Source organism: Streptomyces sp. NPDC049887, assembly GCF_040656535.1.
Taxonomy (GTDB): Bacteria; Actinomycetota; Actinomycetes; order Streptomycetales; family Streptomycetaceae; genus Streptomyces.
Map to the genome: position 1 here is coordinate 173,015 of NZ_JBFAMM010000011.1, position 48,778 is coordinate 221,792.

The following is a 48,778-nucleotide window of genomic DNA, read 5'->3' on the forward strand; positions in this document are numbered from 1 at the left end:
CCCCCGCGGTACCTGCGCTTTCCCCGCTGAGGGATCGGCAGCCGTCCCCACGCTCACCGCCGCGGCGAAGGTGACGCGGAGCATGCGTCTGGGCACCCTGGTGACCTCGGTCAGGCCTCGTTCGTACATCACAGCCTGGCCTGGGGCTTTCGATGACAAACGGGCCTGGCGTGCGCTCCACGCCAGGCCCGTTGCCGTTCTTGAGGCAGGAGACCCTCCACCGCGGGATCATCCACGCGAACGTCCGGTCAGGCGAGCTGGCCCGGGGCCTCTGTGGCGATCTTCTCGAAGACGGCCTGGTCGGCGGCGAAGTCGGAGTCCGGGATGGGCCAGTGGACCACGATCTCGGTGAAGCCCAGCTCCTGGTGGCGGCCGGCGAAGTCCACGAAGGCATCGACGGACTCCAACGGGCGGCCCCGGTCCGGGGTAAAGCCGGTGAGCAGGATCTTGTCGAGCTCGGCGACGTCCCGGCCGGTGTCCGCGCAGGCCTTGCCGAGCTTCTCGACCTGGCCGCGGAGGGCCTCGACCGACTGCTCCGGGGTGCCTTCCTCGTACAGCTTCGGATCGCCGGTGGTCACCCACGCCTGGCCGTGTCGGGCGGCCAGCTTGAGGCCGCGCGGGCCCGTCGCGGCCACCGCGAAGGGCAGTCGGGGGTGCTGGACGCAGCCGGGGATGTTCCGGGCCTCGTCGGCGGAGTAGTGGGTGCCGGTGTGACTCACGGCGTCCTCGGTGAGCAGCCGGTCCAGCAGGGGGAGGAACTCGCCGAACCGGTCGGCCCGATCGCGCGGCGTCCACGCCTCCTGCCCGAGCGCGGTGGCGTCGAAGCCGTTGCCGCCGGCCCCGATGCCCAGGATGATCCGGCCGCCAGAGATGTCGTCCAGGGAGATCAGCTCCTTGGCGAGGGTCACAGGGTGTCGGAAGTTCGGGGAGGTTACGAGGGTGCCCAAACGCAGGCGTTCCGTGGCGGTCGCGGCGGCCGTGAGGGTGGGCAGCGCGCCGAACCAGGGACCGTCGCGGAAGGTCCGCCAGGAGAGGTGGTCGTAGGTGTACGCGGCGTGGAAGCCCAGCTCCTCGGCACCCTGCCAGCGCTCACGGCCTCCCTCGTGCCAGCGGTGGACGGGAAGGATCACGGTGCTCAGGCGCAAACTCATGACCACGAGCCTACGTCCGTCACGCAGAGCGCCGGCAATTCCTCGTCCCCCGTGCTCGAGCCGAGGAGGCGACGGTGTGCATCTCCCCGGTGGAAGCCCGGTGAGGATCGCTCCCCAACACGCTCTGCACATGTTCGTACGGGGGTCCGCCGGGGGCCGCACGCGTGCTGATGTGCTGCGGAGCGTTCTGTTGGCCTCCGTCCGGACGGTCACGGACGGAGGCGAATGCAACCAGAACCGCAACCATGGATGCGTCCCTGGCCGAGGCCGGACGGCCGGTCAAGCCCTGATTGGTGCGGCCGACCTGGCGGCCTGCTCGATCCTCGCGCAGTGCGCTGCGCGGGCTTCCTCGTCGATCGGCTTTTCCTGTTCGGCGCGCAGCCCGGTCCGGCCGTCGAGGCCCTCGCGCAGGATGTCGGCGTGGCCGGCGTGCCGGATGGTCTCGCCGAGGACGTGGAGCATGACGGCGAACAGGTTCGTGTTGGGATGGGGCTTCGGCCACCACGGCACGTGGCCGGGGGCGTTGAGGGAGAGTTCGTTGATCGTCGCGTCGCGAATTCGTCGATCATGCGGCATGAGCCTGCCATGGGCTACTCGTGGTCTCAAGATCCTGTCAGCCCGCAGCGACCGGTAGAGGGGGGCGAATCGGTGAATTGCAGAAGTCTGCAATTTCATAGATGCTGTGATTGCTGTGTCCGTAGGTAGCCGCGGGCACAGCACCAAGCCGTTTGCCCCGCTCGGGGTGGTGAGAAGGGTGCGTGACCGTGCCGGTTCCGCTGTATCAGGCGAAGGCCGAGTTCTTCCGGATGCTCGGGCACCCTGTGCGGATAAGGGTTCTGGAGCTGCTCCAGGACGCTCCGATGCCGGTACGTGACCTTCTTGCCGCGATCGATGTGGAGCCGTCGGCGTTGTCGCAGCAGCTCGCAGTGCTGCGCCGGTCGGGGATCGTCACATCGGTGCGCGATGGCTCAACCGTGGTCTATGAGCTGGCTGGCGGGGACGTCGCGCAGCTGATGCGGGCGGCGCGTCGGATCCTGACGGAGGTGCTGGCCGGGCAGAGTGAGCTTCTGGAGGAGCTGCGCGAGTCCGAGGTTCGGACCTCGTGACGGTGAACGCTCTCCTGACCTCAGTGCTCGGTCGGCTGCGTTCCGTGCTGCCGACCCGGGCCGAGTTCGCGGCCATGGGGCGTAACCCCCGACGGGATCTCCTGGCCGGTCTCACCGTGGCGATCGTCGCGTTGCCGCTCGCGCTCGGTTTCGGGGTCTCCTCGGGCCTGGGCGCGGAGGCGGGGCTTGCCACCGCAGTGGTCGCGGGCGCGCTCGCGGCTCTGTTCGGCGGGTCGAATCTCCAGGTGTCCGGCCCTACGGGTGCGATGACCGTGGTCCTGGTGCCGATCGTGGCCCGGTACGGGCCGGGCGGCGTCCTGACCGTGGGTTTGATGGCCGGTGTCCTGCTGATCGGTCTCGCGTTGCTGCGGGCCGGGCAGTACATGCGGTTTGTGCCGGCACCCGTGGTGGAGGGCTTCACCCTCGGTATCGCGTGTGTGATCGGTCTGCAGCAGATACCCAACGCGCTCGGTGTGGACAAGCCCGAGGGCGAGAAGGTGCTGCTGGTGGCCTGGCGGGCGGTCGTGGAGTTCGTGGCGTTCCCGAACTGGACCGCGATCGGCCTGTCCGTGTCCGTGGCTGCGGTGATGCTCGCAGGGGCCCGGTGGAAGCCGGCGATCCCGTTCTCCATCGTCGCGGTGATTGCCGCGACTGTGATCGCCCAGGCATTCCGCTTGGACGCGGCGGCCCCGATCGGAGAGCTGCCCTCCGGGCTCCCCGCCCCTTCCATCGCCTTCCTTGCCCCCTCGGCGCTCGGTTCCCTGCTGGCTCCCGCAGTGGCGGTGGCCGCGCTGGCCGCGCTCGAGTCGCTGCTGTCGGCGACCGTGGCGGACGGGATGACGGTCGGGCAGAAGCACGATCCGGACAAGGAGCTGTTCGGGCAGGGCATTGCGAACCTGGCCGCCCCGCTGTTCGGCGGCGTACCCGCCACCGCCGCGATAGCCCGCACGGCGGTCAACGTACGTACCGGTGCCTCCTCCCGCCTGGCCGCGCTCACCCACGCAGCCGTGCTCGCGGTGATCGTGTTCGCCGCCGCCCCTCTCGTCTCGAAGATCCCGCTGGCCGCGCTCGCGGGTGTGCTGTTGGCGACGGCGATCCGGATGGTGGAGGTCGGCTCGCTGCGGGCGATGGCGAAGGCGACCCGCTCGGACGCGGTCGTACTGGGTCTGACCGCTGCCGCGACCCTGGTCCTCGACCTCGTCTACGCCGTGATCATCGGCCTTGTCGTCGCGGGGGCACTGGCTTTGAAGGCAGTGGCGAGTCAGGCGCGGATGGAGCAGGTGGACTTCCTCCCGGACCTGCCCGGCGAGCACAGTGACGAGGAGCACGCGCTGCTGGCCGAGCACATCGTCGCCTACCGGATCGACGGCCCGCTCTTCTTCGCCGGCGCGCACCGTTTCCTCCTGGAACTGTCCGAGGTCGCCGACGTGAGGGTGGTGATCCTGCGCATGTCACGGGTGACCACCCTGGACGCCACCGGCGCCCTCGTATTGAAGGACGCCGTGGAGAAGCTGAACCGGCGCGGTATCGCGGTGATGACGTCCGGTATCCGGCCCGGCCAGCGTCAGGCCTTGGACGCTGTGGGCGCCCTCGACCTGTTGAGGTTTGAGGGACGCGAGTACGCGACCACCCCCGAAGCCATCGCCGGGGCCCGTAAACACCTGGAGCAGGCGGGTCTGCTGCCCCGTACGCATCACCGACTGCACCGCATCCGGAAGGCCGCACGATGACCGTCCCCGCCGACCGCCGCCTCATCGAGGTCTCCGGCACCGAAGCCCTGTGGCTCCTCGAAGGCTCCACCCAGGGGCGCCTGATCTACCTCCAGCGTGAGATGGCCACGGTCCGGCCCGCCACCCACGTCATGGAGTACGGGCGCCTCGTCGTCCGAGCCCCCGTCCAGTCCCCTGCCGTGCTGGGCAGGTCCCTGCTGACCTACCAGGTCGACGAGATCAACAGCCCGACCGGAACCGGCTGGACGGTGACCGCCCACGGCCCGGCCGACGTCATCGGCAACCCGGACGAGGCCGCCCACTACAGGCGCACCCTGGCCGGCTGGACCCACGGTCCGCACGACACCCTGCTGCGCCTGCACCCGCAGCAGATGTCCGGGTTCCGTCTGGCCCGCCCGGTGACGGGGGCGGGCCGGTGAGTGTCCAGGTGGAGACCATGCCCTACCGGCACGTGCTGGACGTACCGGCCATGGGCTCGGCCGTCCGCATCGCCCGGGAGACCACCGAGTCGGTCCTGGTGGAGTGCGGGGTGGGGCTTCGTCATCCGAGCGTCGGGCCGGCGTTGCTGATCGTGGCGGAGCTGGTCACCAACGCCGTCCGGCACGCCGCCGTGACCTCACCGATGATCACCGTTACCTACGCGCACGGGCCGGGCGCGTTCGCGTTCTCCGTCCATGACCGCCATCCCTACCAGCCCGCCCTGTTCGGGACGCTCGCCACCGCCCCGGACAGCGGCCTGGCCACCGTGGTCGAACTGACGATGGAGCTTGGCGGCACCGCCGTCGTGCGGCCGGACGCGGACGGCCGCGGCAAGGCCATCTGGATCACTCTCCCCCTGTAGATACCGACCGAGGAACCGAACATGACGATCGAATGGCGCTACACCACCCGTCAGGACCTGGGCGTTCTGTCCCTGGCCGGGTATCTCGGCGCGGACGCCACCGACCGGTTCACCGGCGCCATCGGCTGGGCACTGGCCCGGGGCACCGGCCCGGTCATCCTGGACCTGACCGGACTGCTGGGCTGGTCGGCCGGCGGACAGATCGCCGTCGCCCAGGCCGCGCGCCGCCTCGCCCAGCACGGGCGGCGCCTGGAACTCGCGGCGATTCCCGCGGACGGCTCCCTCGTCCCCGACGCCACCTGCCCTGCCGTCCCCGTCCACTGCGACCTCGCCGCGGCCCTGGCCGCCCACGGGGCCCACGGCACGATCAAGCAGTGGGCGACCGATGACTGGCCCGACACCCGGCATTCCGAAGCACCTGCCATCACCTGACTCCAGCAGGCGCCCGGCCCGCCTCTCGGGCAGCCGGGGCCGAGTGCCACACGAAGGCGGGGGCCGAACGTCACGAAGGCCACTCACGGGTCCCAGGAGTTGCAGGGATCTGCAATTGTGGAGGTCGCAAGGTGCGAAGAGGGACGATGGGCTGTCCCTACGAAGGAACGGTTCCGGGTGGATGAGATGGGCAGTGACGGCAGGGGTACCGAGGTGAGCGCACCGCTGTACCAGCTGAAGGCGGAGTTCTTCAAAACGCTGGGGCACCCGGTCCGCATCCGGGTCCTGGAGCTTCTGGCCGTGCGCGAGCACGCGGTCGCGGAGATGCTGCCGGAGGTCGGCGTGGAGGCCGCGAGTCTCTCCCAGCAGCTGGCCGTCCTGCGCAAGGCGAACCTGGTGGTCACCCGCCGGGAGGGCTCCAACGTGTACTACAAGCTCACCCACCCCCAGATCGCCGAGCTCCTGCGGGTCGCCCGTGGCATCCTCTCCGGCGTCCTGGAAGGCCAGGCCGAACTCCTGGCCGACCTCAAGGCCAGCCGCCACACCTAGATGAATGAGTCCGATGTTTGGGCTGGTCGCAACCATGGCGAAGGGCGCCCGTTGGTCAGTGTGTGAAGACAAACCTGGACGCCCTTCTGGCGGCACTGTACGTGTTCATCGACGACCATGTGGCGCCTTGTCGCCGGATCGGGCGACCCCCGAAACTGACGGACGCCGAACTGCTGTGCCTGGCGGTCGCCCAGGTCCTGCTCGGCTTTCCCTCGGCTCGGCACTGGATCCGCTTCGCTCATGCCCGACTCGGACACCTGTTCCGCTACCTGCCCCAGCAGTCCGCCTACAACAGGCGCCTGAACGCCGCCGGGCCGCTGATCAGCCGAGTGATCGAGGCGCTGGCCCGGCAGGTGCCTACCTGGAACGACGACCTGCGGCTGATCGACTCCACCCCACTGCCCTGCGCGGCCTCCCGCGAGACCGTCAAACGCTCCGACCTCGCCGGGCACTGCGGCTACGGCTTCTGCCGTTCCCACTCCCGCTTCTTCTGGGGATTCCGGCTCTACCTGGTCACCACCGCCGAGGGCATGCCCGTCACCTGGTGCCTGGCCAACCCCAAGATCGGCGAGCGGGAGGTGATGGCCGCGCTGCTGGAACGCGACCACCACCTCGTCCGCCAAGGGCAGGTGATCCTCGCCGACAAGGGCTTCGCGGGCAAGGAGTTCGAAGCGTTCGTCGCCGAGCGGCTCGGCGCCCACCTGGTGCGGCCGGACCGCAAGGACGAGCCGGTCCGGCACGGCAAGATCGCCCGGCTCCGTCAGTGGATCGAGGCCATCATCGACACCCTGAAAGGCCAGCTCAGCCTCGAACAGCACGGCGGCAGAACCCCAGCCGGAGTCTTCGCTCGCACAGGACAACGACTCCTCGCCCTCGCCGCCGGCATCTGGCACAACTGGACCACCAACGCCGCAATCAAACGATCACTGATCGCCTACGACCACTGAAGACATCGGACTCACTCATCTAGGCAGCACGGCACGGCCCTACGGCTGCGGCCAGTGGATCTGGTGAACCCGCTGGCTGGTCAGTTCGTACCGGGCCGCGACCACGGCGAGCTTGCCCGCTGTGACCTTCTCCGCCAAGGCCGGCTCGACGGTCAGGCGGGAGCAGACCAGCCGTACGTTCGCCGTGATGGCCGCATCCACGCGCGCCGCCCCGTGAAGGGTGCGGTCGATTGCCGGATGGATCTGGTCGGCCAGGTATTGCATATGGCCGGGCAGTCGCATCCTCCCCTCAGCGGCCTGGACGGCGGCGCTGACGGCTCCGCACGACTGGTGACCCAGTACGACGACGAGGGGGATCGCCAACTCGTGGACCCCGTAGGTGATGCTGGCGAGGACTGCCTCATCAAGGACGGAACCCGCCGAGCGAACCGTCAGCAGATCACCCAGACCCTGGTCGAAGACCAGTTCCGGAGGGACGCGGGAATCGACGCAGCCCAGAACCACGGCGAAGGGATGCTGCCCGGAGACCAAAGTCCGCCGAACCGACCGCGTTTGGTCCGGATGTCGCTCATGGAACGTCCGCCAGCGGGTATTGCCTGCCGTGAGTTCCCGAAGCGCCGACTCGGGAGTCCTGGGCCGCAGTCCCTTCCCGTCCACGTGAGTGAAGGTCGAGGTCGTGGGGGAATCGGACACCAGCCCGGCGGCCCCCGCCACGGCTCCCGTCAGCGCGGCCCGGACAAGCCGACGCCGCCCAAGGGCTACAGGGCGTTCAGCATTGCCTGTCATGAAGGGGCAAGGTAGTGCCTCCAGGCCGGAACGCGGGCTGCCGTTTCAGGCTTGGCCCGACCTTGAGGAAGTCTTGGACAACGGCCCGAGCCAGGCCGACATGGTTCCCGCCTCGGTGCCCGCCGCTCCGATGTGGCAAATTGCAGAATTTTGCAATTCAGATATCCTGATTTCGCCGCCGAACCGGCCGCCCCAACGGCTCGGCCCGCACGTACACACCAAGCAAGGACAGACAGATGACGGCAAGCCTGCCCCCGTGTCCGAAGTGCTCCAGCGAGTACACCTATGAGATGAACGCTCTGATGGTCTGCCCAGAGTGCGCCCATGAGTGGGTTCCCACCGTCGCCGGGGTGGATGAAGCAGGTACCTCCGGCGACCGAGTGATCAAGGACGCCGTCGGGAACGTGCTGAACGACGGCGACACCGTGACCGTCGTCAAGGCCCTCAAGGTCAAGGGCAGCCCTTCGGGGATCAAGGCGGGCACCAAGGTGCGCAACATCCGCCTGGTCGACGGGGTCGACGGCCACGACATCGACTGCAAGATCGACGGATTCGGCGCCATGCAGCTCAAGTCAAGCGTGGTCAAGAAGGCCTGAACCAACGAAGGGGCGCTCCGGGAGTGTGCGCTCCCCTGCCCAGCCCTTGATCATCCTGATCTGCCCACCGGCCTCCTGACTGCTCCGGTGAGCGAAACCGCGCGCTCATCGTCCGAGCCGCTGACGATGTGCCCCTGCTCGACAGGCTGCCGCGCGAGCCCGCCGGCACGACCTCCGAGGGCCGCTTCTACACGGCCCGGGAGGCACGGAACGGGCTGGCCAAGCTCGGCAAGGCCTGCGCCGAGGCAGGCCGGGACGCGGAGCTCGGTTTCACCGAGATCGTCGTCCACTGTGGCCCATCGACGACTCCGTCTTCGCCGCCGACCGGTCCGTCTTCGAGCGCATCCCCGCCGAGGCCGTCTCCCGGCTGGGCTGATCCCGCACGGCCCGACGGCGCCCCGATTACAGGGAGCCAGCGGACGGCCACTCAGATGTGCGCCCCCCTGCACGGCCGTGCAGGGGGTACGCGAGAATGCACAGGTGACCTCAGCTACCGATCCTCTGCCGCTGCCCCCGACCGTCCGGCTGATCGCCACCGATCTCGACGGCACCCTGCTGCGCGACGACAAGTCCGTCTCGGAGCGCACCATCGCCGCACTCGCGGCGGCGGAGGAGGCGGGTATCGAGGTCTTCTTCGTCACGGGCCGCCCGGCACGCTGGATGGACGTCGTCAGCGACCATGTGCACGGCCACGGGTTGGCCATCTGCGCCAACGGCGCGGCGGTGGTCGATCTGCACGCCGGTGGGAAACTGCTGGAGGTCCGTCCGCTGGAGCGCGGGAACGCGCTCGACGTCGTACGGAGGCTGCGCGACGCGGCACCGGGGACCACGTTCGCGGTCGAGACCGCCACCGGGATCCACTACGAACCCGGCTACCCGCCCTTCCACCTCGACCCCGGCGCCACGGTCGCCGCCGCCGAGAAGCTGCTGCACGAGGAGGAGCCGGGGTCCGCGGTCCCGGTGCTCAAGCTGCTCGCCCAGCACGGCGAGCTGACCCCCGACGGCTTCCTCACCCTGGCCCGCACGGCCGCCGGGGATCTGGCCACCATCACCCGCTCCAGCCCGACCTCGCTGCTGGAGGTGAGCGGCCTCGGGGTGTCCAAGGCCTCGACGCTCGCCCTGTGCTGCGCGGAGCGCGGCATATCGTCGGACGAGGTCGTGGCCTTCGGCGACATGCCGAACGACGTGGAGATGCTGACGTGGGCGGGCACGTCGTTCGCCATGGGCAACGCCCACCCCGACGTGGTCGCCGCCGCGTCCGGCCGGACCGTGGCGAACAACGACGACGGTGTCGCGGTCGTCATCGAGCGGCTCCTCGCCGCGTCGCACGGCGCCAGCCCGCGGTCGTAGCGTCCGGGACCCGTCGGCGGCCCGTCTGGCCGGGCCGCCGACGGGTCACAGCCAGACTCCGCGGTTCCGCAGCCAGGTCACCGGATCCACCGCGGATCCGAAGTCCGGGGTGAGCCGCACCTCGAAGTGGAGATGGGGCCCGGTCGAGTTGCCGGTGGTCCCGGCCTGGCCCAGCCACTGGCCGGTGCGTACCCGGTCACCCTGGTCCACCGTGACGGAGGCGAGGTGCGCGTACTGCGAGTACCAGCCGTCGTTGTGCTGGACCACGATCTGCATGCCGAAGCCTCCGCCGCAGGAGACGGACACCACCCGGCCGGCGCCGATCGAGCGCACGGGGCTGCCGATCCCGACGGCGAAGTCCTGCCCGGTGTGACGGTTCGCCCATCGTGTCCCGGCGCTGTCGAAGCCGGCCGACAGGGTGTAGCGCTGAACGGGCGTCACCCAGGCCGAGCCTTCGGGAAAGTCCGTCTGCGGCAGCGGGACCGAGCCGGCGCACTGCCCGGAGGCCGCGCTGCGGTCCGCCTGTGCCTGCAGTGACCAGCGCGCCGCGTCGAGCTTGGTCTCGATACCGCGTTTGATCCGCGCCAGCTCAGCCGTACGGGCGTCCAGGCGGTACCAGGCCTCACGGGCCCTGCTCTCCGCCACGGCCGTCAGACGCTCGGCCTCCTTGGCCTCCTCCAGCAGCAGGTTCACCGTCATCGTGGCCTTGGCGTACATCCGCTGCCCGCGCAGCAGCTCATCGGGGTCGGAGGCGAACATCAGCTCCAGGGTGGGCGCGAGGTTGCCACCGCTGCGGTACTGCGCCCTGGCCACCGAGCCGAGCTTGTCGTGCATCTTCCGCATCTCACGCCGTCTGTCGGCGAGCTGCCACTGCAGCTGGTCGAGCCGGGCGCGCTCGGCCACGGACGCCTGCAGTCCCCGCTCGTACGTGGCGGTGGCCCTGGACACCTCCTCGAGCAGTTGGGCGACCTGCACGCTGACGTTGGGACCGTCATTGGCGGACGCGGCGGGCGCGGGCAGCAGCGGGATGGCGACCAGCAGCGCGCACAGCAATGGCCTGAACAGCCGCCGGTGGCAGTCGCGTTGTCGGTGTCCCATGCCCGGATCGTCACATCAGACCTGGGGGATCTGCCACATTTATCCTTGTTCGTACGGCCATCCGGCCCAGCCGTCCCAGGCTCTCGACGGCACCGCCCGTCGCGTCGGTGACGGTACGTCGGAACCACCTGACGGGTGGCTGCCCGTCCGCCGCGGCCCCGCCCCGGGCCCGGTCCGACGGAGCACACCGCCTCCGGCAACTGCGGCACCCGTGCGGTGAGTTCGGTGGACCGTCCCCGCGGTCCCCGGGCCGCACGGGTGGCGGCGTCGAGACGGTCCCTGTGTTCCGTCGGGTCCATGGGCTCCAAGACGTCTCCCGGCTCCGTGGAGTCCGGGTGTTCCGGCGCTGCCCTGCCCTGAGGACGGTCAGACCTGTCTGCCAGGAAGAGCAGGACCCCTGAGTCGCTCCGTGAGGAGATCACCGGCGTACTCGCGCTCGAGCATGCGGCGCAGCGGACCGTCCGTTGCCGCCAGCTCCGCATAGGGCCCGCGCTGCACGGTGCGGCCCCCGTCCAGCACCACCACCTCGTCGACCGCGTCGAGGCCGCGGAGCCGATGGGTGATCAGCACCGTCGTACGGCCCTCCGTCGCGGCCAGCAGGTCCGCGGTCAGCGCGTCCGCCGTGGCGAGATCCAGATGCTCGGCCGGCTCGTCGAGCAGCAGTACGGGGAAGTCTGCGAGCAGGGCACGCGCCAGGGCCAGCCTCTGGCGCTGACCGCCGGAGAGCCGGGCCCCGTGCTCGCCCACCAGGGTGTCGAGCCCGTCCGGAAGCCCCTCGGCCCAGTCCAGCAGCCGGGCGGCCGCGAGTGCTGCACGCAGTTCATCCGCGGAGGCACCGGTCCGGGCGAGCCTCAGATTCTCCCGGATGGAGCTGTCGAAGAGATGGGCGTCCTGGGCGCAGAGGCCGACGCTGCGGCGGACGGTGTCCCCGTCGAGCGCCGTCGCGTCCGTCCCGCCGATCGTGTACGTCCCGGCCCGTACGTCCAGGAAGCGCAGCAGCGCCTGCGCGAGGGTCGTCTTGCCCGAGCCGGAGGCACCGACGACGGCGACGCGTCGGCCGGCGGTGAGCGTCAGATCGAAGCCGGACAGCGCGTCCTGCCGCCCGCCGGCATGGCGGACGGTGAGCCCCCGGACCTCCAGGGGAAGCGCCGAGGCGGGCGCGGGGACCGGCGCCGCGGGCTCGCTCACCGGCACCGGCGCGTCGAGCACCTCGAAGACCCGCTGAGCGCTGCGCTTCACGCGCTGCCGGTACTGCACCGCCGGCGGAAGCCCCACCACCGCCTCGAAGGCGGCGAGCGGTGTGAGCACGACGACGGCGAGTTCGACCCCTTCGATCCGTCCGGAGTGCACGGCCGTGACACCTGCGTACGCCGCGAATGCGACGGTCAGTCCGCAGGCCACGGCCGACAGACCGCCGCCCAGCGCGGTGGCGGCCGCGGCGCGCGAGGCGATCCGCGTCAGGCGGCGGTCGGCCTCCCGCACCTCGGCCGTCCGCCGTGCCAGGGCCCCGGTGACGGTCAGCTCGGCGATGCCCCTCAGCAGATCGACGACCTGGGTGGCGAGCGCCCCGCGGGCCGGTGCGAGCCGCAGCTCCGCCCGGCGTGCGAACACCCCGCTCAGCGCCGGCACGGCCACCCCGGCTGCAAGCAGACCCACGGCCAGCACGGCACCGGCCTCGGGCAGCAGCCACGCGGTGAACCCGACGGACCCGGCCCCGACGACGAGCGCCGCACCGGCCGGCAGCATCCAGCGGAGCCAGTAGTCCTGGAGGGCGTCCACATCCGCCACGAGCCGGGAGAGCAGATCGCCCCGGCGGGTGCGGCGCAGGCCCGCCGGCGCGATCCGCTCCAGCCTGCGGTACACCCCGACCCGGAGATCGGCCAGCATCCTCAGCACGGCGTCGTGCGAGACGAGCCGCTCGGCGTACCGGAACACCGCCCGCCCCATCCCGAACGCCCTCGTCGCCGTGACCGCCACCATCAGATGGAGCACGGGCGGCTGCTCCGACGCCCGCGAGATCAGCCATCCCGACACCGCCATGAGGCCCACTGCCGAGCCCAGTGCCAGGCTTCCGAGCGCCAGCGCCAGCACCAGTCGGCCACGCAGCGCCCCGGCCATCCCGCGCACCCGCGCGAGCACACCGCCGCCCACGGGCCCGGACGCTCCTCGGGCGGCCCTGTGCGCAAGGTCCTCGAGAGTGGGGGTCGGCGGTTCCGCGGGTTCGACGGACAGCGTGGTCCCCGCCGTCACGGCCGTGCCCTCGGCCGAGGACGACGGGCGGGGCACCCGGGAGGGAACGGCCGGCCCCCGAGCCTCCCCGTCGGCGTAAACCCGCTGGGCGGGGCGCAGTTCGACCACCCTGTCGGCCACGGACAGCAGAGCGGGACGGTGCACGACGAGCAGCACCGTCCGGCCCTGTGCCAGCCGACGCACCGCGTCCACGATGCCCGCCTCGGTCTCCCCGTCGAGCGCCGCCGTGGGCTCGTCGAGCAGCAGCAGAGGACGGTCGGCAAGGAAGGCCCGGGCTAGCGCGATCCGCTGGCGCTGGCCCGCGGACAGCCCGGCGCCGTCCTCGCCGAGGGCCGTCTCCATGCCCTCCGGCAGCGCGGCCACGAAGTCCGCCGCGCCGGCCTCCCGGAGTGCCGCCAGGACCTCCGCGTCGTCCGCTTCGTGCCGCGCCAGCCGTACGTTCTCCGCGATCGTCCCCGCGAAGAGGTACGGCCGCTGCGGCACCCAGGCGATCTGCCGGTGCCAGGCCACCGGGTCCAGCGAGGCCAGGTCCACCGGGCCCTCCCCGGGGGCACCCACCCGGACCGCGCCCTCGTCCGGAGCCACGAAGCCGAGCACGACGTCGAGCAGCGTCGACTTGCCGGCCCCGCTCGGACCGACCAGCGCGACGGTCTCGCCGTCCTCGACCGTCAGGGACGCGCCGGCCGGCGAGGGAACGGCACGACCCTCGTGCCGTACCGTCACGGAGTCCAGCTCCAGCCGAACTCCCCGGGCGCCGGGCACCCGCGCCGCGCCACCGGCACGGACCGGGGTCTCCAGCACCCTGAAGATCTCGTCCGCCGCCGACAGCCCCTCCGCCGCGGCGTGGTACTGCGCCCCGACCTGCCGCAGCGGCAGATATGCCTCGGGTGCGAGGATCAGCACCACCAGTCCGGTATGGAGATCCAGGTCGCCGTGGACGAGCCGCATGCCGATACCGACCGCCACCAGGGCCACCGAGAGCGTCGACAGCAGTTCCAGGGCGAACGAGGAGAGGAAGGCGATCCTCAGGGTCCTCAGCGTCACCCGGCGGTACTCCGAGGTGATCTTCCGGATCGCCTCGGCCTGCGCCTTCGCCCGCCCGAAGACCTTCAGTGTCGGCAGTCCCGCGACCACGTCGAGGAAGTGCCCGGACAGCCGTGACAGCAGCGCCCACTGACGGTTCATCCGCGCTTCGGTCGCCCAGCCGATCAGCACCATGAAGATCGGAATCAGCGGCAGGGTGATCACGATGACCGCCGCAGAGACCCAGTCCTCGGTGACGATCCGGGCCAGCACCGCGACCGGGACGACCACCGCCAGCCCCAGCTGCGGCAGATAGCGCGCGAAGTAGTCGTCGAGGGCGTCCACCCCCCGGGTGGCCAGGGCGGCCAGCGAACCGCTCCGCTGTCCGCTCAGCCACCCCGGTCCCAGCCGCGCGGCCCGCTCCAGCAACCGCAGCCGCAGCTCGGACTTGACCGCCGCGCTCGCCCGGTGGGCCGCCAGCTCCGTCAGCCAGGCCACCAGTCCGCGGCCGGCGGCGACGGCAGCCAACAGCAGCAGCGGGTTCCGCAGCTCACCGGCGTCCAACCCGCCCTCGAAGGCGCCCACCACCACGTCGGCGATGAGCATCGCCTGGGCGACGACCAGCGCCGCCCCGGCAAGGCCCAGCGCCACCACGGCCGCCATGAAGAGGCGGGTGGCACGGGCGTACCGGAGCAGTCGCGGGTCGACGGGTTTCACGTGAAACATCCCTTGGTCGGGGGACCGGAGTGGTCCCTGTGGATCTCCGGCCTCAGTGCGGATCGGCGATGTGCTGGGTACCGATTCGCTTCCGGAACACCCAGTAGGTCCAGCCCTGGTACAGCAGCACCACGGGGGTGGCGATCCCGGCGCACCAGGTCATGATCTTCAGGGTGTAGGGGCTCGAGGACGCGTTGGTGACCGTCAGGCTCCACGCTTCATTGAGCGACGAGGGCATCACATTCGGGAAGAGGGTCAGGAAGAGCATCGCGACCGCGGCCACGATCGTGACGCCCGACAGTGCGAACGACCACCCCTCGCGACCCGCCTGGTTCGCTCCGAGCGCGGCGACCAGCGCCGACACGGCGATGACCATGGCGACCAGGCTCGCGCCGTCGCCTTTGTCCGCCTGTGTCCAGCCCAGGAACCCGAGCGCCAGCACGGCCGCGACCAGCCCGAGGTTACGGGCGAGCTTCCGGGCCCGCTCCCTGATGTCCCCGACGGTCTTCAGCGCCGTGAACACCGACCCGTGGAAGGTGAACAGCGTCAGCGTCATGAGCCCGCCCAGGACGGCGTACGGGTTCAGCAGGTCCCAGAAGGTGCCGACGTACTCCATCTCCTGGTCGATCTTGACACCGCGCACGATGTTCCCGAAGGCCACGCCCCACAGGAACGCCGGGATGAGCGAGGTCCAGAAGATGGCCTCCTCCCAGTTGCGCTGCCAGTGCTCCTCCGGCCGCTTGGCCCGGTACTCGAACGCGACACCGCGCACGATCAGGCAGATCAGGATGAGCAGCAGCGGCAGATAGAAGCCGGAGAAGAGCGTGGCGTACCACTCGGGGAAGGCGGCGAAGGTCGCACCGCCCGCCGTGAGCAGCCACACCTCGTTCCCGTCCCAGACCGGTCCGATCGTGTTGATGAGGACGCGCTTCTCGACCCGGTTGCGGGCGAGCGGCTTCGTCAGGATGCCGACCCCGAAGTCGAAGCCCTCGAGGAAGAAGTAGCCGGTCCACAGAACGGCGATGAGTACGAACCAGACGTCGTGGAGTTCCATGCCTCAGATCCAGTCCTCGGTCTCAGTACGAGAAGGCCATCGGCCGGTCGGCGTCGCGGTCGTCGCCGCCGATCTTGGTGGGCGGATTGAGGTCGGCTTCGGTGAGCTCGGGGGGCCCGGCCTTGACGTACTTGACCAGCAGCTTGACCTCGATGACGGCGAGGATCGCGTAGATGAGCGTGAAGACGATCATCGACGTGAGCACCTCGCCCTGGGAGACGCCGGGGGAGACGGCGTCACGGGTGCGCAGGACGCCGTAGACGACCCAGGGTTGCCGCCCCATCTCCGTGAAGATCCAGCCCCAGGAGCTGGCGATCAGCGGGAAGCCGAGCGTCCAGATCGCGGCGAGCCAGTACAGCCGCGTGAGCTTCGGTCCGAGCGGCTTCCGGAACACCACCACATGGGGCACCTCGTCCTCGCCGACCCTCGACGCCGGTGGCAGCATGAACTTCTTCCGGGTCAGCCAGAGCCCGGCCAGGCCGATGGCGAACGACGTCATGCCGAAGCCGATCATCCAGCGGAAGCCCCAGTACGTGACGGGGATGTTGGGCCGGTAGTCGCCGGGCCCGTACTTCTCCTGCTCCGCCTTGTTGGTGTCGTTGATGCCGGGCACGTACGACGTGAAGTCGTCGTTCGCGAGGAACGAGAGCAGCCCGGGAATCTCTATGGCGACCTTGTTGTGGCCCTTGTCCACATCGCCGTAGGCGAAGACCGAGAAGGGTGCGGGGCCCTCGCCGTCCCAGAGCGCCTCGGCGGCCGCCATCTTCATCGGCTGCTGCTTGAACATGACCTTGCCGAGGAAGTCGCCGCTGATCGCCGTCAGCAGACCCGCGACGACCACGGTGACCAGGCCGAGCCGCAGCGAGCTCTTCATCACCGGGACGTGCTTCCTGCGCAGCAGATGGAAGGCGGCGATGCCGACCATGAACGCACCGCCGGTGAGGAAGGCGGCGGACAGCGTGTGGAAGACCTGCGTGAGGGTGGTGTTCTGGGTCAGGACCAGCCAGATGTCGGTGAGTTCCGCCCGCCCGTTCTTCTCGTTGATCCGGTAGCCGACCGGGTGCTGCATCCAGGAGTTGGCGGCCAGGATGAAGTACGCGGAGAGGATGGTGCCGATGGAGACCATCCAGATGCAGGCCAGATGGATCTTCTTCGGGAGTTTGTCCCAGCCGAAGATCCACAGCCCGATGAAGGTGGACTCGAAGAAGAAGGCGATCAGCGCCTCGAAGGCGAGCGGGGCGCCGAAGACGTCGCCGACGAAGCGCGAGTAGTCGGACCAGTTCATGCCGAACTGGAACTCCTGCACGATGCCGGTGACGACACCCATGGCGATGTTGATCAGGAAGAGCTTGCCCCAGAACTTGGTCGCCCTGAGGTACTTCTCCTTGTTCGTACGCACCCACGCCGTCTGCAGGCCGGCGGTCAGCGCGGCCAGCGAGATCGTCAGAGGAACGAAGAGGAAGTGGTAGACGGTGGTGATGCCGAACTGCCAGCGCGCCAGGGTCTCTGGCGCCAGAGCGAGGTCCACGTCGTCTCTCCTTACATCGGCGTGGTCACGTCGGCGTGCTCGTCGGATACATCACGGCAGTTTGCCCAGGACATCCATGACATAGCTGGAGCTTCCGGACACGCTTGTGAACGCGTTCACATTCACAAGCAATTATGACCCATACCGAATCCGAACCTGCGAGCGGGGGTCCCCGAGCGACCCACCGGCCGGTCGGTACGCACGAGCCCGGAGGGGCCTTCGGTTCATTCAGCAGATTGTCGAACGGCTGGAATGAGGATCGCCCGCCCCCGGAGCGGGTGCGGGCGATCGCGGAACGTCGGGCGAGGGCTACGTCCTGCTGCGGAAGGCGTCCGCGGCGTGCAGGAAGATGTCGTTCGCCTCGGACTCGCCGATGGTGACCCGCACGCCCTCGCCCGGGAACGGCCGCACCACGACTCCGGCCGCCTCGCAGGCCGCCGCGAACTCGACCGTACGCTCCCCGAGCCGCAGCCAGACGAAGTTCGCCTGCGTCGGCGGAACCGTCCAGCCCTGCTTCACCAGACCCTCGTACACCCGCGTCCGCTCAGCCACCAGTGCTCCGACCCGGCCCAGGAGTTCGTCCTCCGCCTGCAGCGAGGCGACCGCCGCGTCCTGGGCGAGCTGACTGACGCCGAACGGCACGGCCGTCTTGCGCAACGCGGCCGCCACCGGCTCGTGGGCGACGGCGAAGCCGACGCGCAGCCCCGCCAGCCCGTAGGCCTTGGAGAACGTGCGCAGCACCGCCACGTTCGGCCGCGAACGGTAGATCTCCAGCCCGTCCGGCACCTCCGCGTCACGGATGAACTCCCGGTACGCCTCGTCCAGGACCACGAGCACGTCGGACGGGATCCGGTCGAGGAAGCGCTCCAGCTCGGCGCGGTGCACCACCGTGCCGGTCGGGTTGTTCGGGTTGCAGACGAAGATCAGTCGGGTCCGGTCGGTGACGGCGTCCGCCATCGCGTCAAGATCGTGCACGTCGTCCGCGGTCAGCGGCACCGGAACCGATGTGGCACCGCTGATCCGGGTGATGATCGGATAGGCCTCGAAGGACCGCCACGCGTAGACGACCTCGTCGCCGGGGCCCGAGGTGGCCTGGATCAGTTGCTGCGCGACGCCCACCGAGCCCGTGCCCGTCGCCAGGTGCGAGACCGGAACCCCGAAGCGGTCGGCGAGTTCGTTCATCAGGCCGGTACAGGCCATGTCCGGGTACCGGTTGAAATCGCCCGCGGCGGCGACGGCGGTCTCCATCACGCCCGGCAGCGGCGGGTAGGGGTTCTCGTTGGAGGAAAGCTTGAACGCGACCGGGCCGCCGGCAGCGGCCGGCTTGCCGGGCTTGTATGTGGGGATGCCGTCCAGCTCGGCGCGCAGCTTGGGGCTCGTCTCGCTCACCGCAGGTCCTCCTCGACCGTCGTGCATCGTGCTCACCAATACTGCTCACCCTATGAGGATTCCCGGCCGCTGCGAATGGGCGAGCCTGGAACAACCTGGGTACGGGTCGGGAGCCGCGGCAAGGACAGGGGCGCTCTTCGGATCACCGCGCGCCGGTGGCTCGCGCCGTGGCGCGCATCCCTCGTAGTGGTGAGTTGAGACCTCTTCGATACCTCAGCCATTCGGAAGGTCCCCGCCGGTCGGCAGCCATGAGACATACGCAGGAGACCCCAACTTCCTTTTATTCCATGGCAATTGACGACTCATAGCCATGCAGAAACGTGCCTGTCAACGCCTGCATATGCGACCGACTTCACCTCCCCGCCTCGCCCTACTATCGGCCTGCCATGACAGCAGCAGGGAAGCACCAGGTGAGCCGGACGGAGACATCACGCCGGGGCAGCCGGCAAGGCCGAGCAGGCATCCGGGACGTAGCCGCCGCAGCCGGTGTCTCCATCACGACCGTCTCGGACGCGCTGAACGGAAAGGGCCGGCTCCCGGACGCCACCCGCCGCCATGTCCGCGAGGTCGCCGACCGGCTGGGCTACCGCCCGTCGGCCGCGGCCCGCACGCTCCGTACCGGCAAGTCCGGACTCATCGGCCTCACGGTGACGACGTACGGGGACGAACCGTTCACCTTCACGGAGTTCGCGTACTTCGCGGAGATGGCGCGAGCCGCCACCTCCGCCGCGCTCGCCCGCGGCTACGCCCTGGTCATCCTCCCCGCCACCTCACGCCACGACGTCTGGTCCAACGTCGCACTCGACGGCACCGTCGTGATCGACCCCTCCGACCACGACCCCGTGGTCACGGAGCTCGTCCGCCAGGGCCTCCCGGTCGTCTCCGACGGGCGCCCCGCGGGCGCCCTCCCGGTCACCGCCTGGGTCGACAACGACCACGAGGCCGCCGTCCTCGACCTGCTCGACCATCTGGCGGCCGGCGGCGCCCGCCGGATCGGCCTGCTCACCGGGACCACCACGGACACGTACACCCGGCTCTCCACCACGGCCTATCTGAACTGGTGCGAACGCGTCGGCCAGGATCCGGTGTACGAGGCGTACCCCGCACACGACCCGTGCGCCGGAGCGGTCGCCGCCGACCGGCTGCTCGCCCGACCGGACCGGCCCGACGCCGTGTACGGGCTCTTCGACCCCAACGGCACGGACCTGCTCGCCGCCGCCCGCCGGTACGGACTGCGCGTTCCGGACGACCTGCTGCTGGTCTGCTGCAGCGAGTCCACCGTGTACGCCAACACGGAGCCCTCGATCACCACGCTCTCCCTCAAGCCGCGGCGCATCGGCACCGCCGTGGTCCAGTTGCTGATCGACGCGATCGAGGGAGTGGACGGCGGCCGCCCGGTCGAGCAGGTGATACCGACCGAACTCATCGTCCGGACCTCTTCACAGCGGCGCTCTCCCCGAACGACGGTGAGCGCCCCACGCTCACCCTCCCAGGACTAGACCAACGCAATTGGGGCGAAACGACTGGTGAACCGGTGGTGTACCCGGATTCAGCACCCCTGGTGCGTCACACAGCACGATCCGCGTTCCTATGATGGGCGCACGACACCGCGGACCGTCCCCGACCAGGCCGGTCCGGCGGTGAGGGCGGCGCGACGGTGGTGGAGGGGTCGATGACTCAGGGGGCCGGTCAGGGACCCGTGGTGCGTACGGCGACGTTGCGCGACTTCCGCGTCCCGCCGTACGCACAGGTTCCGGTGCAGTCGGAGTCCGCCGGCCATGAATACGTGCGCGCGCACCCGGAGGACTCAGTCCCGCGAGCGGTTCCTCACGAAAACGGGGAGCCCGCCCCACGGCCGGCGCCCGCCGCCGAGGCCCCGCACCGGGCGGCCCCGGCCCCCGGAACGGAGGACGGCACCCGGGCGGCAGCGGTCCGCCCCGAGGAGTCCCTCCCCCAGGCACCGCCGGCGCACCCCGGCGACGCGATCCCGGACGACGAGCCGCCCGAGGGCTACACCCCCACCGAGCGCGACCTGCCGGTGATCAACCGCGGCGACACCGTGCAGGTGACCGTCGCCCCCGCGGGGCAGCCGGCCCCCGCCGCCGAGGGCCTCGGCCCGCTCTACGTGGTCGGTGACGTCCACGGCTATCTGGACGAACTCGTCGCCGCACTCACCGCCCAGGGCCTGATCGACGCCGAAGGCCGCTGGTCCGCGGGCAACACCCGGCTGTGGTTCCTGGGCGACTTCACCGACCGCGGCCCGGACGGCATCGGCGTCATCGACCTCGTGATGCGGCTCTCGGCCGAGGCCGCGGCGGCCGGCGGCTACTGCAAGGCCCTGATGGGCAATCACGAGCTGCTGCTCATCGGCGCCAAGCGCTTCGGCGACACGCCCGTCAACTCCGGCGCGGGCACCGCCACCTTCCAGGCGGCATGGCTCCTCAACGGCGGCCAGAAGAGCGACATGGACCGCCTCCAGGACGTCCATCTGCAGTGGATGTCCCGGCTCGACGCGGTGGTGGAGGAGGACGGGCATCTGCTGATGCACTCCGACACCACCGCCTACCTCGACTACGGCACCACAATCGAGGACGTCAACGACAACGTCCACGAGATCATCAACCGCAACGACGCGGACGAGTGCTGGGACCTCTTCCGCAAGTTCACCAAACGCTTCGCCTTCCGGGACGACGACGGCCCGCAAGCCGTCCGGGAACTGCTCGCCACCTACGGCGGCGGCCGCGTCGTCCACGGCCACAGCCCTATTCCGTACCTGCTGGGCGAGGTCGGCGCGGAGGACTCCGACTCCGAGGGGAACTCGGAGCCGCTGGTGGAAGGGCCGCACGTGTACGCGGACGGGCTCGCCATCGCCATGGACGGCGGAGTGACCATGGCCGGAAAGCTGCTGGTGGCCCAGCTCCCACTCCAGGCCTGAGGCAATCCCGCGCAAGCGATTTCCGGAAACCCCCTGTCACCCCCTGCCGTAACCGCTCTACCATCGGCGTATCCGTAGCAGGCTCTCCTCCGTTTCCGCCCAACTGCCCGACCCACATGGGCAAACCGGCCCTACGGAGCATCGGGGGATGCACATGAACAGCGCTCCGCACCTGCTGGCCGAGGACCGCGCCGAATACGAGCGCATCCTCGACGACGCGCTGCGCTCAGCGCCCGACCGCCCGGATCTCGACGGCATGGGCAGACGGCTCAACGCCGAACAACTGCGCACGATGGCGCTGAACGCCACCGCGCTCATCACCAGCGCCGCCGCCGCCGAGTACGACCACTTCGTGAAGGTCCGCGAGGAGGCACGCGCCTCCGCGGGAACGCCCGCCGGCCACTCGGTTCTCGGGCCCGCGGTCGGGGCGTCCCCGGAGACGGGCGCCGGATTCGCCGCGGTGCTCACCGTCCTGGCACCGGTCCTCGCCGGCACCGCCGCGCTCATCTTCCTGCTCGTCGGCTACATCCTGAAGGCCGTCAGCCCCGACACCGGTTTCGCGGACACCCTCCTGACGGCGGGCTGGTTCTTCGGCGCCCTGACCGCGGCCGGACTCCTCGCCGCCGCGATCGGGCTGCTGATCACCGCCATCCGCAACGGGGCCACCCAGGTGCCCGCCGAGGACGCGACGACCGGCGAACTGCCCGACGAGGTGGCACGCGCCAAGGACGCCTGGCGGCACGCCCTCCTGGAGCGCGGCGTCCTCCCCTTCCTTCGCACAGCCCTGGCCGACCCCAGCGCCGATCCGACCTCCCCCGCCCCGCCCCGCCGGATCAGCCGCATTCCCAAGGTCGGCTACAGCGGCCCCGACTTCTCGAGCCCGAACGACGGCACCGCGGCCGGCTCCCGCCCCACGTTCACGAGCCCGGACTTCACCAGCCCCGAGTTCGGGCCGCCGGAACACCAGCCCGAGTAGCGCTTCCCCACCGGGGATTCGCGCCCAGCCCCACGCGTCGCCGGGCACAACGGCGAGGTCGGGTGCAGCCGCGGGCTGCACCCGACCTCGCCGTTGTGCCGTCGCGGCCGTGGCTTCAGGCCGCGGCCGGAACGGACTTGGGGTTCGCGCCGTACTTGTTCGGCGCCTCCTCGCCCTCCGTGGCCATGAAGACCAAGAGAACGATTCCGCCGACGAGCGGCACGAGGGCGATCAGCAGCCACCAGGCCGACCGACCCGTGTCGTGCAGCCGGCGGAACGCGACGGCGAGCGCCGGAATGAAGATCGCCGCGTAGTAGACGTAGTACGGGATCATCGTGTCGACGGCATAGCCGATGCCCATCAGCACGGCGAGGACGGCGATGTTCACCAGGGTGAACATCCAGTACTCCTTGCGGCGCGCACGCCCCCCGAAACCGACGTAGTTCTTGAGTACCGCCAGGTACCAGCTCACTGCGATTCCCTCCCCTGGCCCCTTGTCAGGGACACATAGAATTTCGGCCAAGCGGCTGATATTTATCCATGAGTCCCCATGGGGTCAAGGGAATTCAGCACCTCCTTGAAACAGCAATCAACCCGCCGCACTTCCGTGATCAACGGAGTGCCGCAAAACGGAACATCCTGGCCCTATCGGCCCTCGCCTCGATGCACTCGAGCACGTACCTCCGCGTGACCGCGATCCCCGATCGCGCCGCAGTGACGGAACCGGCCACGACCGCACGAGGTCGCGGCCGGTTCCTCCATCCGCTCAGTCCGCCAGCGGCAGGTACACCCGGTTCCCCGAGGCCGCGAACTCCTTGGACTTCTGGAGCATGCCCTCGGCGATCTCCGTGTCCGACGCCGCCGGTTCGTCGCCGCCGAACTGCTCCGTGATGCTCCTGCTGATCTTCATCGAGCAGAACTTCGGACCGCACATGGAGCAGAAGTGCGCGGTCTTCGCCGGTTCGGCCGGCAGCGTCTCGTCATGGAACTCCCGTGCCGTGTCAGGGTCCATGGCCAGGTTGAACTGGTCCTCCCAGCGGAACTCGAAGCGCGCGTCCGACAGCGCGTCGTCCCACTGCTGCGCGCCCGGGTGCCCCTTGGCGAGGTCCGCCGCATGTGCCGCGATCTTGTAGGTGATGACGCCCGTCTTGACGTCGTCCCGGTTCGGCAGGCCCAGGTGCTCCTTGGGCGTGACGTAGCAGAGCATCGCCGTGCCCCACCAGGCGATCATCGCGGCGCCGATGCCGGAGGTGATGTGGTCGTAGGCGGGCGCCACATCGGTCGTCAGCGGGCCGAGCGTGTAGAACGGGGCCTCCTCGCAGATCTCCTGCTGGAGGTCGATGTTCTCCTTGATCTTGTGCATCGGGACGTGCCCCGGTCCCTCGATCATGGTCTGCACGTTGTGGCGCTTGGCGATCGAGTTGAGTTCCCCGAGCGTCCTCAACTCGGCGAACTGCGCCTCGTCGTTGGCGTCCGCGATGGAGCCCGGCCGCAGTCCGTCGCCGAGCGAGTAGGTGACGTCGTACGCGGCGAGGATCTCGCACAGTTCCTCGAAGTTGTCGTACAGGAACGACTCCCTGTGGTGCGCGAGGCACCAGGCGGCCATGATCGAGCCGCCGCGGGAGACGATGCCGGTCTTGCGCCGCGCCGTGAGCGGCACGTACCGCAGCAGCACGCCGGCATGGACCGTCATGTAGTCGACGCCCTGCTCCGCCTGCTCGATGACGGTGTCCTTGTAGATCTCCCAGGTCAGCTCCTCGGCCCGGCCGTCGACCTTCTCGAGCGCCTGGTACAGCGGCACGGTGCCGATCGGTACGGGGGAGTTGCGGAGCACCCACTCGCGGGTGGTGTGGATGTTGCGGCCGGTGGAGAGGTCCATGACCGTGTCCGCGCCCCACCGGGTGGCCCAGGTCATCTTCTCCACCTCCTCCTCGATGGAGGAGGTCACCGCCGAGTTCCCGATGTTGGCGTTGACCTTCACGAGGAACCGCTTACCGATGATCATCGGTTCGGTCTCGGGGTGGTTGACGTTGGCGGGCAGCACGGCCCGGCCCGCGGCGATCTCCTCGCGGACGACCTCCGGGGAGACGTTCTCCCGGATCGCCACGAACTCCATCTCCGGCGTGATCTCACCACGCCGGGCGTAGGCGAGCTGCGTCACCGCCTGGCCGCCGCGTCCCCGGCGGGGTTGGCGCGGGCGGCCGGGGAAGACCGCGTCGAGGTTGCGCAGACCGCCGCGCGGGGACGTGTGCTTGATGCCGTCGTCCTCGGGCCGCACGGGACGGCCGGCGTACTCCTCGGTGTCGCCGCGTCCGACGATCCAGTTCTCGCGCAGCGGCGGCAGACCGCGGCGCACGTCCGTATCGGCGTGCGGATCGGTGTACGGACCGGACGTGTCGTACAGGGTGACGTCCTTGCCGTTGGTCAGGTGCACCTGGCGGACCGGCACCCGGATGTCGGGGCGTGAGCCCTCGACGTATCCCTTGTGCCAGCCGATGGACTTCCCCGCCCCGGACGATCCGGAGGCAGGCGTGCGCGTGTCCGATGTGGTCATGAGACCTACTCCCTACGCCGGCATTACCCGGTAACAGGTTCGGCGGTCGGCGCAGCTGTCCCGTACGGTCGTACGGCGGGTCAGCGCCCTCTCAGCCCGGTGCTCCGAGCTCCCGCGTGTGCAAAGGTGTCACCACGCTAGCGCCCCATCGGGCGTGCTGAACAGTGGGCCCCGTTCGTTCTTGCGATGATCTGTCGGTGACTTCCTCCCAGCAGACGCCACAACCGGACCACAGCACGGGCGGTCAGCCGCACTCCCACGGCCACGCCCACGCCCACGCCCATGGGCCGGCCGCCCCCGTTTCGCGGCATCTGCGGCGGGTCATCGCCGCGGTCCTCATCCCGTTCGCCGCCGCGGTGGTGGTCGGCCTGGTCGCCCTCTGGCCCGGCGGTGCGCCGGAGCACGAGCGCACGGGTGTCGGCTTCGACCGGCAGACGGAACAGGCCCGGGTGGTCCGGGTGCAGGAGGTCGACTGCTCCGAGGTGAACGCCGGGCAGGTGCCGCCGACGGGTGACACCACGACCCCCGAGGGCCGTGAGGCGGTCAACTCCCAGCAGGGAAAGTGCAAGAAGGCGACGGTCGAGATCACGTCCGGAAAGGACAAGGGGCGCACGTTCATCGAGATCGTCCAGCCGGACGCCTCGCGCCAGCTGAAGCAGGGGCAGGGCGTGGTCGTGGCGTACGCGCCCGACGCGCCGCGTGATCTCCAGTACTCGGTGAGCGATGTGAACCGGGACTTCCCGATGATGCTGCTCGCCGGGATCTTCGCGGTCGTCGTCGTGCTGGTCGGCCGGCTGCGCGGGGTGATGGCGCTGATCGCGCTGGTGCTGAGCTTCGCCGTACTGACCCTGTTCATCCTGCCGGCCATCCTTCAGGGCTCGAATCCGCTGATCGTGGCCGTGGTCGGGGCAAGCGCGATCATGCTGATGGCGCTGTACCTCTGCCACGGGCTGAACGCCCGCACATCGGTCGCGGTGCTGGGGACGCTGATCTCGCTGCTGCTGATCGGGCTGCTCGGCTCGGTGTTCATCGGCTGGGCGTCCCTGTCCGGGAACACGGACGACAACACCGGCCTGATCCACGGTCTGTATCCGAACATCGACATGTCCGGCCTGCTTCTGGCGGGAGTCATCATCGGTTCGCTCGGCGTGCTCGACGACGTCACGGTGACCCAGACCTCGGCCGTGTGGGAGCTGCACCAGGCGGATCCGGCCATGGGTCCGCGCGGCCTCTACAAGGCGGGCATCCGGATCGGCCGCGACCACATCGCCTCGGTGGTCAACACGCTCGTACTGGCCTACGCCGGCGCCGCGTTGCCCCTTCTCCTGCTGTTCTCGATCGCGCAGTCGGGGGTGGGCGCGGTGGCGACCAGCGAGTTGGTGGCGGAGGAGATCGTCCGAACCCTCATCGGCTCGATCGGTCTGGTGGCATCGGTGCCGGTGACCACGGCACTGGCCGCGCTGGTGGTCTCCGCCGACCGGCCCGGCGGCACGGTGACCGGTGTGGCCGCGGGAGCGGTGCGCAGCAGGGGCCGGCGCCGGCGGGCGAAGTAGCTCCCTCGCGCACGGCCGGCGAGGAGCGCTCGTGGTCGGCAGGCGGGCGTCGTGGTCGGCAGGCGGTCAGCCGGCGGCTTCCTCGGCGAGGATCCGGCCCAGGGCGGCTTCCAGGTTGTCCTCGAAGTCGCCGAGCGTGCGCTCCTGTCCCAGCGGGACCAGTTTGTCGGTCCGGTCGAGGAAGGCCACCAGGGGTGCGGCTCCGGCCCGGAACAGCGCCCGGTCGACGCCGACCTGGAGCCGGATGTGGACGTCGGACAGCCCCTCCGGCTCGGTCGGGGCGATGTGCACATCGCCGTCCCCGCTGGGGCCGTTGATCCCGTCCAGCAGCAGCTCCCGGCCGAACGCCCAGGTCACGGGGGCGTCCCCGGGCAAGTGGAACGTCATGCGCACCGCATAGGGGTCTCTCGTCTCGTACGTGAGCTCCACAGGGATCCGGAAGGAGAGTTCCTCAGACACCAGGAAGCTCATCAGGACCTCTGCCTGAACCGACTCGCGCATCGTGTTAACCCCGCAGTGGATGAGGCACCTCGTGAAAACGGCCGGGAAGGTTCCCCCGGGGCCCGCCCCGCCATCGTGCTGTAAGTGACCGGTAGATCACAAGGAGTAGTTTTTCAGATACTGATAGAGAAGGCGAACGAACTGAGCAGACTGCCCACGCCACTGCGTAGTTGTTCGACCGCCGGAATCAAACGATCCTCCTGGTGCAGTGGAAGGGAAATCGCCATCGCGCCGGCCGTGGAGCCCACGGTGACGGGAATGGCCGCACAGACCGTACCCAGGGCGTATTCCTGCCGCTCGATCACCGGCTGCATCTGCCCCATCGCCCCGAGCCGTTCCAGCAGACTCCCCCGATTGCGCACCGTATAAGGCGTGATCCGGTCCACCGGGTGCCGGTCGAGATGATCCTTGCGGGCCCGTTCGTCGAGCTGGCCGAGCAGGCACTGGCCGAGGGCGTGTGCATGACCCGTCTCCCGGAAGTCCGCCCATTCCTCCACCGCGGGCGCGTAAGGGGTGTCGGCCACGGCGACGAGTTCGATCTCCTCCTCCCGGTAGAGGGCGAAATAGACCGGTACACCGATGGAGTCCCGCCAGTGCGCCAGGGATTCCTCGATCTTGGTGCGACGATTCTGCATCGCGCCCCCCATCGCCAGCCGCACCGCGGCCTCACCGAAGACGAACACGCCCTTCTCACGTCGCAGATAGCCCTCGTGGGCCAGGGTCCGCAGCAGGTGGTAGGCGGTGGGGAGGGGCAGGCCCGCCTCACGTGCGAGTTGCTTGGCCGGGGCTCCGTCGGCGTGGCAGGCCACGGCCTCCATGAGCCGCAGAGCCCGCTGCACCGAACCGATCAGCGTCGGAGCGGCGGGCGAAGTGGTGGTGGGCGCAGAACTGGTAGCCAATGCCGTGGCCAAAGGTCACCCCCAGGCATGGTGACGGGCGGACCGCCCGCGTGCGGGGGCCGCCCCCGCACGCCCGCCGCGCTCCCCGAGGGCCTGGGCTGCTCCTGAGACCGAATTCGGGAACTGTCCAGGAAGTCGCACGAACCGCTGCTCACGGTGAGCTTCGACCGGGGATTCCCGGGGACGGCGGAGGATTGCCACTCTAATGGCAGCCTCCGACAGGCAGCGGGGATCGTCTGCGGCATTCCCCCGCGCGGGCTAACGGGCGTACGCACCTGCCGTTTTCCGCCCCGCGAAAGCCACGCCCCGCGCTCCCCTCGCGCGTCCGGCGCACTCTCCCCCGGCCGGTGACCCTACCCGCCCGGCCGCTTACCAGTCGCTCTTCGAGGATGACGAGCTCATGAACTTCCGCACGACGTAGACCAGTCCGCCCACGATCGCCACGAAGAGCAGGACCTTGAAGAGCAGCCAGATCACAAAGCCGACAAAACTCGCGATCATCCCGCCGAAGACGACAAGGGCGATCAGAGGGATGGCGACCCACTTCACCCACCAGGGCATCCCCGTCAGTATCTCCCGCACCGCCATCGTCCCTACCTCGCTTCTGTGAGTGCTCCTGCTGTCGATGCTAGAGGCGGGACGGTGGTCCGCGGGGTGCCCGCGCCCCCCGAAGTCCCCTGAGACTTCCCCTAGGGCAAACCGGGCCGGCCGGTCAGCTCTCGGGCGGGGAGAAGACGACGAGCACCCGGAGATCCTCGCTGATGTGGTGGAACCTGTGGGCCACTCCCGCCGGGACGTAGACCACGCTGCCCCGCCCCACCTGGGTCGTCTCCGTACCGACCGTGATCGAGGCACGGCCGCTGACGACGAAGTAGACCTCGTCCTGCTGGTGCGGCTGCTGCGGGTCCAGCGCCCCCGCGTCCAGCGCGTACAGCCCGACCGACATGTTCCGCTCTCGCAGGAACTGCAGATACGCCCCGTCGTTGGCGGCACGCTCCGCCTCGAGCTCGTCCAGCCGGAATGCCTTCATAGTCCGTCCGCCCTGCCATCGGTCCGATCACGTCTGCCACGATCAGACACATGAAGAATTTCCTCGTCAAGACGATCGCGAACGCCGGGGCACTCGCCGTGGCGATCTGGCTGGTCCAGGACATCACGCTCACCGGCGACAGCACCGCGAAGCAGACCGTCACCCTGATCATCGTGGCCCTGCTCTTCGGCCTGGTGAACTTCTTCGTCAAGCCGATAGTCAGGCTGCTGACGCTCCCCCTGTTCATCCTCACCCTCGGCCTGATCACGCTGGTCGTCAACGCCCTGATGCTGCTGCTGACCTCGTGGCTCGCGGACGTCCTGGATCTGGACTTCCACGTGGAGGGCTTCTGGACGGCCGTGCTCGGCGGTCTGATCATCTCGATCGTGTCGTGGGCGCTGAACGTGGTGCTCCCCGACGGCAAGGACTGAACGCACGATGCCCTTCTCCGTCTGCTTCGTCTGCACCGGCAACATCTGCCGGTCGCCGATGGCCGAGTCCGTGTTCCGGGCCCGGGTGGACGACGCCGGACTCCACGGCCTCGTCGTCGTGGACAGCGCAGGCACGGGAGACTGGCACGAGGGCGAGGGCGCCGACGCCCGCACCGTCGACGTCCTGCGGGCCAACGGCTACGCCTCCGGTCATGTCGCCCGGCAGTTCCGTCCCTCGTGGTTCTCCCGGCTGGACCTCGTGATCGCTCTCGACCGGGGTCATCTGCGGGAGCTGCGCAGGCTGGCACCGACCGCGGCGGACACCGCGAAGATCCGGCTACTGCGCTCGTACGACCCGGCCGCCGGTGACGACCTCGACGTCCCCGACCCCTACTACGGCGGAACGGACGGCTTCGAGGAGTGCCTGGGCATGGTGGAGGCCGCGAGCGAGGGACTGCTCGCCGCGGTGCGCGAGGCGGTGGAGGAGGCTGCGGTATGAGCACGGGTGAGGGCACGAGGGCCGTACGGGCCGGTCTGCCGGAGGCGCGGAAGTACGAACCGGCGCTGCCGGGGCCGGTCTTCGCCGCCCACTACCACCTTCCCGGTGAACCGACGGGCCCGTACACCTACGGACGGGACTCCAATCCCACCTGGACACTGCTGGAGCAGGCGATCGGGGAGCTGGAGGCGCCGGGGGAGACCGGGGTCGAGACCGTCGTCTTCTCCTCGGGCATGGCCGCCGTCTCGGCCGTGCTGCTGTCCCAGGTCCGAGCGGGCGACGCGGTGGTGCTCCCGGACGACGGCTACCAGGCCCTGCCTCTGCTGCGGGAGCAGTTGGAGGAGTACGGGGTCGAGGTGCGGACCGCGCCCACCGGCCGCGACGCCCAGCTCACCGTGCTGGACGGGGCGAAGCTGCTGTGGATCGAGACCCCCTCCAACCCGGGACTCGACGTGTGCGACGTGCGGCGGCTCGCGGACGCCGCGCATGCCGGCGGTGCCCTGGTCGCGGTCGACAACACGCTCGCGACCCCGCTCGGCCAGCGCCCGCTGGCACTCGGCGCCGACTTCGCGGTCGCCAGCGGCACCAAGGGCCTGACGGGCCACGGCGATGTGCTGCTCGGTTACGTGGTCTGCCGGAATCCCGCACCGGCCGCCGGGGTGCGGCACTGGCGCAAGGTCGTGGGCGCGATCCCGGGCCCCATGGAGGCGTGGCTGGCGCACCGCTCGCTGGCCACGCTCCAGCTCCGGTCCGACCGGCAGTGCGCGAACGCGCTCGCACTGGCCCGGGCGCTGGCCGGGCGGACGGATGTCACCGGACTGCGCTACCCCGGACTGCCCGAGGACCCCTCGCACGAGACCGCCGCGAAGCAGATGCGCCGCTTCGGCTCGGTGGTCTCCTTCGAACTGTCCGGCCGTGACCACGCGGAGCGCTTCCTCGCGGCGACACGGCTCGTCGACGACGCCACCAGCTTCGGCGGTGTCCGCTCAAGCGCCGAGCGCAGGGGGCGGTGGGGCGGCGACGCCGTGGCGGAAGGCTTCATCCGCTTCTCGGCGGGCGTGGAGGACACGGACGACCTCGTCGCGGACGTGCTCCGGGCGCTGGACGCGGCGGAGGGCTGAGGCACGCGCGCGGCGGCGGGACAGCCGCCGCGGGCGCCGCCCGGAGCGACTTCCGGGCGGGCGCGAAGGACGGTCCGAACCTCCCCCCTCATGGCTCGGACCGTCCCTCTTCCGCATGCGGTTCCCGAACCGGTGACACATGGCACCACGCACACTCCGCGCGTAGTGCCACATGCGGCGCCCTGGATCAGAATCCGCTCCAGCAAGGCTAGTTGACTCTGCGTCAGTGTCCAATCACAGGAGCGACAGAGAGCTATCGACTTATTTATAGTTGGACGATGGATCTGGCCCTGCTGCGCACATTCGTCACGGTGCACCGGGCCGGGTCGTTCACCCGCGCCGCCGCTCTGCTCGGGCTCTCCCAGCCCGCGGTGACCAGCCAGATAAGGACCCTTGAACGACAGCTGGGGCGGCCGCTCTTCCTCCGCCAGGCGCGCGGGGTCACGCCCACGACCGTCGGCGACGAACTGGCCCACCGGACCGCCCCGCATCTGGACGCACTCGTCGAGATCGTGGAGGCGGGCCTGGACGACGAGTCCGGCGTACGCACCCTCCACCTCGCCGGACCGCCCGAGTTCACCTCCGCACGAGTGCTGCCCGCACTGGCCCCGCTGGTCTCGCAGGGACTGGCGCTGAGGGCGTCCTTCACGGGCAACGCCGAGGAGGCACTCGAGGGCCTGGCGGCCGGGCACCACGAGCTCGCCGTGACCACGGCCCGGCCTCGCGGCGGCCTGCTCGCGTCGACCCCGCTCTGCGACGAGGAGCACGTACTGGTCGCCTCCCCGCGCTGGGCGGCCCGGCTGGGCGACGGAGTGCTGCTGCGCAAGGGCGCCGTCGTGCTGGAGCAGCTGCCGGTCGTCGAGGTCCACGAGTCCCTGCCGTTCGTCTCCCGCTACTGGTCCTCCGTCTTCGACAGCCGGCCGCCCGCCGTGGCCGCCGTCATCGCACCCGACTTGCGGGCCGCGCGGGAATCGGCCGCCGCCGGGGCCGGGCTCGCGGTGCTGCCCCGCTATCTGTGCCGGGGCGATCTCGGCAGCGGCCGGCTGGTGGCGCTGCTGGAGCCTCCCGTTCCACCACTGCGCACGTACTTCCTCGTCGTCCGGACCGGCACGCTCGCACTGCCGCACATCGCACGCGCGCACGAGGGACTGTTGCGCGCCGCGGCCGCCTGGTGACGGCCGGCGACAGCGAAGGGGACGGGAGTTTCAGAACGGGTGTCGTGGGCCACTCTCTGACCATGACCGAACGGCCAGTGGTCAAGCGCACCGCACGCGCCATCCTGCTCGACGGCGACGACCTCGTCCTGATCAAGCGCACCAAGCCGGGGATGGACCCGTACTGGGTCACTCCCGGCGGCGGGGTGGAGCCCGAGGACGCGACCGTCGTCGAAGCCCTCCACCGCGAGGTGGACGAGGAGCTCGGCGCCAAGATCGTCGATGTGGTGCCCTGCTTCGTGGACACCGTCGAGCACATCGTGGACGGCGGCGTCTCGGGCGTGAAGGTGCAGCACTTCTTCGTCTGCCGTCTGGTGGCCATGGACGAGTCCCGGCGACACGGCCCCGAGGTGGAGGATCCCTGCGGCGAGTACGAGATCGTCCGGGTGCCCTTCAGCCGCGTCGGGATCGCCGCCGTCCATCTCGTGCCGCTGTCACTGCGGCACTACCTGGACGGCAACATCGAGGGGGTCCGGGCGATGCACGCACCCGACCTGGGCTGAGCACTCCCGGTCCGGACCGCCCCGCGCCCTGCCCGAGGGCCTGTTGCCGCCTCGTGCCGGGGCCGCCGCGACGGGACACCGAGGGCCGTCAGTCGTCGGCGGCGACGAGCTCCTCGAGCGAGTCGTGACGGATCCGCTCCGACGGGATGCCGACGCCCCTGAGCGTGTCCACTCCGCTGCGGATCATCCCGACCGGGCCGGACAGGAACGCGTCGTACTCGTTCCACGGCCCGTACTCGAGCACGGCGTCGGGCAGCTGCGTCCGGCCGTCGACGACGGGGCGTACCTGCAGCCACGGATGGCTCTGCTGGAGCCGCAGCATCGTGTCGATGTCGTAGAGGTCGTGATCGCTGCGCGCCCCGTAGAACACCTCCACCGGACGCCGCTCACCGTGCTCGGCAACGTCCTCGACCAGCGCCTTGATGGGCGCGATGCCGGTACCGCCGCCCAGGCAGAGCATCCCGTTGTCGGTGGTGTGGTCGACGACCATCGATCCCGCCGGCGGGCCCAGCCGGAGCACATCGCCGGGCCGGGCGTGATGGACCAGGGCATTGGAGACCCAGCCCGCCGGGACGGCCTTCACATGGAACGAGAGCAGTCCGTCGGAACGCGGCGCCCCCGCGAAGGAGTAGTGCCGCCAGATCCTCGGCCACCACGGCGTCTCAAGACTCGTGTACTGACCGGCCAGGAACGGGTACGGCTGGTCGGGGCGCACGGTGACGACCGCGATGTCCGGTGTTCTGAGGTCGTGGGACACCACCTCGGCGTGCCACCAGGCCGGCGCGTGCCGTTCGTTCTCAGCGGCAGAGTCGATCATGATCTGGGAGATGGTCGTGTAGGTCCTGACCCAGGCGGCTTCGGTCTCCTCGTTCCAGGTCGTCGTCGCGTAGCGGGTCAGCGCCCCGATGAGGGCCTCGCCGACGGCCGGGTAGTGCGCGGGCTGGGTGCCGTACTTGCGGTGGCCGCGGCCGAGGTGCTCCAGGTAGTCGACCAGTACGGGCGTGTTGTCCATGTGCTCGGCGGCGGTGAGCAGCGCCTTGAGAAGCCGGTCGCGCTGGGTGTCCATGGCGGCCGGGAACAGGGACCGCAGATCGGGGTGGCGGACGAACAGCAGGGCGTAGAAGTAGGAGGTCACCTTGTCGGCGACCGGGGCGATCTCCTCCATGGTCCGCCGGATCAGGATCGCGTCGGGGGACGCCTTCCGGTCGGAGACCCCGGGGAAGAGACCGGGGCCGGGGCCGCCGGCTCCGGCGTCGGGGGCTGAGTGGGGTGCGTCGCCGCCGTGGGAGGGGGCTGCCTGATGCGGGTGGTAGGGCGCGGGGCCCTGGTGAGGCACCGCGCCGCCGAGGGAGGGGGCGCCGTACTGCGGAGGGCCACCGTGACGGGGATCGGTGTTTCCGTAGCTCGACGAGTCCCCGTGCGCCGCGCCTGCGCCGTACGGGGGGACCTGCGGCGCAGGCGTCTCACGCGGCGCCGCGACCGGTGGCCGCTGAACCTCGGGTGCGGTGCGTGTCTGTGGAACGGCGACTCCGCGCGGCGGGGTCCCGGCAGCCCGCTCGGCTCCCGTGCCGACGGGGCGGATGGAGGCGACCGGACGGCTGGGAGTGGCTATTCGCCCGTCGTCCACCGATTCGGCTCCCTCGTGGGCCGGGTTCTCGGCGCCGCCAGGAGCCGGACGGCCTTCGGCAGGCTGCTTCCGGGGGGTGAACCAGCCTCCCCCGCCCTTCGCGCCGTTCTCACCGGAGGTCCCGTTGTCGGCCGACGTGGTGGTCGGAGCGTCCATTGTGTGCCTCGCCTCGAACATCTCTCGGTCGGTCTGCGCACTTCCGCTGGTCCGGAAGGTGCCTCGATTTCCCCGCTCTGCTCTCAGTGACTCGTGCCCGCCCACATTAGCTGTCGCGATTATGGGATTCGGGCGAGTGGGACCGGATGGTGACGTTGCCCGCAGCGCTCGTCGACGCAGCATCCCAGCTCCCGCCCGGCGGCGGACAAAGAGCGGAAAGTCCGGGTATCCCCACCCGCTTTCCCGTTAGGCTGCATCGCACCCATGTCCGTGTACGTGGCCACGACTCGGGTCTCGTTGGGTATGTCCCCGCACCCGAAACCGTCAAGGGAATCGCACCAGTTCGCGCGCCTCCAGCAGTTCGCATGCCGTCCGGTGCGGCGAGCCGCACCGGACAGATGATGGTCCCCATTCACCGCGTCCGCAACGGTCGCCACGGCAAAGATCTGCGCATCGGGCAGCGAATCCGCAGGGACGACAGAGCCGTTCAGCCATCATCCCGATCTCTGCACAGAGCCCCTTCGCGACCTTCACCACTTCGCGGCACGAAATGCGGGACGGTTCGACCGGCTCCCTGAACGGAACGGCCGACGGACATGAACCCCCGGCGACGGACGCTCTCCGGCTGGGCAATGTCCGGGCAAAGGACTCACGCTCGCGATCTACGCCGAAGTCGACACCCGCCTGCTCCCCTCGTCGGGCTCGAAGAACGACCCCGCCCCGGCACGGTGTTTCACGTGAAACCTCTCAAACGCCCGACTCGGCGGGCCCTCCTCGTCCATGAGTCGGCATCCGCACCGACTCGGACCGTCACTCGGTCTGCTGGGGCTGAGCACCGCGACGGTGCTCGACGGCCCTCGCGGGGGCCGCATGCCTTCGACGGCCGGCTTTGCGAACTGGCCGGTGATCCCCGTCGCTCACCCTTGGTGGTGGGTCGGCCCTCTTTCTCACAACGCCCGGGGACAGGCCCGCTGACGGCCATGTCCGGACCGAGTGCCGGCCGCCCTCGGCAATGACCGGGCTCGCCGCCTTCCCGCGAGGTCGGCCACTTCCCCGAAAGCGGTGGACGAAAGATCACTGCGTCGGACAGCCTGACCTCATGCCAACTCCGTTCACCGAGCTCCCCATCCGGCGTCTCACCACTGCGGACCTGCACTCCTGCGCGAACCTCTCAGAGGACCGGGGATGGCCGCGCGAGGAGCACAAATGGGGTCTTCTACTCGCGGCGGGCACGGGGTACGGCATCGACGACACCGAAGCCGGAGGGCTCGTGGCCGGGTGCGTGGTGACGTCGTACGGCCCGGGGCTCTCCGCCCTCGGCATGGTGCTCGTGGCCGAGCGGTACGCCCGGCAGGGTGTCGGGCGACGTCTGATGCGGCACGTACTCGCCGAGACCGGTGAGACTCCTCTGACGCTGCACGCCACGGCGAACGGACAGCCGCTCTACGAGGAACTGGGCTTCACCCATACCGGACGCGCCGAGATGGTCCGTGGCCGTTTCCATCTCGCCGGTCCGGCGCCCCGGGCCGTGACCCGGCCGGCCACGGCGGAGGACCTCCCGGCGATCCTCGGCCTGGACGCCGAGGTGTTCGGCGTGGACCGGACACATATGCTCGCCCGGCTGCCCGCCTTCGCCGATCAGTTGAGAGTTGCTGAAGCCGACGGAGTCCTCACGGGCTACGCGGCCGCATGGCCGAACATGGAGACCCAGGTCGTCGGCCCACTGATCGCACGGGACACGGAGACCGCCAAGGCCCTGATCACGTCGCTCGCCGCGGAGACGGAACGTCCGGTCCGCACGGACATCGATGTGCGACACGAGGCATTGCTCACCTGGCTGAAGGCGAGCGGCCTGGAGCCGATCGCCTTCAACGCCGTGATGCTCCGCGGCGCTCCCGCTCTCCCGGGCGACTGGACCCGCCGATTCGCACCGCTGACCGTCGCGGCGGGTTGAGCCAGGCGGACCGGCCGCGGTTTCACCCAGGACGAGGCTCAGCGGACCAGAACCTCCAGCGCTGCGGTCGCAAGGCCGTGGTACTGCTCGGGGGCGCTTGCCGGGTCAGTGACGGGCCGCGGCGACCGGGGCCGGCCCGGAGGAGGCCGCAGGCGCGACCAAACGGCTGTCCCGGTGGACGTCCCGGCGCTCGAGGGCACTGGAGAGCACCGCCAGCACCAGAGCCGATCCGGCGAGCAGCGCACCCACCCAGTTGGGGGCGGTGAACCCGAGTCCGGCCGCGATGACGATGCCACCGAGCCAGGCGGCAAGGGCGTTACCGAGGTTGAAGGCGCCGATGTTGACGGCCGATGCCAGTGTGGGCGCCCCCGACGCCTGGTCGAGGACCCGCTTCTGGAGCGGCGGCACGGTGGCGAAACCCAGCCCGCCGACGAGAACGATGGTGGCGGCCGCCGCGGTCTTGTCCTGGGCGGTGAAGGTGAACAGCGCCAGAACCAGGGCGAGGGCGCCGAGCGAGACGAACAGAAGCGGCATCAGCGCCCGGTCGGCGAACTTCCCCCCGATCAGATTGCCGCCGACCATGCCCAGGCCGAAGAGAACGAGCAGCCAGGTCACGGAGGCATCGGCGAACCCGGCGACCTCGGTCATCATCGGCGTGATGTAGGTGATCGCGGCGAACACGCCCCCGAAACCGAGCACGGTCATGGCCATCGCCAGCAGTACCTGGACATTGCGGAAGGCCGCCAGCTCGTGGCGCAGCCGTACGCCTTCGGGCCTGGGCTGCTCCGGAACCAGCCCGGCGACGCCGGCGAGCCCCAGCACACCGAGCCCGGCCACGATCAGGAACGTGGCTCGCCAGCCGATGTTCTGCCCGATGAGGGTGCCGAGCGGGACGCCGACGACGTTGGCGACGGTGAGGCCGGTGAACATCATCGCGATCGCTCCGGCCTTCTTCTCCGGGGCCACCAGGTCGGCCGCGACCACCGAGCCGATACCGAAGAAGGCTCCATGGGCGAGCGAGGCCACCACACGACCGGCGAGCATGACGCCGAAGACGGGAGCCACGGCCGAGAGCACGTTGCCCACGATGAAGAGCCCCATCAGCAGCATCAGCATCCGCTTGCGGGACACCTTGGTGCCGAGCACGGTCATCAGGGGCGCGCCCAGCACCACGCCGAGGGCATACCCGGTCACGAGGAATCCGGCGGTGGGGATCGAGACCTGGTAGTCGTTCGCGACCTCGGGCAGCAAGCCCATGATCACGAACTCGGTGGTTCCGATACCGAATGCCCCGATGGCCAGGGCGAGGAGGGCGAGCGGCACAGGGGATCACCTTCTCAAAAGATTGCGCTTGCTCCTTACAGGCGTTAACAATAATTGCAGACACATTTAATTGCAAGCGCGGGCTATTGCATCAGTCGTCTACTCTTGGAGTCGCGCCACTCCGCAGGGGCCGAGGCCCGGCCCGCACGGACGCTGCTGGACGGAGGAGAGATCGATGACCGCGACGGACCCGGCACTCACAGCACTCGCCCAGAGCTGGTGTGCTCTCTCCCTGCTGCACGGCAGAATCGAGGGCCATATCGAACGGGCCCTCCAGACGCACCACGATCTGAGCGTGCGGGAGTACTCACTGCTGGACGTGCTCAGCCGCCAGCACAGCGGCCCGGGCGGCCACCTCCAGATGAAGCAGGTCGCCGACGCCGTCGTCCTGAGCCAGAGCGCCACCACCCGCCTCGTCACCAGGCTCGAGGACCGTGGGCTGCTGAGCCGCTATCTGTGCGACACCGACCGGCGTGGCATCTACACCGATGTCACGGAAGCGGGCCTTGAACTACTGGCCGCAGCCCGGCCGACGAACGACCATGCGCTGCGCGAAGCGCTCGACGAGGCCGCCAAGGACCCCGAACTCGCTCCGCTGGTCCGGGCGGTCGAGGAGTTGAAGGTTCCCGCGTCCACTGTTCCCGCGCCGGCGGCCTCCACGTGAGGCCGCCAACCGCTGCGCCATGAGAGGCGCATAGGGTGCGGATCATGAGCGATCTGCAGATACGCCCCGCCTCCCCCGCCGACGTCCCCGCGATCGTGGCGTTGCTCGCCGACGATCCCCTGGGCGCGCAGCGCGAGTCGCTCGATGACCCGGCCCCCTACCTGGCCGCCTTCGAACGACTCACAGCCGACCCGAACCAGCATCTCGTGGTCGCCGAGCGTGACGGCCGGACCGTCGGCACCCTGCAGCTCACCGTGATCCCCGGGCTGTCCCGCCGCGGAGCCACCCGCTCGATCATCGAGGCGGTACGTATCCATGCAGATGAGCGGGGCGGCGGGCTCGGCACCCTGCTCATCGAGTGGGCGGTCGAGGAATCACGCAGCCTTGGCTGCCGCCTCGTCCAACTGACGTCCGACGCCTCCCGCACCGACGCCCATCGCTTCTACGAGCGCCTTGGCTTCGAGGCATCGCATGTGGGCTTCAAGCGAGTGCTCTGACGCCTCCCGCCGGCTCCTGTCGGCGCGCGCACCGGTCTTCGAGACGCTGCTTCCGGGGTCTGCCGTCCGGTTCCCGGCAGGCGCAGCCGTGGCGGTTTCACGTGAAACCGCCACCGGCGCCGGCCCGGGGCGGCCGCCCGACCCCGACGCACACGATCCGCCCGTCACGGCACCAGGCCCCGCCAACCCTCCTCGTCCACACCGCCGGGCACCTCGGCGGCCGGATCGTACGGCTGCCGAGTGAAAACGAAGGAGCCCAGGTCGAGATGGACCAACCGCCCGTCAGACCCGCGGACCATGCGCAGGGTTTCGCCCGCGAAGTAGCCGTCCAGCCCGGCCCATGTCCCGTCGGGGCGAGCGCGGAACCGCGAGCCCCGGCCGTTTCCCGACAGTGGGTACAGCTCGACGCCCCGATCCGCGACGAGCTTCAGCCCGAAGCCGGCGGTGCCCCAGTACCAGGCACCCGTCAGTTCCAGCAGCCCCTCGTCCACCTCCGGCATGGGACGCCAGGGCTCCGGGAAGCGAGGCTCGGCCTCCACCACGATGTGCACGAGATCCGCGGCCGCGGCGGCCGGCAGCGGCCCTGATGTGGCATTGGCGAGCACCACGGCGGCCACGCCTTCCTCCGCGTCCGTCCAGAGGCAGGCGACGAATCCCGGCAGCGATCCGGTGTGGCCGATGAGCGTGCGTCCGTTCCTCCGGACGATCTGCACACCGAGCCCATAGGTGCTTTCCCAGTCCCCGGGCTCGGAGGGGGCCGACGAGGTTCGCATCTCGCGCACGGAGTCCGCGCTCAGCACCCGTTCATCGCCTTGGACGAGAAACCCGGCGAAGCGGCAGAGGTCGGCCGCGGTCGACCAGAGCTGACCGGCCGGGGCCATCAGACCCAGGTCCTCCGCCGGTTCGGGCATCAGCACATCCGCCCATGGATGCACCGCCCAGCCGCTCGCATAAGGAGCCCGGGGGGCACAACTCGTGCGGTGCATGCCGAGCGGCTCGAGGAGTTCGCTCCGCAGCGCCTCCTCCCAGGGCTTGCGCCGCACGGCCTCGATCAGCGAACCCAGCAGCGTGTAACCGGTGTTGGAGTAGTGAAAGCGGCGACCGGCGGGGTGCAGCACGGGCTGCTCACCAAGCACGTCGGCCAACTCCGGGCGCAGCGCTCCGGGCGTGCGCTCCCACCATGGGGCGGGGCTCTCTGCCGCAAGTCCCGCGCTGTGAGAGAGGACCTGGGCGATGGTCGCCCCGCCCACGCCCGTTCCCGGAAGGTGTTTGTCCAGTGGATCGTTCAGGTCGAGCAACCCTTCGTCCCGCAGCCTCAGCACAAGCACGGCGGTGAACGTCTTGGTGAGGGAACCGATGCGGTACTGGGTGTCCGCGTCCGACGTGTCCGCCTCGGCGCAGCAGCGGGTGCCGCTCCAGACGAGGCGCCCGTCCCTGGCCACGGCCCCGACGAGGGAGGGCGCGCGTCCTTCGGACTGGGCCACGGCGACACGGTGCAGCAGTGTGCGTTCCGTACTGGGAAGGAGCGCTTCGAAAGGTGAGGTCATGGACCAGATCTATCCGACCGGCCGCCCGGAGTCGACCGACCGACATGGCGAACGAGGTTCGGCAGAACCAACGGCTCAGGTCTGGGCCATGTCCACGAAACGCGAGTAGTGGCCCTGGAAGGCGACCGTGATGGTCGCTGTCGGACCGTTTCGGTGCTTGGCCACGATCAGGTCGGCCTCGCCGGCGCGCGGCGACTCCTTCTCGTAAGCGTCCTCGCGGTGGAGCAGGATGACCATGTCCGCGTCCTGCTCGATGGAGCCGGACTCACGCAGGTCCGAGACCATCGGCTTCTTGTCCGTACGCTGCTCGGGACCACGGTTCAGCTGTGAGAGGGCGATCACCGGGATCTCCAGTTCCTTGGCCAGCAGCTTGAGGTTTCGGGACATGTCCGAGACCTCCTGCTGACGGCTCTCGGCCCGCTTGGAGCCACCGGACTGCATCAGCTGGAGATAGTCGATGATGACGAGCTTCAGATCGTTGCGCTGCTTGAGACGCCGGCACTTCGCACGGATCTCCATCATCGACAGATTCGGGGAGTCGTCGATGTACAGCGGTGCCTGGGAGACATCGGGCATCCGTCGGGCGAGCCGGGTCCAGTCCTCGTCCGTCATCGTGCCGGAGCGCATGTGGTGCAGGGCGACGCGGGCCTCGGCGGACAACAGACGCATCGCGATCTCGTTCCGCCCCATCTCAAGGGAGAAGATCACGCTGGGCAGATTGTTCTTGATCGACGCCGCTCGGGCGAAGTCCAGCGCCAGCGTCGACTTTCCCATTGCGGGACGGGCGGCGATGACGATCATCTGCCCGGGGTGCAAACCGTTGGTGAGTGAGTCGAAGTCGGTGAATCCGGTCGGGACACCCGTCATCTCACCACTGCGGGAGCCGATCGCCTCGATCTCGTCGAGCGCGCCCTCCATGATCTCGCCGAGCGGGAGATAGTCCTCGCTGGTGCGCTGCTCGGTGACCGCGTAGATCTCCGCCTGCGCCGAGTTCACGATCTCGTCGACGTCGCCGTCCGCCGCGTAGCCCATCTGCGTGATGCGCGTACCCGCCTCGACCAGGCGCCGCAGCACGGCGCGCTCGTGCACGATCTCCGCGTAGTACGAGGCGTTCGCCGCCGTCGGGACCGACTGGACGAGCGTGTGCAGATAGGAGGCCCCGCCGACACGAGTGATCTCTCCGCGCTTGGTCAGCTCGGCCGCGACGGTGATGGGGTCGGCAGGCTCGCCCTTGGCGTAGAGATCGAGGATCGCCTGGTAGACGGTCTCGTGCGCCGGCCGGTAGAAGTCATGGCCCTTGATGATCTCGACGACGTCCGCGATGGCGTCCTTGGACAGCAGCATGCCGCCGAGGACGGACTGCTCGGCATCGAGATCCTGCGGAGGGACCCGCTCGAAGCCCGGTGCACCGTCGTCCCAGGCGACGCTCTCCCTGCCGCGCTCGTGCTGCTCCTCACGGGCGCCGCGGCCCCGGCCCTCTCCTCGGCGGGGGCGGGAGACGGGCAGACGGTCACCCGGACCGATGTCGGTCCAGGGCTCGTCAAGGGGCTCGGGAACGCTCACCGGCCGCCTCCTCCCGTCCGCTGCGCGGACCTCTGCGTGGCACTCTTTTTAGGACACGGCACTGACAACACGAGAGGCCCGATTCCGCTGGGCGGCACATCGGGCGCCGGTCCACGGTAGGGCCGTCGGCACCGTCAGCCAATCTGGTTATCCACAGGCCGTGTGGACGACGGAGCAGATGCTGTGGAGAACCCTGCGGAACCTGTGCACGGAGCAGGGGACAGCACTGTGGACAAAGTCATAGCACTCACTCCACGCCGCCACTGACCTGGGCTTTTTCCGTCCACCGGCTGTGGGGGAGAAAAACTTTCCCAGCCGGATCAAGATCAGAACAAACGGCGCACAGCAGAAGCCCCGTCCCACCATTTGGTAAGGATCACTGACACATTGCATCTCTTACCTGTGGAAGATTAGATTGGCACCCATGACACAGGCCCCTGCGGCGACCAGATCCAGCCGCCGTCGACACGATCGCGAGATCATCGCGCTCGCCGTCCCCGCCTTCGGAGCGCTCGTCGCAGAGCCCTTGTTCGTGATGGTCGACAGCGCGATCGTGGGCCACCTCGGCACGCCACAACTCGCCGGACTGGGAATCGCAGCCGCGCTGCTGATGACGGCGGTCAGCGTCTTCGTCTTCCTCGCCTACGCCACCACCGCCGCGGTCGCGCGCCGAGTGGGCGCGGGGGACCTGAGCGCCGCTATCCGCCAGGGCATGGACGGTATCTGGCTTGGGCTGCTGCTCGGCGTCGCGGTCGTCGCGGTCGTTCTGCCCGCGGCACCATGGCTGGTCGACGCCTTCGGAGCCTCCGACACGGCCGCTCCGCACGCCATCACCTATCTGCGCATTTCGAGCTTCGGTATCCCCGCCATGCTCGTGGTCATGGCCGCCACCGGCGTACTGCGCGGCCTGCAGGACACCCGCACCCCCCTCTATGTGGCGATCGGCGGCTTCGCAGCCAACGCGGCCCTCAACCTCGGCCTCGTCTACGGTGCGGGGCTCGGCATCGCCGGCTCCGCCTGGGGCACGGTCATCGCCCAGTGCGCAATGGCCGCCGTCTATCTCGTGGTGGTCATCCGTGGGGCACGTCGCCACGGTGCCTCCCTGCGGCCGGACTCCAAGGGCATACGGGCGAGCGCCCAAGCAGGCGTACCACTGCTGATCCGCACGCTCTCCCTGCGAGCCGTGCTGCTGATCGCCACCGCCGTGGCTGCCCGGCTGAGTGACACCAGCATCGCGGCGCATCAGATCATCCTCTCCCTCTGGAGCCTGACGGCCTTCGCCCTGGACGCGATCGCCATAGCCGGCCAGGCCATCATCGGCCGCTGTCTCGGCGCCGACGACCCCGCAGGGGCACGTGCCGCGTGCCGGCGCATGGTGGAGTGGGGAATCGCCTCGGGCGTGGTGCTCGGACTTCTCATCGTGCTGGCACGTCCGCTGTTCATCCCCCTCTTCACCAGCGACCCCGCGGTCAAGGACACGCTGCTGCCGGCTCTGCTCGTGGTGGCAGTCACCCAGCCCATCGCGGGCGTGGTGTTCGTTCTCGACGGTGTACTGATGGGTGCCGGTGACGGTCCCTATCTGGCCGGCGCCATGTTGATCACCCTCGCCGTGTTCGCCCCGATCGCCCTCCTGGTACCGGCCTTCGGTGGCGGGCTCACCGCGCTCTGGTGGGCCATGGCCCTGATGATGACGGTCCGCATGGCGACTCTGTGGCTGCGGACCCGGTCCGGCCGCTGGATCGTGACAGGCGCGACGCGCTGAAAAGCCCGTGGGGCGCCGGCAGCCGTTTCACGTGAAACGCCGCTTCGCCGCGAACGCCCGCAGAGCACGGACACCCCAGCCGACGGCACGACACCGCAGCTACCGCGCACCGGAAACGAGAGAGGGCCGCACCCGTAGGGGTGCGGCCCTCTCATGCTGCTCTGCGGGCAGTCGCTCAGGCGGCGACGACCTCGACGCCGAGCTTCGCGGCGACCTCGGGGTGCAGACGCACGGACACCTGGTGCGAGCCCAGGGTCTTGATCGGCGAACCGAGCTCGACACGGCGCTTGTCGACCTCCGGACCACCGGCGGACTTGATCGCCGAGGCGATGTCGGCCGGGGTGACGGAGCCGAACAGGCGGCCGGCGTCGCCGGAGCGAACGGCCAGACGCACCTTTACGCCCTCGAGACGGGCCTTGATCTCGTTGGCCTGCTCGATGGTCGCGATCTCGTGGATCTTGCGGGCCCGGCGGATCTGCTCGACGTCCTTCTCGCCACCCTTGGTCCAGCGGATCGCGAAACCGCGCGGGACCAGGTAGTTGCGAGCGTAGCCGTCCTTGACGTCGACGACGTCGCCGGCAGCGCCGAGACCGGACACCTCGTGGGTAAGGATGATCTTCATGTTTCGGTCACCCTTCCCTTAGCGCGCGGTGGACGTGTAGGGCAGCAGCGCCATCTCACGGCTGTTCTTGACGGCCGTGGCGACGTCACGCTGGTGCTGCGTGCAGTTGCCGGTCACGCGGCGGGCACGGATCTTGCCGCGGTCGGAAATGAACTTCCGCAGCATGTTCGTGTCCTTGTAGTCCACGTACGTGACCTTGTCCTTGCAGAAAGCGCAGACCTTCTTCTTCGGCTTGCGCACAGGCGGCTTCGCCATGGTGTTTCTCCTGTGTGATCAAGAAGTGGGAGTACGAGCTCTCCCTGGAACCGCCCCCTGAGGGACCAGTCCCTAGAAAGGAGGCTCGTCCGAGTAGCCGCCGCCGGAGCCTCCGCCCCAGCCGCCACCGCCGCCGCCCTGCTGCTGCTGACCGCCGGCCGGCGCGCTGCTGGCCCAGGGGTCGTCGGCGGGAGCACCGCCGCCGCCCTGCTGCTGGCCACCGCCGGGACCGCCGCCCCAGCCGCCGCCCTGCTGCTGGCCACCGCCGTAGCCGCCCTGGCCACCGCGGCCGGTGGTCTTGGTGACCTTGGCCGTGGCGTTCTTGAGACTGGGGCCGACTTCCTCGACGTCCAGCTCGAAGACCGTGCGCTTGACTCCCTCACGGTCCTCGTAGGACCGCTGCTTCAGCCGGCCCTGCACGACGACGCGCATGCCTCGCTGGAGCGACTCGGCGACGTTCTCCGCCGCCTGACGCCAGACCGAGCAGGTGAGGAAGAGGCTCTCGCCGTCCTTCCACTCGTTGGTCTGGCGGTCGAAGGTGCGGGGGGTGGACGCGACACGGAACTTCGCGACCGCCGCACCGGACGGGGTGAAGCGCAGCTCGGGGTCGTCGACGAGATTGCCGACGACCGTGATGACGGTCTCGCCTGCCATGGGTGAACCTCTCGGCGGGATTGCTTCTGGCTGCTTGCTGCTACTCGAACCCGATGACCTCTGAGCTAGGTGCTCAGTGGGTCTCGGGACGGAGGACCTTGGTCCGGAGGACCGACTCGTTCAGGTTCATCTGGCGGTCGAGCTCCTTGACGACCGCAGGCTCGGCCTGCAGGTCGATGACCGAGTAGATGCCCTCGGGCTTCTTCTTGATCTCGTAAGCGAGACGACGACGGCCCCAGGTGTCGACCTTCTCGACCTTTCCGTTGCCCTCACGGACGACGGAGAGGAAGTTCTCGATCAGCGGGGAGACAGCGCGCTCCTCGAGATCGGGGTCGAGGATGACCATCACCTCGTAGTGACGCATGTGGAACCCACCTCCTTTGGACTCAGCGGCCACGGTCGTTCCGTGGCAGGAGGGTCGTGATGCGTTGAGCATCGATGCCTACGCAGTAAATCAGGCGGCTCTGACAATGGTCCTCGCCTTCGGTACGGGAGGGCGAGGTATCGAGTGCGACCTGGGCAGACACCGGTGCGGACGCTACACAGTACCCGCACACCCGCTTCCGGTTGAAATCCGGCGTCCACCCACCGCACCCTGTACGCATCGGGTGTGGGCGGCGTCACAGTGCGCCGCCCTCCGGGAATGCCAGGAGGTGCTTCATGGCGCAATCGCAACCCAATCCCACCGGCTCTCTCCTCGCCACGGACGGAAAGCCCCATCCGCTCCAGGACACCCTGATGGTCGTGACCCTGGTCCTGGGTGTGGTGGCCTTCGTGGCGGCACAGTTCCACAACCTCCACCTGCTCAGTTCCTGGTCCGGACTCATCGGCATCCTCACGGGCGCGTACGGCCAGTTCATCTCGGCCACCACCCGGGAACGCTTCCTTCTGGTCATCGGGCTGGGGGCCTCGGCCTTCGGCTTCCTCCTCGGAATGGCGCAGGGCGGGCTCTTCGGCGGCCTGATCGGCTACTAGTCCTCGGCACGAGCCCACGCGGGGCGCTTCCCGGGCCCAGTAGGCTTCGGCGCGAGAGCCGGAGCCCCTGACCCATGGGGACACACCAGCCGAGGAGCGCCCCGCATGAGCCTGACCCTGAGGACCATCAGCCGAGAGCAGCATCTGGCGTACGTCCAGAGCCTGCCTTCGGCGAGTCACTGCCAGGTCCCGGCATGGGCGGACGTCAAGACAGAGTGGCGCTCCGAGAACCTCGGATGGTTCGACAAGAGCGGACAGCTCGTCGGCGTCGGCCTCGTGCTGTACCGCCAGCTTCCCAAGATCAAGCGCTACCTGGCCTATCTGCCCGAGGGCCCGGTGATCAACTGGTACGCCCCCAATCTGGACGACTGGCTCCAGCCGATGCTTGCGCACCTCAAGGACCAGGGCGCCTTCTCGGTGAAGATGGGTCCGCCGGTCGTGATCCGCCGCTGGGAGGCCACGGCGATCAAGGCGGGCATCCAGGACCCGGACGTGAAGCGCCTGCGCGACGTGGAGGCGACCCACATCGAGCCCCGGGCCTTCGAGGTCGCGGACCGGCTCCGCAAGATGGGCTGGCAGCAGGGCGAGGACGGCGGCGCGGGCTTCGGCGACGTGCAGCCGCGGTACGTCTACCAGGTCCCGCTGGCCAACCGGTCCCTCGACGACGTGCTCAAGGGCTTCAACCAGCTGTGGCGCCGGAACATCAAGAAGGCCGAGAAGGCGGGCGTCGAGGTCGTCCAGGGCGGTTACGAGGACCTGGCGGAGTGGCAGCGGCTCTACGAGATCACGGCCGAACGCGACCGCTTCCGCCCCCGCCCGCTCTCGTACTTCCAGCGCATGTGGACGGTCCTGAACTCCGAGGACCCCAACCGCATGCGGCTGTACTTCGCACGGCACAACGGGGTGAACCTGTCGGCGGCGACGATGCTCGTCGTCGGCGGCCACGTCTGGTACTCGTACGGCGCCTCCGACAACATCGGCCGTGAGGTCCGGCCCTCGAACGCGATGCAGTGGCGCATGCTGCGGGACGCCTACGCCATGGGCGCCACCGTCTACGACCTGCGCGGCATCAGCGACTCGCTCGACGAGTCGGACCACCTCTTCGGACTGATCCAGTTCAAGGTCGGCACCGGCGGCGAGGCCGTCGAATACGTCGGCGAGTGGGACTTCCCGCTCAACAAGCTCCTGCACAAGGCCCTCGACATCTACATGTCGCGCCGCTGATCGTTCCGTACCCTCGCACGTATCTCTCCCACACCGCTGCACCAGAAAGGCTTCGGACCCGGCCATGGCGCTCTCCCTCTACGTCGACACCGCGCGCTGGCGGGCGCACCAGAAGTCCGTGATCGACCAGTTCCCGGGACTCGTTCCGGTCTGCAAGGGCAACGGCTACGGCTTCGGCCACGAGCGTCTCGCCGAGGAGGTGACCCGCTTCGGGGCCGACATGCTCGCCGTGGGCACCACCTACGAGGCGGCCCGGATCAAGGACTGGTTCGGCGGCGACCTCCTCGTGCTCACGCCCTTCCGCCGCGGTGAGGAACCGGTGCCGCTGCCCGACCGGGTCATCCGCTCGGTCTCGTCCGTCGACGGGGTGCACGCCCTGGTCGGCGCGCGGGTCGTCATCGAGTGCATGAGTTCGATGAAGCGGCACGGCGTCTCCGAGAACGACCTGCACCAGCTGCACTCCGCGATCGAGGACGTGCGGCTGGAGGGCTTCGCCCTCCATCTGCCCCTGGACCGCACGGACGGCTCCGACGCGGTGGAGGAAGTCATAGACTGGATGGACCGGCTGCGGAGCGCGCGGCTGCCGTTGCACACCATGTTCGTGAGCCACCTGCGGGCCGACGAACTCGCCCGGCTTCAACAGCAGTTCCCGCAGACCCGCTTCCGTGCGCGGATCGGCACACGACTGTGGCTCGGCGACCACGAGGCCACCGAGTACCGGGGGGCGGTCCTCGACGTGACCCCCGTCGCCAAGGGCGACCGCTTCGGGTACCGCCAGCAGAAGGCCGCCTCGGACGGCTGGCTGGTGGTCGTCGCCGGCGGCACGTCACACGGAGTGGGCCTGGAGGCTCCCAAGGCCCTCCACGGCGTCATGCCGCGCGCCAAGGGCGTCGCCCGGGCCGGTCTGGCCACCGTCAACCGCAATCTGTCGCCGTTCGTCTGGGCGGGCAAGCAGCGGTGGTTCGCGGAGCCCCCACACATGCAGGTCTCGATCCTCTTCGTGCCGGCCGACTCGGTGGAGCCGACGGTCGGGGACGAGCTGGTCGCGCATCTGCGGCATACGACCACCCAGTTCGACCGGCTGGTCGACCGCTAGGTGTATTGCCCTGTGAGGTTGGGGACGCGGGTGGCGGGTGGTTGGCCTTTCAGCGCGGTGTGTCCGCGGTGGTGATTGTAGGTGTGCAGCCATGCG

47 protein-coding genes, 2 pseudogenes and 1 riboswitch (1 of these 50 only partly in view) are annotated in these 48,778 nt (G+C 69.6%); of the genes and pseudogenes, 27 read left to right on the forward strand and 22 right to left on the reverse strand.

Going from position 1 to position 48,778, the window contains the following annotated elements; genetic code table 11:
* Positions 1-30 carry the 3' end of an RNA 2'-phosphotransferase gene (locus AB0J10_RS16400; protein ID WP_363062025.1) on the forward strand. The gene continues 513 nt to the left of window position 1, outside the view, so only the last 30 of its 543 coding nucleotides appear in the window; its start codon lies beyond the left edge, outside the window; its stop codon occupies positions 28-30.
* Positions 31-248: 218 nt separating this feature from the next.
* Here the strand turns inward: AB0J10_RS16400 and AB0J10_RS16405 are convergent, their stop codons facing one another.
* On the reverse strand, positions 249-1,151 hold the full coding sequence (locus tag AB0J10_RS16405) for an LLM class flavin-dependent oxidoreductase (protein ID WP_363062027.1): 903 nt from the start codon (positions 1,149-1,151) through the stop codon (positions 249-251).
* Between the two features lie 279 nt (positions 1,152-1,430).
* Positions 1,431-1,703: pseudogene (locus AB0J10_RS16410) on the reverse strand (DUF664 domain-containing protein); the annotation flags it as partial.
* Between the two features lie 212 nt (positions 1,704-1,915).
* On the opposite strand from AB0J10_RS16410, the gene AB0J10_RS16415 reads away from it, so the two are divergent.
* The 7 genes from AB0J10_RS16415 (at position 1,916) to AB0J10_RS16445 (ending at position 6,756) form a co-directional block, all read left to right on the forward strand.
* Positions 1,916-2,257 carry a metalloregulator ArsR/SmtB family transcription factor gene (locus AB0J10_RS16415; RefSeq protein ID WP_363062114.1) on the forward strand — a complete coding sequence of 114 codons (342 nt, stop codon included), beginning with the start codon at positions 1,916-1,918 and terminating at the stop codon, positions 2,255-2,257.
* Positions 2,258-2,331: 74 nt separating this feature from the next.
* The gene (locus AB0J10_RS16420) at positions 2,332-3,987 is read left to right on the forward strand and encodes a SulP family inorganic anion transporter (protein WP_363062116.1); all 1,656 of its coding nucleotides are present in this window, start codon (positions 2,332-2,334) and stop codon (positions 3,985-3,987) included.
* Positions 3,984-4,406, forward strand: a complete 423-nt coding sequence (locus AB0J10_RS16425; RefSeq protein ID WP_363062029.1) for a pyridoxamine 5'-phosphate oxidase family protein — start codon at positions 3,984-3,986, stop codon at positions 4,404-4,406. The genes AB0J10_RS16420 and AB0J10_RS16425 overlap by 4 nt, the downstream gene beginning before the upstream one ends.
* A 17-nt stretch (positions 4,407-4,423) precedes the next feature.
* Positions 4,424-4,828 (forward strand): ATP-binding protein, encoded by a 405-nt coding sequence (locus AB0J10_RS16430; protein WP_363062118.1) that lies wholly within the window; start codon positions 4,424-4,426, stop codon positions 4,826-4,828.
* Positions 4,829-4,849: 21 nt separating this feature from the next.
* Positions 4,850-5,260: an STAS domain-containing protein gene (locus AB0J10_RS16435; protein ID WP_363062031.1), complete on the forward strand. Its 411-nt coding sequence runs from the start codon at positions 4,850-4,852 to the stop codon at positions 5,258-5,260.
* Positions 5,261-5,473: 213 nt separating this feature from the next.
* Positions 5,474-5,809: a metalloregulator ArsR/SmtB family transcription factor gene (locus tag AB0J10_RS16440; RefSeq protein ID WP_363062120.1), complete on the forward strand. Its 336-nt coding sequence runs from the start codon at positions 5,474-5,476 to the stop codon at positions 5,807-5,809.
* A gap of 62 nt (positions 5,810-5,871) precedes the next feature.
* Positions 5,872-6,756, forward strand: a complete 885-nt coding sequence (locus tag AB0J10_RS16445) for an IS982 family transposase (RefSeq protein ID WP_363062033.1) — start codon at positions 5,872-5,874, stop codon at positions 6,754-6,756.
* A gap of 39 nt (positions 6,757-6,795) precedes the next feature.
* On the opposite strand, the gene AB0J10_RS16450 is transcribed toward AB0J10_RS16445, so the two are convergent.
* Positions 6,796-7,542 carry a carbonic anhydrase gene (locus AB0J10_RS16450; protein ID WP_363062035.1) on the reverse strand — a complete coding sequence of 249 codons (747 nt, stop codon included), beginning with the start codon at positions 7,540-7,542 and terminating at the stop codon, positions 6,796-6,798.
* 236 nt (positions 7,543-7,778) lie between these two features.
* On the opposite strand from AB0J10_RS16450, the gene AB0J10_RS16455 reads away from it, so the two are divergent.
* From AB0J10_RS16455 to AB0J10_RS16465, 3 genes and pseudogenes are all read left to right on the forward strand, one after another.
* Positions 7,779-8,138 (forward strand): zinc ribbon domain-containing protein YjdM, encoded by a 360-nt coding sequence (locus tag AB0J10_RS16455; RefSeq protein WP_363062037.1) that lies wholly within the window; start codon positions 7,779-7,781, stop codon positions 8,136-8,138.
* Between the two features lie 245 nt (positions 8,139-8,383).
* A pseudogene (locus AB0J10_RS16460) lies at positions 8,384-8,514 on the forward strand (LLM class flavin-dependent oxidoreductase); the annotation flags it as partial.
* A gap of 104 nt (positions 8,515-8,618) precedes the next feature.
* Positions 8,619-9,488, forward strand: coding sequence for a Cof-type HAD-IIB family hydrolase (locus AB0J10_RS16465; RefSeq protein ID WP_363062039.1), 870 nt, complete (start codon positions 8,619-8,621; stop codon positions 9,486-9,488).
* Between the two features lie 45 nt (positions 9,489-9,533).
* Here the strand turns inward: AB0J10_RS16465 and AB0J10_RS16470 are convergent, their stop codons facing one another.
* The 5 genes from AB0J10_RS16470 to hisC form a co-directional block, all read right to left on the reverse strand.
* The gene (locus tag AB0J10_RS16470) at positions 9,534-10,586 is read right to left on the reverse strand and encodes a M23 family metallopeptidase (protein ID WP_363062041.1); all 1,053 of its coding nucleotides are present in this window, start codon (positions 10,584-10,586) and stop codon (positions 9,534-9,536) included.
* 366 nt (positions 10,587-10,952) lie between these two features.
* A complete protein-coding gene (gene cydD, locus AB0J10_RS16475) occupies positions 10,953-14,576 on the reverse strand; it encodes a thiol reductant ABC exporter subunit CydD (protein WP_363062043.1) in 3,624 nt (1,207 codons plus the stop codon).
* Between the two features lie 52 nt (positions 14,577-14,628).
* Entirely contained in the window at positions 14,629-15,630 is a 1,002-nt protein-coding gene (cydB, locus tag AB0J10_RS16480; RefSeq protein WP_363062045.1) for a cytochrome d ubiquinol oxidase subunit II, read from the reverse strand.
* 22 nt (positions 15,631-15,652) lie between these two features.
* On the reverse strand, positions 15,653-17,158 hold the full coding sequence (locus AB0J10_RS16485; RefSeq protein WP_363062047.1) for a cytochrome ubiquinol oxidase subunit I: 1,506 nt from the start codon (positions 17,156-17,158) through the stop codon (positions 15,653-15,655).
* 309 nt (positions 17,159-17,467) lie between these two features.
* Positions 17,468-18,547, reverse strand: a complete 1,080-nt coding sequence (gene hisC / locus AB0J10_RS16490) for a histidinol-phosphate transaminase (RefSeq protein WP_363062049.1) — start codon at positions 18,545-18,547, stop codon at positions 17,468-17,470.
* A gap of 386 nt (positions 18,548-18,933) precedes the next feature.
* On the opposite strand from hisC, the gene AB0J10_RS16495 reads away from it, so the two are divergent.
* The 3 genes from AB0J10_RS16495 to AB0J10_RS16505 all read left to right on the forward strand — a co-directional run bounded on the left by AB0J10_RS16495 (position 18,934) and on the right by AB0J10_RS16505 (position 22,458).
* A complete protein-coding gene (locus AB0J10_RS16495) occupies positions 18,934-20,046 on the forward strand; it encodes a LacI family DNA-binding transcriptional regulator (RefSeq protein ID WP_363062051.1) in 1,113 nt (370 codons plus the stop codon).
* A 173-nt stretch (positions 20,047-20,219) separates the two neighbouring features.
* Positions 20,220-21,482: a metallophosphoesterase gene (locus AB0J10_RS16500; protein ID WP_363062053.1), complete on the forward strand. Its 1,263-nt coding sequence runs from the start codon at positions 20,220-20,222 to the stop codon at positions 21,480-21,482.
* Between the two features lie 148 nt (positions 21,483-21,630).
* On the forward strand, positions 21,631-22,458 hold the full coding sequence (locus tag AB0J10_RS16505) for a hypothetical protein (RefSeq protein WP_363062055.1): 828 nt from the start codon (positions 21,631-21,633) through the stop codon (positions 22,456-22,458).
* Positions 22,459-22,573: 115 nt separating this feature from the next.
* Here AB0J10_RS16505 and AB0J10_RS16510 read toward each other — a convergent pair whose 3' ends face one another.
* The gene (locus tag AB0J10_RS16510) at positions 22,574-22,930 is read right to left on the reverse strand and encodes a DUF805 domain-containing protein (protein WP_363062057.1); all 357 of its coding nucleotides are present in this window, start codon (positions 22,928-22,930) and stop codon (positions 22,574-22,576) included.
* Between the two features lie 294 nt (positions 22,931-23,224).
* On the reverse strand, positions 23,225-25,012 hold the full coding sequence (gene thiC / locus AB0J10_RS16515; protein WP_363062059.1) for a phosphomethylpyrimidine synthase ThiC: 1,788 nt from the start codon (positions 25,010-25,012) through the stop codon (positions 23,225-23,227).
* Positions 25,005-25,138, reverse strand: a riboswitch (TPP riboswitch). (Overlaps the previous gene by 8 nt.)
* Before the next feature lie 71 nt (positions 25,139-25,209).
* Between thiC and AB0J10_RS16520 the strand changes: the two genes are divergently transcribed.
* Complete coding sequence (locus AB0J10_RS16520; RefSeq protein ID WP_363062061.1) at positions 25,210-26,565, forward strand: YibE/F family protein; 1,356 nt, start codon at positions 25,210-25,212, stop codon at positions 26,563-26,565.
* Positions 26,566-26,631: 66 nt separating this feature from the next.
* On the opposite strand, the gene AB0J10_RS16525 is transcribed toward AB0J10_RS16520, so the two are convergent.
* From AB0J10_RS16525 to AB0J10_RS16540, 4 genes are all read right to left on the reverse strand, one after another.
* Complete coding sequence (locus AB0J10_RS16525) at positions 26,632-27,066, reverse strand: SsgA family sporulation/cell division regulator (RefSeq protein ID WP_093655546.1); 435 nt, start codon at positions 27,064-27,066, stop codon at positions 26,632-26,634.
* Between the two features lie 113 nt (positions 27,067-27,179).
* Positions 27,180-27,917, reverse strand: a complete 738-nt coding sequence (locus AB0J10_RS16530) for a helix-turn-helix domain-containing protein (RefSeq protein ID WP_363062122.1) — start codon at positions 27,915-27,917, stop codon at positions 27,180-27,182.
* A 417-nt stretch (positions 27,918-28,334) separates the two neighbouring features.
* Entirely contained in the window at positions 28,335-28,547 is a 213-nt protein-coding gene (locus AB0J10_RS16535; RefSeq protein WP_283296995.1) for a DUF5326 family protein, read from the reverse strand.
* Between the two features lie 130 nt (positions 28,548-28,677).
* On the reverse strand, positions 28,678-28,995 hold the full coding sequence (locus AB0J10_RS16540) for a cupin domain-containing protein (RefSeq protein WP_363062063.1): 318 nt from the start codon (positions 28,993-28,995) through the stop codon (positions 28,678-28,680).
* Positions 28,996-29,045: 50 nt separating this feature from the next.
* Here AB0J10_RS16540 and AB0J10_RS16545 point away from each other — a divergent pair, with 50 nt between their 5' ends.
* From AB0J10_RS16545 to AB0J10_RS16565, 5 genes are all read left to right on the forward strand, one after another.
* Positions 29,046-29,426: a phage holin family protein gene (locus AB0J10_RS16545; protein ID WP_363062065.1), complete on the forward strand. Its 381-nt coding sequence runs from the start codon at positions 29,046-29,048 to the stop codon at positions 29,424-29,426.
* Positions 29,427-29,433: 7 nt separating this feature from the next.
* Complete coding sequence (locus tag AB0J10_RS16550) at positions 29,434-29,925, forward strand: low molecular weight protein-tyrosine-phosphatase (RefSeq protein WP_363062067.1); 492 nt, start codon at positions 29,434-29,436, stop codon at positions 29,923-29,925.
* Complete coding sequence (locus AB0J10_RS16555; protein ID WP_363062069.1) at positions 29,922-31,046, forward strand: cystathionine gamma-lyase; 1,125 nt, start codon at positions 29,922-29,924, stop codon at positions 31,044-31,046. The genes AB0J10_RS16550 and AB0J10_RS16555 overlap by 4 nt, the downstream gene beginning before the upstream one ends.
* Before the next feature lie 278 nt (positions 31,047-31,324).
* Positions 31,325-32,221, forward strand: a complete 897-nt coding sequence (locus AB0J10_RS16560; protein ID WP_363062071.1) for a LysR family transcriptional regulator — start codon at positions 31,325-31,327, stop codon at positions 32,219-32,221.
* 62 nt (positions 32,222-32,283) lie between these two features.
* Entirely contained in the window at positions 32,284-32,763 is a 480-nt protein-coding gene (locus AB0J10_RS16565) for an NUDIX hydrolase (RefSeq protein WP_269729485.1), read from the forward strand.
* An 88-nt stretch (positions 32,764-32,851) separates the two neighbouring features.
* Here the strand turns inward: AB0J10_RS16565 and AB0J10_RS16570 are convergent, their stop codons facing one another.
* Positions 32,852-34,546: a globin domain-containing protein gene (locus AB0J10_RS16570; RefSeq protein ID WP_363062074.1), complete on the reverse strand. Its 1,695-nt coding sequence runs from the start codon at positions 34,544-34,546 to the stop codon at positions 32,852-32,854.
* A 1,099-nt stretch (positions 34,547-35,645) separates the two neighbouring features.
* Between AB0J10_RS16570 and AB0J10_RS16575 the strand changes: the two genes are divergently transcribed.
* Positions 35,646-36,500 (forward strand): GNAT family N-acetyltransferase, encoded by an 855-nt coding sequence (locus tag AB0J10_RS16575; RefSeq protein WP_363062076.1) that lies wholly within the window; start codon positions 35,646-35,648, stop codon positions 36,498-36,500.
* Between the two features lie 105 nt (positions 36,501-36,605).
* Here AB0J10_RS16575 and AB0J10_RS16580 read toward each other — a convergent pair whose 3' ends face one another.
* A complete protein-coding gene (locus AB0J10_RS16580) occupies positions 36,606-37,823 on the reverse strand; it encodes an MFS transporter (protein ID WP_363062078.1) in 1,218 nt (405 codons plus the stop codon).
* A 175-nt stretch (positions 37,824-37,998) separates the two neighbouring features.
* On the opposite strand from AB0J10_RS16580, the gene AB0J10_RS16585 reads away from it, so the two are divergent.
* Positions 37,999-38,487 carry a MarR family transcriptional regulator gene (locus tag AB0J10_RS16585; protein WP_363062080.1) on the forward strand — a complete coding sequence of 163 codons (489 nt, stop codon included), beginning with the start codon at positions 37,999-38,001 and terminating at the stop codon, positions 38,485-38,487.
* Positions 38,488-38,531: 44 nt separating this feature from the next.
* On the forward strand, positions 38,532-38,984 hold the full coding sequence (locus AB0J10_RS16590; protein ID WP_363062082.1) for a GNAT family N-acetyltransferase: 453 nt from the start codon (positions 38,532-38,534) through the stop codon (positions 38,982-38,984).
* A 164-nt stretch (positions 38,985-39,148) separates the two neighbouring features.
* On the opposite strand, the gene AB0J10_RS16595 is transcribed toward AB0J10_RS16590, so the two are convergent.
* Positions 39,149-40,531, reverse strand: coding sequence for a serine hydrolase domain-containing protein (locus tag AB0J10_RS16595; RefSeq protein WP_363062084.1), 1,383 nt, complete (start codon positions 40,529-40,531; stop codon positions 39,149-39,151).
* A 75-nt stretch (positions 40,532-40,606) separates the two neighbouring features.
* Complete coding sequence (dnaB, locus tag AB0J10_RS16600) at positions 40,607-42,094, reverse strand: replicative DNA helicase (protein WP_363062086.1); 1,488 nt, start codon at positions 42,092-42,094, stop codon at positions 40,607-40,609.
* A 424-nt stretch (positions 42,095-42,518) separates the two neighbouring features.
* Here dnaB and AB0J10_RS16605 point away from each other — a divergent pair, with 424 nt between their 5' ends.
* Complete coding sequence (locus tag AB0J10_RS16605; RefSeq protein ID WP_363062088.1) at positions 42,519-43,856, forward strand: MATE family efflux transporter; 1,338 nt, start codon at positions 42,519-42,521, stop codon at positions 43,854-43,856.
* Positions 43,857-44,031: 175 nt separating this feature from the next.
* Here AB0J10_RS16605 and rplI read toward each other — a convergent pair whose 3' ends face one another.
* From rplI to rpsF, 4 genes are all read right to left on the reverse strand, one after another.
* Positions 44,032-44,478, reverse strand: coding sequence for a 50S ribosomal protein L9 (gene rplI, locus AB0J10_RS16610; protein WP_138054220.1), 447 nt, complete (start codon positions 44,476-44,478; stop codon positions 44,032-44,034).
* A gap of 18 nt (positions 44,479-44,496) precedes the next feature.
* Positions 44,497-44,733 (reverse strand): 30S ribosomal protein S18, encoded by a 237-nt coding sequence (gene rpsR / locus AB0J10_RS16615; protein WP_003949403.1) that lies wholly within the window; start codon positions 44,731-44,733, stop codon positions 44,497-44,499.
* A gap of 72 nt (positions 44,734-44,805) precedes the next feature.
* Positions 44,806-45,387 (reverse strand): single-stranded DNA-binding protein, encoded by a 582-nt coding sequence (locus AB0J10_RS16620; protein WP_138054219.1) that lies wholly within the window; start codon positions 45,385-45,387, stop codon positions 44,806-44,808.
* A 73-nt stretch (positions 45,388-45,460) separates the two neighbouring features.
* Positions 45,461-45,751: a 30S ribosomal protein S6 gene (rpsF, locus tag AB0J10_RS16625; RefSeq protein WP_004950685.1), complete on the reverse strand. Its 291-nt coding sequence runs from the start codon at positions 45,749-45,751 to the stop codon at positions 45,461-45,463.
* 296 nt (positions 45,752-46,047) lie between these two features.
* Between rpsF and AB0J10_RS16630 the strand changes: the two genes are divergently transcribed.
* The 3 genes from AB0J10_RS16630 to AB0J10_RS16640 all read left to right on the forward strand — a co-directional run bounded on the left by AB0J10_RS16630 (position 46,048) and on the right by AB0J10_RS16640 (position 48,682).
* Positions 46,048-46,362 carry a hypothetical protein gene (locus AB0J10_RS16630; RefSeq protein WP_363062090.1) on the forward strand — a complete coding sequence of 105 codons (315 nt, stop codon included), beginning with the start codon at positions 46,048-46,050 and terminating at the stop codon, positions 46,360-46,362.
* Between the two features lie 105 nt (positions 46,363-46,467).
* Positions 46,468-47,586, forward strand: a complete 1,119-nt coding sequence (locus AB0J10_RS16635) for a peptidoglycan bridge formation glycyltransferase FemA/FemB family protein (RefSeq protein WP_363062092.1) — start codon at positions 46,468-46,470, stop codon at positions 47,584-47,586.
* A 64-nt stretch (positions 47,587-47,650) separates the two neighbouring features.
* Positions 47,651-48,682 carry an alanine racemase gene (locus AB0J10_RS16640; RefSeq protein ID WP_363062094.1) on the forward strand — a complete coding sequence of 344 codons (1,032 nt, stop codon included), beginning with the start codon at positions 47,651-47,653 and terminating at the stop codon, positions 48,680-48,682.
* Positions 48,683-48,778: the final 96 nt, after the last annotated feature.

Coding starts and splice junctions, on each gene's coding strand:
- AB0J10_RS16405 (WP_363062027.1), bottom strand. CDS start 1,151: ATGAGTTTGCGCCTGAGCACCGTGATCCTTCCCGTCCACCGCTGGCAC.
- AB0J10_RS16420 (WP_363062116.1), top strand. CDS start 2,332: ATGGGGCGTAACCCCCGACGGGATCTCCTGGCCGGTCTCACCGTGGCG.
- AB0J10_RS16425 (WP_363062029.1), top strand. CDS start 3,984: ATGACCGTCCCCGCCGACCGCCGCCTCATCGAGGTCTCCGGCACCGAA.
- AB0J10_RS16430 (WP_363062118.1), top strand. CDS start 4,424: ATGCCCTACCGGCACGTGCTGGACGTACCGGCCATGGGCTCGGCCGTC.
- AB0J10_RS16435 (WP_363062031.1), top strand. CDS start 4,850: ATGACGATCGAATGGCGCTACACCACCCGTCAGGACCTGGGCGTTCTG.
- AB0J10_RS16450 (WP_363062035.1), bottom strand. CDS start 7,542: ATGACAGGCAATGCTGAACGCCCTGTAGCCCTTGGGCGGCGTCGGCTT.
- AB0J10_RS16455 (WP_363062037.1), top strand. CDS start 7,779: ATGACGGCAAGCCTGCCCCCGTGTCCGAAGTGCTCCAGCGAGTACACC.
- AB0J10_RS16470 (WP_363062041.1), bottom strand. CDS start 10,586: ATGGGACACCGACAACGCGACTGCCACCGGCGGCTGTTCAGGCCATTG.
- cydB (WP_363062045.1), bottom strand. CDS start 15,630: ATGGAACTCCACGACGTCTGGTTCGTACTCATCGCCGTTCTGTGGACC.
- AB0J10_RS16495 (WP_363062051.1), top strand. CDS start 18,934: ATGACAGCAGCAGGGAAGCACCAGGTGAGCCGGACGGAGACATCACGC.
- AB0J10_RS16500 (WP_363062053.1), top strand. CDS start 20,220: ATGACTCAGGGGGCCGGTCAGGGACCCGTGGTGCGTACGGCGACGTTG.
- AB0J10_RS16505 (WP_363062055.1), top strand. CDS start 21,631: ATGCACATGAACAGCGCTCCGCACCTGCTGGCCGAGGACCGCGCCGAA.
- thiC (WP_363062059.1), bottom strand. CDS start 25,012: ATGACCACATCGGACACGCGCACGCCTGCCTCCGGATCGTCCGGGGCG.
- AB0J10_RS16525 (WP_093655546.1), bottom strand. CDS start 27,066: ATGCGCGAGTCGGTTCAGGCAGAGGTCCTGATGAGCTTCCTGGTGTCT.
- AB0J10_RS16540 (WP_363062063.1), bottom strand. CDS start 28,995: ATGAAGGCATTCCGGCTGGACGAGCTCGAGGCGGAGCGTGCCGCCAAC.
- AB0J10_RS16545 (WP_363062065.1), top strand. CDS start 29,046: ATGAAGAATTTCCTCGTCAAGACGATCGCGAACGCCGGGGCACTCGCC.
- AB0J10_RS16550 (WP_363062067.1), top strand. CDS start 29,434: ATGCCCTTCTCCGTCTGCTTCGTCTGCACCGGCAACATCTGCCGGTCG.
- AB0J10_RS16555 (WP_363062069.1), top strand. CDS start 29,922: ATGAGCACGGGTGAGGGCACGAGGGCCGTACGGGCCGGTCTGCCGGAG.
- AB0J10_RS16560 (WP_363062071.1), top strand. CDS start 31,325: ATGGATCTGGCCCTGCTGCGCACATTCGTCACGGTGCACCGGGCCGGG.
- AB0J10_RS16565 (WP_269729485.1), top strand. CDS start 32,284: ATGACCGAACGGCCAGTGGTCAAGCGCACCGCACGCGCCATCCTGCTC.
- AB0J10_RS16570 (WP_363062074.1), bottom strand. CDS start 34,546: ATGGACGCTCCGACCACCACGTCGGCCGACAACGGGACCTCCGGTGAG.
- AB0J10_RS16575 (WP_363062076.1), top strand. CDS start 35,646: ATGCCAACTCCGTTCACCGAGCTCCCCATCCGGCGTCTCACCACTGCG.
- AB0J10_RS16585 (WP_363062080.1), top strand. CDS start 37,999: ATGACCGCGACGGACCCGGCACTCACAGCACTCGCCCAGAGCTGGTGT.
- AB0J10_RS16590 (WP_363062082.1), top strand. CDS start 38,532: ATGAGCGATCTGCAGATACGCCCCGCCTCCCCCGCCGACGTCCCCGCG.
- AB0J10_RS16595 (WP_363062084.1), bottom strand. CDS start 40,531: ATGACCTCACCTTTCGAAGCGCTCCTTCCCAGTACGGAACGCACACTG.
- AB0J10_RS16605 (WP_363062088.1), top strand. CDS start 42,519: ATGACACAGGCCCCTGCGGCGACCAGATCCAGCCGCCGTCGACACGAT.
- rplI (WP_138054220.1), bottom strand. CDS start 44,478: ATGAAGATCATCCTTACCCACGAGGTGTCCGGTCTCGGCGCTGCCGGC.
- rpsR (WP_003949403.1), bottom strand. CDS start 44,733: ATGGCGAAGCCGCCTGTGCGCAAGCCGAAGAAGAAGGTCTGCGCTTTC.
- AB0J10_RS16620 (WP_138054219.1), bottom strand. CDS start 45,387: ATGGCAGGCGAGACCGTCATCACGGTCGTCGGCAATCTCGTCGACGAC.
- rpsF (WP_004950685.1), bottom strand. CDS start 45,751: ATGCGTCACTACGAGGTGATGGTCATCCTCGACCCCGATCTCGAGGAG.
- AB0J10_RS16630 (WP_363062090.1), top strand. CDS start 46,048: ATGGCGCAATCGCAACCCAATCCCACCGGCTCTCTCCTCGCCACGGAC.
- AB0J10_RS16635 (WP_363062092.1), top strand. CDS start 46,468: ATGAGCCTGACCCTGAGGACCATCAGCCGAGAGCAGCATCTGGCGTAC.
- AB0J10_RS16640 (WP_363062094.1), top strand. CDS start 47,651: ATGGCGCTCTCCCTCTACGTCGACACCGCGCGCTGGCGGGCGCACCAG.